General features: G+C 38.7%; 52 protein-coding genes and 1 tRNA gene (1 of these 53 running past the window's edge). 16 read left to right on the top strand and 37 right to left on the bottom strand.

The window, feature by feature from the left end; genetic code table 11:
- Window positions 1-1,895: the 5' portion of a beta strand repeat-containing protein gene (locus tag C502_RS0115040; protein WP_018679624.1), read on the bottom strand. 466 nt of this gene lie to the left of the window's left edge; only the first 1,895 of its 2,361 coding nucleotides appear in the window; its start codon is at window positions 1,893-1,895; its stop codon lies beyond the left edge, outside the window.
- 555 nt (window positions 1,896-2,450) lie between these two features.
- On the opposite strand from C502_RS0115040, the gene C502_RS0115035 reads away from it, so the two are divergent.
- Window positions 2,451-2,527 (top strand) — tRNA-Arg (locus C502_RS0115035).
- A 58-nt stretch (window positions 2,528-2,585) separates the two neighbouring features.
- Here C502_RS0115035 and C502_RS0115030 read toward each other — a convergent pair.
- Window positions 2,586-3,884 (bottom strand): SRPBCC family protein, encoded by a 1,299-nt coding sequence (locus C502_RS0115030; protein WP_018679623.1) that lies wholly within the window; start codon window positions 3,882-3,884, stop codon window positions 2,586-2,588.
- A gap of 499 nt (window positions 3,885-4,383) precedes the next feature.
- Between C502_RS0115030 and C502_RS0115025 the strand changes: the two genes are divergently transcribed.
- From C502_RS0115025 to C502_RS0115015, 3 genes are all read left to right on the top strand, one after another.
- Window positions 4,384-4,881, top strand: coding sequence for a YcxB family protein (locus C502_RS0115025; RefSeq protein ID WP_018679622.1), 498 nt, complete (start codon window positions 4,384-4,386; stop codon window positions 4,879-4,881).
- 33 nt (window positions 4,882-4,914) lie between these two features.
- The gene (locus C502_RS0115020) at window positions 4,915-5,556 is read left to right on the top strand and encodes a fumarylacetoacetate hydrolase family protein (protein WP_018679621.1); all 642 of its coding nucleotides are present in this window, start codon (window positions 4,915-4,917) and stop codon (window positions 5,554-5,556) included.
- A 72-nt stretch (window positions 5,557-5,628) separates the two neighbouring features.
- Window positions 5,629-6,525 (top strand): polysaccharide deacetylase family protein, encoded by an 897-nt coding sequence (locus C502_RS0115015; RefSeq protein ID WP_018679620.1) that lies wholly within the window; start codon window positions 5,629-5,631, stop codon window positions 6,523-6,525.
- A gap of 1 nt (window position 6,526) precedes the next feature.
- On the opposite strand, the gene C502_RS0115010 is transcribed toward C502_RS0115015, so the two are convergent.
- Window positions 6,527-7,327 carry an AraC family transcriptional regulator gene (locus C502_RS0115010; RefSeq protein WP_018679619.1) on the bottom strand — a complete coding sequence of 267 codons (801 nt, stop codon included), beginning with the start codon at window positions 7,325-7,327 and terminating at the stop codon, window positions 6,527-6,529.
- A gap of 107 nt (window positions 7,328-7,434) precedes the next feature.
- On the opposite strand from C502_RS0115010, the gene C502_RS0115005 reads away from it, so the two are divergent.
- Entirely contained in the window at window positions 7,435-8,340 is a 906-nt protein-coding gene (locus C502_RS0115005; protein ID WP_018679618.1) for a DMT family transporter, read from the top strand.
- A 31-nt stretch (window positions 8,341-8,371) separates the two neighbouring features.
- Here the strand turns inward: C502_RS0115005 and C502_RS0115000 are convergent, their stop codons facing one another.
- Entirely contained in the window at window positions 8,372-9,142 is a 771-nt protein-coding gene (locus tag C502_RS0115000; RefSeq protein WP_018679617.1) for a tetratricopeptide repeat protein, read from the bottom strand.
- Between the two features lie 113 nt (window positions 9,143-9,255).
- On the bottom strand, window positions 9,256-10,506 hold the full coding sequence (locus tag C502_RS0114995) for a YihY family inner membrane protein (RefSeq protein ID WP_018679616.1): 1,251 nt from the start codon (window positions 10,504-10,506) through the stop codon (window positions 9,256-9,258).
- Between the two features lie 112 nt (window positions 10,507-10,618).
- Between C502_RS0114995 and wrbA the strand changes: the two genes are divergently transcribed.
- Window positions 10,619-11,218, top strand: a complete 600-nt coding sequence (gene wrbA, locus C502_RS0114990) for an NAD(P)H:quinone oxidoreductase (RefSeq protein ID WP_023274732.1) — start codon at window positions 10,619-10,621, stop codon at window positions 11,216-11,218.
- A gap of 32 nt (window positions 11,219-11,250) precedes the next feature.
- Here wrbA and lgt read toward each other — a convergent pair whose 3' ends face one another.
- Window positions 11,251-12,063: a prolipoprotein diacylglyceryl transferase gene (gene lgt / locus C502_RS0114985; RefSeq protein WP_018679614.1), complete on the bottom strand. Its 813-nt coding sequence runs from the start codon at window positions 12,061-12,063 to the stop codon at window positions 11,251-11,253.
- 106 nt (window positions 12,064-12,169) lie between these two features.
- On the opposite strand from lgt, the gene C502_RS0114980 reads away from it, so the two are divergent.
- On the top strand, window positions 12,170-12,952 hold the full coding sequence (locus C502_RS0114980) for an NRDE family protein (protein ID WP_018679613.1): 783 nt from the start codon (window positions 12,170-12,172) through the stop codon (window positions 12,950-12,952).
- A 43-nt stretch (window positions 12,953-12,995) separates the two neighbouring features.
- Here C502_RS0114980 and C502_RS0114975 read toward each other — a convergent pair whose 3' ends face one another.
- The 13 genes from C502_RS0114975 to C502_RS0114915 form a co-directional block, all read right to left on the bottom strand.
- Window positions 12,996-14,987, bottom strand: coding sequence for a PhoX family protein (locus C502_RS0114975; protein WP_018679612.1), 1,992 nt, complete (start codon window positions 14,985-14,987; stop codon window positions 12,996-12,998).
- A 184-nt stretch (window positions 14,988-15,171) separates the two neighbouring features.
- On the bottom strand, window positions 15,172-15,936 hold the full coding sequence (gene tatC / locus C502_RS0114970; RefSeq protein WP_018679611.1) for a twin-arginine translocase subunit TatC: 765 nt from the start codon (window positions 15,934-15,936) through the stop codon (window positions 15,172-15,174).
- Window positions 15,933-16,373, bottom strand: a complete 441-nt coding sequence (tatB, locus tag C502_RS0114965) for a Sec-independent protein translocase protein TatB (protein WP_018679610.1) — start codon at window positions 16,371-16,373, stop codon at window positions 15,933-15,935. The genes tatC and tatB overlap by 4 nt, the downstream gene beginning before the upstream one ends.
- 12 nt (window positions 16,374-16,385) lie before the next feature.
- The gene (tatA, locus tag C502_RS0114960; protein WP_018679609.1) at window positions 16,386-16,601 is read right to left on the bottom strand and encodes a Sec-independent protein translocase subunit TatA; all 216 of its coding nucleotides are present in this window, start codon (window positions 16,599-16,601) and stop codon (window positions 16,386-16,388) included.
- A gap of 242 nt (window positions 16,602-16,843) precedes the next feature.
- Window positions 16,844-17,467: an RdgB/HAM1 family non-canonical purine NTP pyrophosphatase gene (gene rdgB / locus C502_RS0114955; protein ID WP_023274731.1), complete on the bottom strand. Its 624-nt coding sequence runs from the start codon at window positions 17,465-17,467 to the stop codon at window positions 16,844-16,846.
- A gap of 116 nt (window positions 17,468-17,583) precedes the next feature.
- A complete protein-coding gene (locus C502_RS0114950; protein ID WP_018679607.1) occupies window positions 17,584-18,051 on the bottom strand; it encodes a hypothetical protein in 468 nt (155 codons plus the stop codon).
- Window positions 18,052-18,144: 93 nt separating this feature from the next.
- Window positions 18,145-18,732, bottom strand: a complete 588-nt coding sequence (locus tag C502_RS0114945) for a tetratricopeptide repeat protein (RefSeq protein ID WP_018679606.1) — start codon at window positions 18,730-18,732, stop codon at window positions 18,145-18,147.
- Window positions 18,729-19,322 carry a methionine biosynthesis protein MetW gene (metW, locus tag C502_RS0114940; protein ID WP_018679605.1) on the bottom strand — a complete coding sequence of 198 codons (594 nt, stop codon included), beginning with the start codon at window positions 19,320-19,322 and terminating at the stop codon, window positions 18,729-18,731. The genes C502_RS0114945 and metW overlap by 4 nt, the downstream gene beginning before the upstream one ends.
- Entirely contained in the window at window positions 19,322-20,482 is a 1,161-nt protein-coding gene (gene metX / locus C502_RS0114935; RefSeq protein WP_018679604.1) for a homoserine O-succinyltransferase MetX, read from the bottom strand. The genes metW and metX overlap by 1 nt, the downstream gene beginning before the upstream one ends.
- Window positions 20,483-20,617: 135 nt before the next feature.
- Window positions 20,618-22,315 carry a 2-isopropylmalate synthase gene (gene leuA, locus C502_RS0114930; protein ID WP_018679603.1) on the bottom strand — a complete coding sequence of 566 codons (1,698 nt, stop codon included), beginning with the start codon at window positions 22,313-22,315 and terminating at the stop codon, window positions 20,618-20,620.
- A gap of 401 nt (window positions 22,316-22,716) precedes the next feature.
- Window positions 22,717-23,820 (bottom strand): alpha-hydroxy acid oxidase, encoded by a 1,104-nt coding sequence (locus C502_RS0114925; protein ID WP_018679602.1) that lies wholly within the window; start codon window positions 23,818-23,820, stop codon window positions 22,717-22,719.
- On the bottom strand, window positions 23,820-24,503 hold the full coding sequence (locus tag C502_RS0114920; RefSeq protein WP_018679601.1) for a Fe2+-dependent dioxygenase: 684 nt from the start codon (window positions 24,501-24,503) through the stop codon (window positions 23,820-23,822). Before C502_RS0114920 ends, C502_RS0114925 begins: the two co-directional genes overlap by 1 nt.
- 97 nt (window positions 24,504-24,600) lie before the next feature.
- On the bottom strand, window positions 24,601-26,895 hold the full coding sequence (locus C502_RS0114915) for a catecholate siderophore receptor Fiu (protein WP_018679600.1): 2,295 nt from the start codon (window positions 26,893-26,895) through the stop codon (window positions 24,601-24,603).
- A gap of 472 nt (window positions 26,896-27,367) precedes the next feature.
- Between C502_RS0114915 and tig the strand changes: the two genes are divergently transcribed.
- From tig to C502_RS0114895, 4 genes are all read left to right on the top strand, one after another.
- Window positions 27,368-28,699, top strand: a complete 1,332-nt coding sequence (gene tig / locus C502_RS0114910; protein WP_018679599.1) for a trigger factor — start codon at window positions 27,368-27,370, stop codon at window positions 28,697-28,699.
- A 196-nt stretch (window positions 28,700-28,895) separates the two neighbouring features.
- A complete protein-coding gene (gene clpP / locus C502_RS0114905; RefSeq protein WP_004877521.1) occupies window positions 28,896-29,501 on the top strand; it encodes an ATP-dependent Clp endopeptidase proteolytic subunit ClpP in 606 nt (201 codons plus the stop codon).
- Window positions 29,502-29,529: 28 nt separating this feature from the next.
- Window positions 29,530-30,843, top strand: a complete 1,314-nt coding sequence (gene clpX / locus C502_RS0114900) for an ATP-dependent Clp protease ATP-binding subunit ClpX (protein ID WP_018679598.1) — start codon at window positions 29,530-29,532, stop codon at window positions 30,841-30,843.
- Window positions 30,844-30,994: 151 nt separating this feature from the next.
- Entirely contained in the window at window positions 30,995-31,711 is a 717-nt protein-coding gene (locus tag C502_RS0114895) for a DUF2846 domain-containing protein (protein ID WP_018679597.1), read from the top strand.
- 17 nt (window positions 31,712-31,728) lie between these two features.
- On the opposite strand, the gene C502_RS0114890 is transcribed toward C502_RS0114895, so the two are convergent.
- From C502_RS0114890 to C502_RS0114880, 3 genes are all read right to left on the bottom strand, one after another.
- On the bottom strand, window positions 31,729-32,271 hold the full coding sequence (locus tag C502_RS0114890; protein WP_018679596.1) for a DUF2059 domain-containing protein: 543 nt from the start codon (window positions 32,269-32,271) through the stop codon (window positions 31,729-31,731).
- 96 nt (window positions 32,272-32,367) lie between these two features.
- Window positions 32,368-33,894, bottom strand: a complete 1,527-nt coding sequence (locus C502_RS0114885; RefSeq protein ID WP_018679595.1) for a fumarate hydratase — start codon at window positions 33,892-33,894, stop codon at window positions 32,368-32,370.
- A 148-nt stretch (window positions 33,895-34,042) separates the two neighbouring features.
- Window positions 34,043-34,903: a helix-turn-helix transcriptional regulator gene (locus C502_RS0114880; protein ID WP_018679594.1), complete on the bottom strand. Its 861-nt coding sequence runs from the start codon at window positions 34,901-34,903 to the stop codon at window positions 34,043-34,045.
- A 183-nt stretch (window positions 34,904-35,086) separates the two neighbouring features.
- Here C502_RS0114880 and C502_RS0114875 point away from each other — a divergent pair, with 183 nt between their 5' ends.
- Window positions 35,087-35,995, top strand: a complete 909-nt coding sequence (locus tag C502_RS0114875; RefSeq protein WP_018679593.1) for a DMT family transporter — start codon at window positions 35,087-35,089, stop codon at window positions 35,993-35,995.
- 71 nt (window positions 35,996-36,066) lie between these two features.
- On the opposite strand, the gene pta is transcribed toward C502_RS0114875, so the two are convergent.
- The 3 genes from pta to C502_RS0114860 all read right to left on the bottom strand — a co-directional run bounded on the left by pta (window position 36,067) and on the right by C502_RS0114860 (window position 40,970).
- Complete coding sequence (gene pta, locus C502_RS0114870; RefSeq protein ID WP_018679592.1) at window positions 36,067-38,202, bottom strand: phosphate acetyltransferase; 2,136 nt, start codon at window positions 38,200-38,202, stop codon at window positions 36,067-36,069.
- 33 nt (window positions 38,203-38,235) lie between these two features.
- Window positions 38,236-39,411, bottom strand: a complete 1,176-nt coding sequence (locus C502_RS0114865) for an acetate/propionate family kinase (protein WP_018679591.1) — start codon at window positions 39,409-39,411, stop codon at window positions 38,236-38,238.
- Between the two features lie 293 nt (window positions 39,412-39,704).
- On the bottom strand, window positions 39,705-40,970 hold the full coding sequence (locus tag C502_RS0114860; RefSeq protein WP_018679590.1) for a glutamate-5-semialdehyde dehydrogenase: 1,266 nt from the start codon (window positions 40,968-40,970) through the stop codon (window positions 39,705-39,707).
- Window positions 40,971-41,324: 354 nt separating this feature from the next.
- Here C502_RS0114860 and C502_RS0114855 point away from each other — a divergent pair, with 354 nt between their 5' ends.
- Window positions 41,325-42,638 (top strand): alpha/beta fold hydrolase, encoded by a 1,314-nt coding sequence (locus C502_RS0114855; protein ID WP_023274730.1) that lies wholly within the window; start codon window positions 41,325-41,327, stop codon window positions 42,636-42,638.
- A 56-nt stretch (window positions 42,639-42,694) separates the two neighbouring features.
- Here the strand turns inward: C502_RS0114855 and C502_RS0114850 are convergent, their stop codons facing one another.
- Window positions 42,695-43,537, bottom strand: a complete 843-nt coding sequence (locus tag C502_RS0114850; RefSeq protein WP_018679588.1) for a class I SAM-dependent methyltransferase — start codon at window positions 43,535-43,537, stop codon at window positions 42,695-42,697.
- A 321-nt stretch (window positions 43,538-43,858) separates the two neighbouring features.
- Window positions 43,859-44,878 carry a beta-N-acetylhexosaminidase gene (gene nagZ, locus C502_RS0114845; protein ID WP_018679587.1) on the bottom strand — a complete coding sequence of 340 codons (1,020 nt, stop codon included), beginning with the start codon at window positions 44,876-44,878 and terminating at the stop codon, window positions 43,859-43,861.
- 242 nt (window positions 44,879-45,120) lie between these two features.
- On the opposite strand from nagZ, the gene C502_RS0114840 reads away from it, so the two are divergent.
- Entirely contained in the window at window positions 45,121-47,304 is a 2,184-nt protein-coding gene (locus C502_RS0114840) for a carboxy terminal-processing peptidase (protein ID WP_018679586.1), read from the top strand.
- Window positions 47,305-47,367: 63 nt separating this feature from the next.
- Here C502_RS0114840 and C502_RS0114835 read toward each other — a convergent pair whose 3' ends face one another.
- The 6 genes from C502_RS0114835 to C502_RS19285 all read right to left on the bottom strand — a co-directional run bounded on the left by C502_RS0114835 (window position 47,368) and on the right by C502_RS19285 (window position 51,224).
- On the bottom strand, window positions 47,368-47,811 hold the full coding sequence (locus C502_RS0114835; protein ID WP_018679585.1) for a DUF2147 domain-containing protein: 444 nt from the start codon (window positions 47,809-47,811) through the stop codon (window positions 47,368-47,370).
- A gap of 236 nt (window positions 47,812-48,047) precedes the next feature.
- Entirely contained in the window at window positions 48,048-48,491 is a 444-nt protein-coding gene (locus C502_RS0114830; RefSeq protein WP_035308665.1) for a DUF2147 domain-containing protein, read from the bottom strand.
- A gap of 87 nt (window positions 48,492-48,578) precedes the next feature.
- The gene (locus tag C502_RS0114825) at window positions 48,579-49,247 is read right to left on the bottom strand and encodes an LrgB family protein (protein ID WP_018679583.1); all 669 of its coding nucleotides are present in this window, start codon (window positions 49,245-49,247) and stop codon (window positions 48,579-48,581) included.
- Between the two features lie 12 nt (window positions 49,248-49,259).
- A complete protein-coding gene (locus C502_RS0114820) occupies window positions 49,260-49,622 on the bottom strand; it encodes a hypothetical protein (protein ID WP_018679582.1) in 363 nt (120 codons plus the stop codon).
- A gap of 58 nt (window positions 49,623-49,680) precedes the next feature.
- A complete protein-coding gene (hflX, locus tag C502_RS0114815; RefSeq protein WP_018679581.1) occupies window positions 49,681-51,009 on the bottom strand; it encodes a ribosome rescue GTPase HflX in 1,329 nt (442 codons plus the stop codon).
- Between the two features lie 74 nt (window positions 51,010-51,083).
- The gene (locus C502_RS19285; RefSeq protein ID WP_018679580.1) at window positions 51,084-51,224 is read right to left on the bottom strand and encodes a hypothetical protein; all 141 of its coding nucleotides are present in this window, start codon (window positions 51,222-51,224) and stop codon (window positions 51,084-51,086) included.
- Window positions 51,225-51,414: 190 nt separating this feature from the next.
- Here C502_RS19285 and C502_RS0114805 point away from each other — a divergent pair, with 190 nt between their 5' ends.
- Window positions 51,415-52,245: a lysophospholipid acyltransferase family protein gene (locus C502_RS0114805; protein ID WP_018679579.1), complete on the top strand. Its 831-nt coding sequence runs from the start codon at window positions 51,415-51,417 to the stop codon at window positions 52,243-52,245.
- Here C502_RS0114805 and C502_RS0114800 read toward each other — a convergent pair.
- Entirely contained in the window at window positions 52,238-53,803 is a 1,566-nt protein-coding gene (locus C502_RS0114800; RefSeq protein ID WP_228129347.1) for a phospholipase D family protein, read from the bottom strand. The two genes, C502_RS0114805 and C502_RS0114800, sit on opposite strands and share 8 nt — an antisense overlap.
- Window positions 53,804-53,972: 169 nt before the next feature.
- On the opposite strand from C502_RS0114800, the gene C502_RS0114795 reads away from it, so the two are divergent.
- Window positions 53,973-54,983, top strand: a complete 1,011-nt coding sequence (locus C502_RS0114795) for a metallophosphoesterase (RefSeq protein ID WP_018679577.1) — start codon at window positions 53,973-53,975, stop codon at window positions 54,981-54,983.
- 46 nt (window positions 54,984-55,029) lie between these two features.
- Here the strand turns inward: C502_RS0114795 and C502_RS0114790 are convergent, their stop codons facing one another.
- The 3 genes from C502_RS0114790 to C502_RS0114780 are packed head-to-tail and all read right to left on the bottom strand — an operon-like array spanning window position 55,030 to window position 57,259.
- Window positions 55,030-55,509 carry an OmpA family protein gene (locus tag C502_RS0114790; protein WP_018679576.1) on the bottom strand — a complete coding sequence of 160 codons (480 nt, stop codon included), beginning with the start codon at window positions 55,507-55,509 and terminating at the stop codon, window positions 55,030-55,032.
- A gap of 8 nt (window positions 55,510-55,517) precedes the next feature.
- Window positions 55,518-56,741, bottom strand: a complete 1,224-nt coding sequence (locus C502_RS0114785; RefSeq protein ID WP_018679575.1) for a diguanylate cyclase domain-containing protein — start codon at window positions 56,739-56,741, stop codon at window positions 55,518-55,520.
- A gap of 5 nt (window positions 56,742-56,746) precedes the next feature.
- Window positions 56,747-57,259 (bottom strand): YfiR family protein, encoded by a 513-nt coding sequence (locus C502_RS0114780; RefSeq protein ID WP_018679574.1) that lies wholly within the window; start codon window positions 57,257-57,259, stop codon window positions 56,747-56,749.
- Window positions 57,260-57,671: the final 412 nt, after the last annotated feature.

The following is a 57,671-nucleotide window of genomic DNA, read 5'->3' as shown; positions in this document are numbered from 1 at the left end:
TTTGTAATATGTTGAAGAATATCTGCTGCGCTTGAACTGTTATTGATTAGGGTACCTACAACGCCAGTTGCAGACTCAAGTACACCACTAAGATCGCCACCTGATAAATCTGAAATTGCTTCAAGTGTTCCATTCACCGTATCTCGTGAAGTTTCGAAAGTAAGCGTAGCTAAATCTGCGAAGTCAGCAACCGGATGTTCAACTTGAGGAGCAACGCTGATAATCGTATCTGCAACAGTATTAATTCCTGTATTGATAATTTCTGTTTTGAGGCTTTCTACGCCCTGAAGAATATCGATACCAGTTTGGATTGCACCTGTAATTGGATTGTTGGCGAAGTCACCCCCGGTAATACCACCAATAATATCGGTTACAGCCTCAAGTGGATTTCCACTTACACCACCCGTAACACCGCCAATAATATCAGTCACAGCCTCAAGCGGATTGCCAGCGACACCACCCGTAATACCACCAATAAGATCGGTTACAGCCTCAAGCGGGTTGCCACCGATGCCCCCAGTAACGCCACCAATAATATCAGTCACAGCCTCAAGTGGATTTCCACTTACACCACCCGTAATACCACCAATAAGATCGGTTACAGTTTCAAGTGGATTACCACCGGCACCACCCGTAATACCGCCAATAATATCAGTTATGGCATCAAACGGATTGCTACCGATGCCTCCCGTAATACCGCCAATAATACCAGTCACAGTATCAAGCGGATTGCCGCCTACACCACCCGTAACACCGCCAATAATATCAGTCACAACCTCAAGCGGATTTCCACCCACACCACCCGTAACACCACCAATAATATCGGTTACAACCTCAAGTGGATTACCACCGACGCCCCCAGTAACACCACCAATGATATTGGTTACAGCATCAAGCGGATTTCCACTTACACCGCCCGTAATACCATCAATAATACCAGTTACAGCCTCAAGCGGATTGCCACCGACACCGCCCGTAACACCGCCAATAATACCAGTCACAGTATCAAGCGGATTGCCACCGACACCACCCGTAACACCGCCAATAATATCTGTGACAGTAGCAACAGGGCTGCCGCTGCTAATATCGGTTAAATCGCCCACAATGTGCTGAATCGTATTTGAAGCAGTAGAACCATTATTGATGAGTGTGCCGATAACGTCAGTTGCTGAGCCAATTGCGCCATTAATATCTGCACCAGCGAGATTTGAAACCGCCTCGAGACTTCCATTCACTGTATCGCGTGAGGTTTCAAAGGTAAGCGTACCAAGATTTGCTAAATCTCCGATCGGATGCTCTGATTGGTGAACCGTCCCTATAACTGCATCGGCTACAGTATGGATACCTGAATTAATAATACTGGTTTTTAGACTTTCTACACCTTGAAGAGTGTCTATAGTTGTTTGAACCGTACTCGTGACAGGATTGTTGCTGAGATCACCTCCTGTAACCCCTCCGATGATTCCCGTTACAATATTGACAGGGTTACTTCCAGTGGTTCCTAAGATATTTGTCACTACATTGAGTGGGGAAGTTCCTATTCCAGTTGTAATACCACCAACAAGATTAGTCACGGTATCAACTGGATTCGTGGTTGTTCCTCCTGTGACACCACTAACAATATTCGTCACTGTAGATAATGGACTGCTATTCCCCGTTACACTGCCTAAAGTACTGGTAATCGTACTTATTGGAGAACTTGCAACGCTATTGCTAACCGTATTAATGGTTTGATTTACCGTATTTGTAATTGAACTCGTCGAAACGATGTTTGTGATTGATGAAAGAGAAAGGGGAGCTAAGGTTGAACCTGTGATGGATGAAGTTGTTGTATTACTATCTAATAAATTCGAGGTAATACTTTTAATTGGTGATAAAAGACTTTTGAAAAGCATAGTGGTACCTATATTTTTAAAGTTGTATTATTTTAAGTAATTATTAAAGTGATTTGATTTTATGTGATGTATTTCACATTAATCGATAATAGTGTTATTTGAGTTTGCTTTTCTGTCAATTCTAACAATTGACGGTGTAATTGTTTAATACAGATTAATGAATGATTTTAGTGATTGAATATTAAAACAATTCAATTTTAACAAAGAATAAAATATCAAAAATAATAATAGAGAATTAGAAGAATAGAGCTGACATTTTTTGTCCTGATTTAATTTGTGATATCAGTGAATTAAAAATTATTTTTCTCGATTTACAGTTTAAAAAATGACTTAAAACTTAAAGAAGTTTATAAGTTTTGTTATTGGTTTGAAAATAAATATTAAGCAATTTTATTTTTATTTTAAAGGTATAAATATCAATGATTTGTGGTTTTATTCTAATTGTAAAAAGTTACTTTTAAATTAAAATGATCAATCTATCACCATTTGATTTTTTTTTATTAAAAAATACTTATCAATTGGGGAAAAATGCGTATAATGCCCTCCATCAAATATGCGCTCATAGCTCAGCTGGATAGAGCACTTGGCTACGAACTAAGGGGTCGGGAGTTCGAATCTCTCTGAGCGCACCAATTTGAATTTATCAAAAGATAAAATAAAAAAACCGCTTAAATGCGGTTTTTTTGTGCCTTATATTTTTGTTTTAATTTTTTGTACAAATACCGTATTGCCACCAACAGCAGGCAGTACATCATGATAGGGCAGACTGCGCATCGCTCTTAACAAAAAGGGTGCTTTTTCATCAATTTTCATTGAGCTAGTGATTTTAAATAAACTCCCTTGATTCAATTCTGTAGCAACCATTTTTCCTTTAATAAATCGTAAATCACCCCCATTGGCATAAAAGTTATTTTCAACAGTATTTGGATAATTAAAATAAAGCTTGAATGCAAAAGGAATATTAATCACACCTAAGCCAACATTTACTTGAATATTTGCATCTTGACCTTGATTTTGGATTGGAGAAGTGCTGATTTTTTTGACTTGTCTAGGAAATAATTCTTGATAGGCCAAAGGACTCAACCATTTGTGTAATTGTTGAGGTGATTGTTTATAAAATTGATAGGTTGTGGTGAAGCGCATGGTTTCCCGCCCATGCGTATACAGCATACTGGTTGGGACATGTAGATAGCTGACAGGCTGTTGAGCATTTTGACTGAGTTGTGCAATTTTGGCGAGTTGAGCTTCATTTAATTGTGGACTTGGAATTTGCCCTGAATTTAGTGCAACAACATTTTGTTTAATAAAGCGTGTTCGCAACGATTCTAGGATAAAGGCATTGGTTGAACTTGGAATACCTAATTTTGCTTCAGGAATTGCATTTAGAATCTTCTTAAAAATAAATCCCTTAGGTTGATTTAAATCGCCCCATTGGGTGAGCGTAATTAAGGTTCGATGATCATCTAAGGCGAACCATTCAAATTTTCCCACGCCATATGGAATGGGGGAATCAATCGCTAAACTGGCAATACTATTCGATTTAATCTGATGTTGTAGAGTGACATCTTCATTAAAGTTGAGAACTGGGATAGGCGTTGGGATTGAGACCTGATATTTCATTTTTATAATATTGCCTGATTGTTCCAGTGTCTTTGCAGATTTGAGTGTTGGAAACAAACCGACATATTGATTAAAGTCGGTTAATGTCTTGGCAACTTGTTGTACATTGGCAGGTACGATGAGTGCAGCAGATGTAAAGCTTACACTCGGTTGTGAGTTGCTTTTGAGGGTAGGCACATTGGTTTTGGTATTGGGATGTGGGTAAATAAAAATATTATTTTGTGTATAACTTGCTAATAGTTGTGGATTATTTTGAAAAGGTTGTAAAGCACTCGGAATATTGTCATTCCATGTGATGATCTGTGCAAAACAACTTTGCGTTATGCTGAAAAAAATGGCTGTACATATAAATCCATTCAAATAAAACATCACATTCCTTTGATTTTTCTTAGTGATATAGTCAATGGCATCCATCAGTAAAAGATAGAGCCTTGCTATTAATAAAAGTTTTTGTGTTTAAAAAACAGTCGTATTGTGTAAAACTTTCTTGGGCATCGAAATCTTAGACAAAGAATTATCTCTGCAAGTAAATACTTATAGCGGTTAATGTTGATCAGTTAAGCGTAATTTCATTATTACTGATTGATAAATCTTTCCTAGTTTTTAAATGAGCTGATGTACAAGCATTCAGAAAGATAAAAACTTAAACAATAAAAAATGATTGTATTAAAGGGTTTTACTAAGATGGTTTTTAAGTGAGAAAACCGTGGATGGATTCAGAGTTAGAAATTCCATCTTTTTGTTCAAAAGGAACTTAGAGTAGTGCTACGCCATATTTGAATTTTGTATCAAATCGCTATAAATCTGATTTACGCTCAAGTCATTTATGTTCTAATAGATCAGTTTTTTCAAGTCTTAGAAATCTAAAATGTCTGAACAACGTCCAACTGTATCTGTGCGCTATTATCTTAATTTAGAAGAATCACAAGATGGTTTTGCTCTTGTCACCTTTGGTAAAAAGACCTTTAGTCGTTTTCTAACACCCGTCATTAGTGTTGCGATTATGCTATGGGGAATCTATTTAGGTTTCACCGGTGTGGGACGCTATTACGTTGCACTTGGTGCTTTTTTTCTGATTATGCAGGGGTTAATGCGTTATTGGCTCTTACCGATGCTGTTTAAGCGTCAGTTCGTTCGCTATCAATTTGGAAAAAGTGAGCAAGGTCTTGATCTATATCAGGATCATTTTGAACTCTATGCAACAGGTAAAAAACAAACAGCGCAGTATGCTGAGGTACAATCTTTTGCAATAGGTAAACTGACTTATATGTTAGAGCTGAAAAACCATACGGTCATTATTGTTCCAAAGCGTGCATTCACTGATCCAGCAGATCAAACCAAATTTGAGAATAGTTTTAAAAAATAACTTCATTCGCGATTTAAGGAATAAGGAGCTTTCATGAGCACGCGTCCATCAAAAATTGTTTGTGTTGGCAGAAATTATGCTGAACATGCCAAAGAGTTAGGGAATGTAATTCCTGATCGTGCGATCTTATTTATCAAGCCACCAAGTAGCCTCGGCGCTTTAGCACAAGGCATCCGTTGGAATCAGGCGTTGGGGGAGTGTCATTATGAGTGTGAAATCTGTTTGCAAATAGCACACCCTTTGTCTAAAGAAATGGATAAAGCCAAAGCTTTAGAAGCAGTGGGGGCGGTGACACTTGGTTTAGATTTAACGCTGCGTGATTTGCAGAGTGACTTAAAAGCTAAAGGTGAGCCATGGGAACGTGCCAAAGCATTTGATGGTGCATGTCTATTGGGTGATTGGATTGAAGCAGATGAAATTGGTGATTTACAAGAATTAGAATTGATTTTAAACATCAACGGTATAGACCGCCAGCATGGTTTTAGCAAGGATATGATTTGGGATTTTGGGGCTTTACTAGTCGAAATCAGTCAATCTTTTAGTTTAGAAGCTGGTGATGTGATTATGACAGGTACACCAGCAGGTGTTGGTGCATTAAAACCAAATGATCAATTGACCATGAAATTAATTACCCAATCTGGTGAATATGATTGGGATACCTTTGTAAAAGCATAATCATTCATAAAATGGCGCTGATATAGCGTTATCAGCGCCATTTTTATTTTTTAAGAATATGAGAAAAATAGAATGAAAAAATGGCTATATTTGGCGCTATTTTTAATGACGAGTATGAGCCATGCCAAACAATTGGCTTTAAGTTTTGATGATGGCGTTAATCCTGATTTAAATGTTCAAGCAGTTGCCATTAATCAGAAAATTTTAGAGCAGCTTAAACAACATCAGCTCAAAAGTATGATTTACCCAAGTGTGATTAAAATTGGTGACTATGCTGGATTACAGTTAGTCGCAGCGTGGGGTAAACAAGGGCATCGAATTGGCAATCACAGTGAATTGCATCTTAATTTGAATAAAGAAAATATCAGCAGCCAGCAATATATTGAAGGGATTCAACGAGCAGAACAAGTATTTCAACCTCTGTATGGTTGGGTGGCAAGATATCGCTATCCTTTCTTAAAAGAGGGAAACACAGCGGAAAAACGTGATACCGTTGCCCAATATTTAAACCAGCAAGGTTATCAATCAGGAGCAGTCAGTATTGATGCGAGTGACTGGTTTTATAATTTGAAATATTTGTCTTATCAAAAACAAGCACAAACAGATTACATGGAGAAATTAAAGCAGGCGTATATTACTCATTTGCTCGACCGAGCTGCTTATTATGATCAGTTGGCTGTTCAGACGATTGGTTATGCACCAAAGCATGTGCTGTTACTCCATGTCAATGCGATCAATGCCGCTTTTCTCAATGATGTAATAGATGCATTTCAAAAGCAGGGTTGGCAATTTATTAATAGTGAGCTTGCTTATACCGATCCGTTGTATCACCAACATGCAACCATTCTGCCCGCTGGTGAAAGTATTATCTGGTCATTGGCAAAACAAAAAGGTAATGCACATTTACGCTATCCAGCCGAAGACGCGCCGTATGAAGAAAACAATTTAAAGCGTTTTGATTTACCGTAGTTTAGCTTCCTTGATAAAGCTTCCGAAATTGGTCAGGAGTGAAGTGCATCCAGCGTTTAAACATATAAATAAAAGCTGAAGAACTGGCATAGCCTAAATCTAAAGCAATATTTTCAATGGTTTTACCTTGGTTCAGCATTGACATAGCTTTCATGACTTTCAAACGTTGTCGCCATTCATGTAGTGACATGCCAAGTTCTTTTTGGCTATACCGTGCCAATGTGCGTTCGGTCATATTGATCATCTTTGCGAGTTCATCTAGCGTACTGTTATCAGCAGGGTATTCATGTAAATGATTCAATATCTTGGCTAAAGCTGGGTGTTGAGTCGTTGGCAAATAACTTCCAACCAATTCCGCATGGCTGAGTGAATCTAAGAGGACTTGGAGCAATCTTAAATATTCAGGATCATTTTCTGTGAGTGGATTTTTCCGAATATGTTCGAGTAGTGCGGGAATCAACGGAGCTGTTAATAAAATACCTGCTTGCTGTGGCATAAGTTCGCACAATGTTTCATGTACATACAGTGTGCAGTGCGTGACTTCATGTCGATTAATCCCACTATGTTGCATGTGTGGAGGCAACCAAATGCCATAGGGAGGTGGGGTTAAATAGTGAATTTGATCAATATTAACTTCAAGCACACCATCAAACGCATAGATAAATTCTCCCCAAGCATGTGCGTGTTCAGGATAAAACGTCTCGGCAGGTGCGTCCCGAATCCGTAGCCATAATGGGGCTGGAATATTATTGTAGGCAGGAATTTCCTGAAAATCTTGGATCCTTTGAGCTGCTTTTTTCATAAGATAAGAATTGCCTGAAAACACGCATCTATTGTCAGATTTTCACTATATCATGAAAATCTGACAGCTATATATTGACTCTCTTGTTCTTGGGTTGGGAGTCGATTATGGCTGAGCGTAAAGCATTGGATTTGAAAGCTTCTGGTTTAATGATGTTTGTTTGCATCGTTCTTGGGCTACAACAAGTCATGTTAAAAATAGCTGCTCCTGATATTTCACCCTTGATGCAAATGGCTTTACGTTCAGGCTTAGCGGCTGTTTTGGTATCGCCGTTATTATTTATGCAGCCATTTCCTACGCTATTTGCAAAACAACATCTCAAAGCTGGTATTGCAGTTGCCACCTTATTTGCTTTGGAATTCTTTTTTGTGGCTGAAGCATTACGTTTTACCTCAGCCTCTCATACGATTGTACTGTTATATACAGCGCCAATTTTTACCGCTTTAGGTTTGCAATGGAAGTTTCCAGAGGAGTGTTTAAGTCGACTGCAATGGGGAGGAATAGGCCTCGCATTTGTTGGAATTTTAGTGACTTTTATACATCCCCAACAAAGTATGAATTCCGATTTTCAACAGATATTATTCGGTGATTTCTATGCCTTACTCGCAGGCATTTCATGGGCAGCAACGACGATTCTGATTCGCTTTACGGTACTTTCACATACGCCTGCGATTCAAACTTTATTTTATCAATTGTCAGGTGGCTTTATTGTGCTGTTGGCAATGGCAATTTGGACGAATCAAACAGCCATACATTTTACACTTTTGGCCATAACGGGCTTGGCGTTTCAAACTTTATTGGTCGCCTTTACATGTTTGTTGCTGTGGTTTTGGTTATTGAGAAATTATTTAGCATCACAGTTAGGGGTATTTTCATTCTTAACTCCCTTGTTTGGTGTGGTCTTTGGTGTGTGGCTATTAGGTGAAAAAATTGAACTAAACTTTGTGATTGGTTCGGCTTTGGTTTTGTTGGGCATTATTGTTGTGAGTTTCCAAGGTCGGATAACTAAATAATTATAAGACCTCTTTGAGAGGCCTTATAATTTTAATAACCTAGATTTGTGCCACGTGGACTTGAATAAGCACTATCAACTTGGTTTTCTAAGTGAATGGAATGAGTAGATTTGCGTGTTTGCTTATGACTGATATATGCCGCAGAATTATCCCAGGTACGTGCTGTTTTAATTTCATTTGAGTCAATATGATAAAAATAAGCATTGTTGTATTTGGGATTTTTATATAGAGGAGGGTAGTTTTTTATAGGCGAATAGAGGACATTTTTTTGTCCATGATGTTCTTGGATGATCCCCTTTAAATCACGATAGTTTACGATCTGTATTGCTAGGAGATTTCCTTGGCTAGCAGCTTTTCTATACCATTTCATCGCACTATAAGGGTCTTCAATAAGTCCTTTGCCTAAATCATACATCCACCCAACCGTATATTGAGCTTGAACATCACCTTTTCTAGCCTGTAATAATAACCATTGAGAAAATAAGGAATTATCATTGTCCATCAAATCACTAAGAAATTGATTTGCCTCTTGATTACCATGAAGTGCTTGGTTGTGAAACCATTCAAAAGCGTGGAAATCACCTTGTTCAGCTGCTTTTTTAAACCAGATCATGCTTTGTTTTTTATCAATATGAGTTCCGATTCCTTGAAAATACATCTGTGCAAGATGTATTTGAGCCTCAGCTTTTCCTTGTTTGGCAAGTTTTGCAGTATTTTTAAACTCTCTTTCTGTAGGTGAGCTACAAGCAGATAGACTTAAACAAAAAATTAGTATTGTAAGTAATAGTTGGGCTTGCTTCATTTTTATAAATATAATGAAAAATCATGTAGCTAAATTATAATCAAAGATCAGTTTTCAGTTGAGTCATTTAGATAAGTGGTGATGCCTTTGATGTGACATCACCATCGTAAATTCTATTTCTGCTCAAAAATAGTCGATAGAGGAATGGAAAGTTTGGCGGCTAAATAGTCGTTACTTTCAATCAGAGATGGACCTAAGCGTTCCATCCACTCATCATCTTGATGGATATTGGCGACATCAGGACGTAATGGTAGGGGATAAGGAAGTGCTGTGAAAAAGCTCCAAAAATCAACTTGAGCAAGATTTCTGACCAATACATATTCATCATTATCGGTTCGTCTTACTAAATTTTGCTGTTCTAGCTGTACGATGTACGCAGGTAAGCGACCTAATTCACCACGTCCAATAATATTGAGAAGTTCTTGCTCACTGACACTTTCTCCAATTTGCTGTTTTTTATAAAACAACTCCAATATGTCCAATAACATTAAGATAGGATGACGCTTTTGCTCCTTATCTGAATGAAAAGCAGTCAATGCATAACTCACTTCCACGCCCAATAAGATAATGTTCCAAGACAAATAAATCCAAAGTAGAAAAATCGGAACAGCAGCAAAAGCACCATATACAATTTCATAACTGGTGAAATTGCTCATGACCCAACCAAAAAAACGTTTTAAAACTTCAAATACCGTTGCACTAAAACATGCTGCAATCACCGCGGAAAGAATAGGGACGCTACGATTGGGGATAGTCCAATATAAAATGAAAAAACCAATAATCGTAAGTAGAAATGAAATAAGCCATAACAATAGAGAGCCATCTAACTGATAGCCTGCAAAATTATTACTGAGAATATTCATTGAAGCGACAGTGGAAGAGAGGACAAAAGCACTACCTAGAATAATTGGACCCAGAGAAATTATTGTCCAATAACGCATAAAACCAACAAGACCTGTTCGAGTTTCTTTGACACGCCAAATACGGTTAAACACATTTTCAATAGATGTCAGCATAAGTACAGTGGTCACAAACAGAAACAGCACACCAATAATGGTGAGATTACTGGATTTATCTGTAAATGCGTTTAAGGCTTTGTCAAAGGCGATGGTACTTTTAGGTAGAAAGTTACTATAAATCAGTTGCTGTAATTGTTGTCGAGCAGGCTCTAAGGCTTTAATCGAGGAGATAATGACTAAGAAAACGGTCAGCATCGGAACAACGGCAAAGAGCGTAGTGTAGGTCAAACCACCTGCTTGTTCTCGACAGCGATCAGCTTCGAAACGTCGTAACACAAACACAATAAATTGAAACCATGTTTTTTCTAAAAAAGGCAGTTTTTTTAGATAACGATTTAAGATCATGGGTTCTATCCTAGTTATTTTTAATAAAATCCTGTGTAAGCACAGGATTGACTACAGCTCAAAAGATGAAAAATGTCGTATAGTGTTCTTTTTAACAAAATTCATTAAAGTGATGCAACCTTACGTTCTTGTTCTTTATTACAGTAAATATGGTTCAACTCGAGAAATGGCACATTTAATTGCCGATGGAATTGAATCTTCTGGCATGACAGCTCGTATTCGAACTGTTCCTAATCTCTCAACTGTCGTGACGCAAGCAGAGCCAAGCATTCCAGCAGATGGAGATATTTATTGTACTTTAGATGATTTGACGTATTGCTCTGGTTTGGCACTCGGTTCACCTACTCGCTTTGGTAATATGGCGAGTGAGATGAAATACTTTTGGGATCAAACGACGAGTTTATGGTTGAATGGCGCTTTGCACAATAAACCTGCATGTGTCTTTACGTCATCGGGTTCGATGCATGGTGGGCAGGAAAGTACTTTACTCAGCATGTTACCGCCATTGTTCCATCATGGTATGTTAATTATGGGATTGCCCAATTCAATTCCAGCCTTGTCGAACACTAAAACAGGTGGTACGCCGTATGGGGCAAGCCATGTCAGTGGTCCTCGCCATGATCAAAACCTAAGTGCAGATGAGAAAATCTTATGTGCAGCGCAAGGTAAACGCTTGGGTGATGTCGTGAAAGCTTTGCTCGGGAATGTTTAGATCTAAAAATGGGAGCATCTGCTCCCATTATTTTATTTTTTAATTTGCCAATCGTAGATTTTTTTCTGATAGGCATACCACATCATCCACAGTCCAATCAGTAACATTGGAACTGTGAGAATCTGACCTTTGGTCATCCAACCAAGTAGAATGAAACCTTGATCTGCATCGGGTTGGCGGAAGAATTCCATAAAGAAACGGGCTACCCCATAACCCATCAGGAATAATGCTGAAACTGCCATACGAGGATGCGGTTTAGCGCTAAACCACCAAAGTATGATAAATAGAATCAGACCTTCACAAAGTGCTTGGTAAATTTGTGACGGATGGCGAACTAAGCCCAATGGATCAGTTGGAAAAATCATACCAAATGCATAGGTGGGATCTTCAACTTGACGACCATACAACTCGCCACCAATAAAGTTACCGATACGACCAAACATCAAACCTGTAGGTACACATGGCGCAATAAAGTCCAAGGTTTGAAACCATGTCTTTTGATATTTCTTACACCAAAATAACATGGCGATCATGACACCCAAGAAACCACCATGGAAGCTCATACCGCCAGTCCAGACTTGGAATAACCAAAGAGGATGTTCTAGAAACTTGCCAAACTCATAAAACAAGACATAGCCGATACGACCACCAAGTACCACGCCTAAAGCACCATAAAACACCAGATCGGAGACCATGTCGGCAGTCCAACCATCACGTTGTTTAGCGCGATAAGAGGCTAAGCCCCAAGCACATAAAAATGCCAAGAGATACATGAGTCCGTACCAATGCACTTTGACTGGTCCCAAGCTCAGCGCAACTGGATCAATATTTGGATAGGTCAGCATTGCTGTTCCTCAATTTAGAATTTGAAATTAAGTTTTGAGCAGATTGTAGCGGAATGATGTGAAAAATGTTGTACATTCAATGTGTAAAGATGTGAGAACCGAATTAATGTGTATTGTCGCTTTTGCATGGCATGTTCTTGATGATATGCCGTTGTGTTTAATTTCAAATCGTGATGAGTTCTATTATCGCCCCAGTGCTGTCTTACATCAGTGGGAAGCAAGTTCGATTATTGCTGGGCAAGATTTACAGTCAGGTGGGACATGGATGGGAGTGACTGAGTCTGGGCGTTGGGCCATCGTGACTAATTTTCGAAATGGACGAGATAAAAATCAATATTCAACTTCACGTGGGCATTTAATCCAGTCTTTTTTAGAAAGTGATTTAGCCCCCATCCGTTTTGCACAACAGTTAGAACAGCAGCAACAAGATTATGCAGGGTTTAATTTATTTGTCGGTGATCGAGAGCAAGCCGTTTATATCAGTAATCGTGGTGAAGCGCCACAAGTCTTAGCGAATGGTGTTTATGTTGTTTCCAATGGTTTAATGTCTGAAGATTGGGAAAAAACCAAACATTTGCGGAAACGTTTTACTCAAGAATTTTTACCAATGTTACAACAAGCGAGGATTACTGAATCTGATTTGCAATATTCCGTCTGGGATATTCTGGAAGATGAACGCAAAATCATTCCAGATTTGTTGCCAGATACAGGAATAACTGTGGAAATGGAAGAATTATTATCTTCAACGTTTATCCAAAGTCCTATTTATGGAACTCGATGTTCGAATTTTTTAACTATGACGGATAGCGAATGGAAATGGGTTGAGAAAACACAGCAAGGTGAGCAGCAGGGTGGTGTCGTAGAAGTGAAAACTGATCTCTTGAAATAAAAAAATACCGACAATGATGTCGGTATTTTTATTTCAACCTAGCTTATTTTTTATTTTCAGCTTTTTTCTCAATTGATGGTAAAACATCGGCTGTGATATAGCCTACACATGCACTGTAACCCGCATTATAGTTTTCTAAAACCTTTGCTTTTAATTCAGCAGAGAGTTTTGAGCTATCTCCAGGATGTTGGAAATTACTCATGATATAGGTCCAACCATTTACCGAATCTACAGCATGTAGACCTGTTGATTCTGCACCTGCAGGTGTAGACAAAATTCGATCTAAAGCTTTAGTATCGACATTATATGCCCATAAGAAGTTGTTGGTATGATTACCGCTATCTTCACCAATGAATAATGTACGGAAAGTTTCAGAATATTTAAGGTTGTCAGGGCTGGCAATATTATTTGGATCTGCCGTATTACCTAAGCTATCTGCACTGATATCTGTACCCATAAGTACCATGTGACTTTGATATGGTGTCCATTCACTATTGATCACATTATTGAGATGATCAATTTGACTGCCTTTTAGGTCGTGAGCAAGTACACCGCCTGCTTTAAGTGTGCTCTTAAATTTAACATTATGTGCTGCAACCCAACTAGATTTGCCTTCAATCATTGAATCTTGAATATTCGCAAGTGCTGAGTAAGCAACTTTATCTTTAATATTAACTGTAGTACCTTCCATTTTCGTAAAACCCATACTACCGCCTTTTAGAGCTGCGTAGCGATGCGTTTCAAGGAATGCTGCTGCAAGTTCAATTTCTTCTTTAGTGAAACCATTATTGGCATCTTTAAGTTTGATCCATAATGGTTTTCCATCAAGAATAATCTTTGTATAGCCAGTTAAATCAGTTGGAGCAATAGCTAAGCTTTCCATAATGTTTTCGGCTTTTATCCCTCGAACATTAATTAGGTCTTCAATAGCCTTGCTATTAGTGTGACCGAGTTTGATCCATTTAATCGTAGCTGTGGATGTTTCATTTAACTCGGTTGTATATTTTGCAACATATAATGTACCAGCAGATAAGTCTTTTTCTTTATCTGCAATGAACATAAAGAAACCACCATTTGTATAATCATCGCCCATAATTACAGTGCGATTATCTGGCATAACTTCAATCAATTCATGTGAGATACGACCTAAACAGTAGTGCTTAATTGCTTTAGCACGACCTTTGCCATCAAGAATAATCTCTGGCAAATGACCGTAGTTATAGGCATTTGCAGTATTTTCATTACCATACAAGTTTTTACTATATGCTCTTAACGTTGCAAGGTCAGAACCAATTTGGTCAAATGCATCTGGTTCATATTCTTCACTTGAAAGATGTGTATTCCAAGGAGAAAGGCTAGCGCCACATGTAATCCATAAGCCGTGAACTTTAGACATATCAACGTTAAAGTATTTTTTCAATGCAAGATGGCCAGTTTTTGGGTCTTGATCCAATGTTAATACTGCAATTGGTGATGGCAATTTACCGTACATATTTTGCTTAGCAAGGTTCTTCGTTGTATATTCAAATTGAACAACATGGAAGACCGGATTCGTGACTCCAGATACAGAAGCACCATCTATATGAATTAAAGATGAACCATCTGGAGAGTCAGAGAAGAATTGGCGTTCTTGACCGACTACAGAAGTATCTTTAATCGGTTGATTATTAATATCATAATAACTACCCGCAATGATTTTTCCACCATCGATATTATCAACTTGCATACCAGTACGGAAAAACTCCTGATAACCCAATTTGTACTCTGTGGTTGTATTATCATCCCATGTAATGGTCAAACCAGATTTAACAGAAGTTGTCGCCATTTCTGTTACTGTTGAAGGTGCCGCCATAGGCGTAAATTTCGCATTTTTAAATTTAGCTACTTTTACTGGTGGAGTTACAACACTGTTGTTGTCATCATTGCACCCTGCTAATGCAGCTGCAGTACCCATTGCCCCTAGTGGTAAAAACGGAACACCCGCGAACCATTTCAAAATATCACGACGACTTGGCTGATTTGTATTGGCTGTCATAATAAATCCATATCTTTAATAAATGGTAAATAAATCCTGATTGATTCTATGGAGTGTAGATGACATTTTTTTGACACTTTTAAGGCAGTTTGAAGACAGTTTTAATTCTGTAAAATTATGAAAAATATAATGATAAATTAAAAACTCCTGATATTTAGTCAGGAGTTTGTCATATTTGCATTTATCAGGATGATGCTTTTCTTTTTTCTAGTATTTTTCCAAAAATTAAACCTAACTCAAATAGTATCCACATTGGCACAGCAAGCATAATCATGGATAAGGCATCAGGTGGCGTGACAAACATTGCAACGAAAAAACATCCAACTACAATAAAACGGCGTTTTTCGATTAGGGTTTGGGTGCTGACGACACCAATCAAAATAAGCACTAAAGTAATAATTGGAATTTCAAAGGTAAAACCAAAGACTAAAAATAGCTTTAAACAGAAACTTAAATAACTATTAATGTCTGTCATTGGTGCAACGGTTTCAGGTGAAACGCTAATAAAGAAATGCAAGATTGCAGGTAAGGTAATGAAATAGGCAAAAGCAACACCTAGGTAAAACAACACAATACTACCAAACAGTAATGGAATAGCTAAATGTCGTTCTTTTTCATAAAGCGCAGGTTTTATAAATGACCAGATCTGATAAATGATGTAGGGCATTGCCAACATAAATGCGACAAACAAATTTAACTTGAACGGTGCCATGAAGGTTGCGGTAACATCCGTTGCAATCATTGTTGAGGATGCAGGAAGCTGTTGTCGTAAGGGTTCAGAAAGCCATTGATAGGTTTGATTTCTAAAAGGTAGCAAACAGAAGAAAAGAAAAATGGTCACACCAACAATTTTAAATAAATATTGGCGCAATACGATCAAATGCTGCATCACAGGCATTTGTTGGAGATTTTCTTCAGGATTAACTGAGGTAGCAGGCAATTGGCTCATACGGCAATCTTTAATTCTGTATTAAATTTTTCTATTGATAGATTCAGTTCAATATCTTTGGAAAATAAATGTTGATGTTGATGTTGATGTTGAATACTAAAAGGAACAATTGAACTTGAAACATAGGGAATATAATGGATGCTATCCAATGATTCGGTCGATATCTGTTCTGAAGGCTGAGTTTTTAACTCATCCAATTGCTTTTGCAATCTGCGTTCAAGTTCAGTTATTTTCTCAATTTCTTTTTGCATTTCTTCACGAAATTCAGAAAGTTTTAGCTCACGATCAATTTCATTCTGAATATTGTTGATAAACTTTTTAATTTTTCCGTACCATTTCGCCACAAAACGAGCAGCTTCTGGCAATTTATCAGGACCGAGTACCAACAATGCAATCACTGCAAAGCAAAAGATTTCGGTCATTCCCAAATTCAGCATAATGGTACTCGCTTAGCTTTTTACTGAGCTTTCAGTATTCTTAACCTGAGCATCAATCGTACGAGGTTCATTTAGAGATGTCGTAGTTTCTTCTTCTTTCATAGATTTTTTAAAATCTTTCACTGCACCACCCACATCTTTACCTAAGTTTTTAAGTTTTGATGTACCAAACAATAAAATAACGACAATTGCAAAAATCACCACATGCCAAATTGATAAACCAGCCATAATTGTATTCCTATAAAACTTTAGTTATATCTCAACAGTTTGGCATGACAAAGATGTGACACTTATATTGCAATTTTGCGACAAGGAGTTGTGGGGATTCATATTGGTGAATGGATTTTTTTACTTTTTGGTTTGTAACCAATGCTTAATATTGTGAGGTGTTATTTGCTAACAAGAGAGTATTCTTTATTCAATCTTAATTTAAATCACTTGCCCTAGGCTTTAACTAGGGCAAGCTATTTTTAGACCAAACTTGCTTTAAATAGCTGCATGGCTTGACCACGGTGACTGATTTTATTTTTATCTACTTTGCTTAACTCTGCACTCGAAAGATTGAGTTCTGGCAACCAAAACAGTGGGTCATAACCAAAACCATTTTCGCCACGAGCCGATTCTAATATTTCACCTTTCCAAATACCTTGGAAAATCTGTGGCAGTGGATCTTCGGCATGAGTGACCAGTGCCAATACACAGACAAACATGCCTTCAATGGCTTCGCCATCTTTACGGAAGGGTATAAGATCAGCCAACAGTTTTTGGTTATTAGCAGCATCATTACCATGCTCACCTGCATAGCGTGCAGAGTAAATACCAGGTGCACCACCTAGAATCGGAACACAAAGCCCTGAGTCATCTGCAAGCGCAGGTTTACCTGAAAGCTTAGAGGCATGACGTGCTTTGATAATGGCATTTTCAACAAAGCTGAGACCATCTTCGATGGCATCTTCAATATCAAGTTTACCTTGTGGAATGATTTCGATAGGAAGATTGAGTTGCTGAAATAGATGTTCAAATTCGGTAACTTTACCTTTGTTATTACTTGCAAGCACAAGGCTGCTTTGGTTGAGCCATGATTGAGTAGACATATCAGTTTTAGATGAGTTTAGATTGAGTGGAATTTTAGGGTGTTTTTATTGAATAGGGTAGTGCTGAATTATCACATTCTGAAAGCTAAGAGGAATTGCTCTTTTTCCCCATATCTTTAAATCTGTGTAGATAAGAAATCTTTTAAATCGTTTATGAACTCTTTAAATACATCATCTGGTTCAGAAGGTGTATATCCTTCAAAACTTAAGTAGAATTGGTCATCATAGTAATTTAATAACTCAAAAAGATCTTCATTCTCTACAGCCTTAGATAAAGCCAAGAGCTTCTGAAGAAAAGGAAATAGAAGCTCTTGGCTTTTGACTAACTCTAGATGTTTTTCAACATAATCTTTTAAGAAGTTATTGACTGATTCTTTTATTAAACCTGTATTAAATAGATTTCGGGATAATTGATTAAAATAGGTTGTAACTTGTTCTGGTGTTGATAGAAAGCATATTTCTAAAGCTAAATCATTCGATGGATCTTTTTCTAATGCCTCAATTGCCCATCTTTGGATTTCTTCTGGAGTTATTGTTTCCAATTCTAGTTTTACTTTGAATATAGCTTTTTCTATATCGTACATTTAATAAACTTAATTCAGAATGAATGTTATCACTATAATAAAAAACCGACTATCACAAGTCGGTTTTTTATCACCCAATAGATCTAAATCAGATTATTGCGCTTGAATCCATTTATCGGCACGGTCACGTGCGGTACGGATTTGATCTTGAGTTAAGTTTGCAGCCAACGCTGTTTTCTTACCTTCAGAAAGGCTAATCACTTTGGTATCAAGCATGCCATCACGCGTTGAAAGCTCATACCACTGGTAAGCGCCAACAAAGTTTTTCTTCTGCTCTTCCATCATTGCAAGATTGAAACTTGCGCGATTATCACCATTACTTGCCGCTTTCTCAAAATATTTACGCGCTAAAGTTTCGTCTTTTTTGATGCCAATACCATCTGCATACATACGACCAACATTTAACTGCGCCGCAGATAAGCCTTGATCTGCTGCTGCCTTAAATAAAGAAAAAGCTTGTTTTTCATCTTTCGCAACGTCTTTACCAAATTGGTAACGCGTTGCTAAATAAAACTGTGCCCCAGCTTGACCAGATTTTGCTGCGCTTTGTAATTCACTGATACTCATGACTGAATATCGCGCTGCCTGTGTTGCCACAGATTGTGGTTGAGCAACATAGTCAGCGTGCGCTTGTATACTGATCAGACCAAATAAAAATGTGCTGATTAATGTCTTTTTCATAGAGCGCTCACTCGATAAATTGCGACTTCACCAAATAGGTTCGGCATATGCTTGCTGAGCACACTACCTTGTTGGTCACCATTAACGGCAAGTCGATTAATAATTTTAATCCGATTCTCAGCACATAAGGCTTCAAAGTCTCGGAAAGTACATAAATGAATATTCGGGGTGTTATACCACATATAGGGTAACGCTTCCGAAACAGGCATTTTTCCTTTTATTGCAAGAAAAGAACGAGTCTTCCAATACGCAAAGTTTGGAAAGGTAATAATTGCCTGTTTACCAACACGTACCATATCCCGTAATAATACATCGGGTGCATCTACAGCTTGCAAAGCTTGTGCCATGACCACAGAATCAAAAGATTGGTCGGCAAAACGGCTTAAACCTAAGTTTAAGTCCTGTTGAATAATATTTAACCCCCGACTGATGGCAATTGCAATCTTTTCTTGATCAATTTCTAAGCCATAAGCACGAATATTGTGCTGTTTGCTCATATGAGCAAGCAATTCGCCATCACCACAGCCTAAGTCTAATACGCTAGAGTTCGGGCTGATCCATTTCTCAGCGAGTCGTTGATCTATACGCATTAGTGCTGCTCCTGCGGTGTAGCTTGCAACTGTTGTTCTCCACCTAAAAATGCACGTAGTGTTTTTACATACAGTGGAATAGGGAATAAGAACGAGTCATGACCTTGTTCAGCATCAATGTCTAAATAGCTGACAGGTTTATGATTATCAATCAAAGCATCCACAATTTCTTGTGAACGACTTGGGCTAAAACGCCAGTCAGTGGTAAAGGAAACCACTAAAAATTTGCATTTCGGCTGACTCATGGCTTTGGTTAATGAATGCTCATATTCACGAGAGGGATCAAAGTAATCCAATGCCTTGGTCATAATCAAGTAGGTATTTGCATCAAAATTACGGCTAAATTGTTCGCCTTGGTAACGCAAATAACTTTCGACTTGGAATTCAACATCAAAACCATACATAAATTTGCCCGACTTTAGATCACGACCAAATTTTTGTTTCATGGCTTCTTCAGACAGATACGTGATATGACCGACCATACGTGCCAAAATTAAACCACGTTTCGGGTAACTATCATTTTCTAAATAACGCCCATGATGAAAATCAGGGTCAGACAGAATGGATTGGCGAGCAACCTCATTGAAGGCAATATTTTGTGCAGAAAGTTTTGGCGCACTGGCAATAATCACACATTTCTTTAAACGATCAGCATAGTCCAAAGACCATTGTAAAGCTTGCATGCCCCCCAATGAACCGCCAATAATGGCAAACCAAACCTCAATTCCTAACACATCTGACAGCATCGCTTGGGTTTTGACCCAGTCACGAACTGTGACCAATGGAAAATCTGGGCCATACGGTCGGTTTTCATTTTCCGGGTTGGGTGAGGTTGGCCCTGTTGAACCATTACAGCCACCAATATTATTTAAAGAAACAATAAAGAAGTGATTGGTGTCAATGGCTTTTCCTGGACCAATACAACTGTCCCACCAGCCTGCTTTTTTATCATCTTCATGATGATAACCCGCAGCATGATGATGTCCTGACAGTGCATGACAAATCAGGATCGCATTGGATTTATCTGCATTGAGTGTTCCATAGGTTTCAACCATTAGATCGAAGCGTGGCAAAATACGCCCGCATTCAAGATGTAATGGTTGCTCAAATTGAAATTTTTGTGGTGTGACTAAACCCACTGAATCCGATGGAAAAGACACTGTAATGATTCGCCTTATATTTAAAGTCCCTCTTAATAAAAGAGGGATTTAGGAGGATTTGAAAATAAATAAAAGGATACCAATTCAGGTATCCTTTCCAAAGTCATTTTTTCTGATATTACAACTCAGCTTTACTTAGACTACGGCAGCCCCAACTTGCTCAGTTGTCAGTACACCTTGCTCAATCAAGCGGTTGGTACATGCAATAATCGCTTCGATTGATGACGTTACAATGTTGTCATGAATCCCTGCACCAAATGCGCTCTTACCTGTACCTTTGACTTGAAGCTCAATCAACGCAAGTGCTTTGGCATTCGCTCCAGAACTGATACTGCGCTCTTCATAGTTTAAGACATCAATTGGTAATTGTAATGCATCTAACATTGCCGAGATTGGGCCATTGCCTTCGCCACGTAAACGTTGGATTTGACCATCAATCTCAATGTCTAATTCAATGATTTGTTTGCCATCAATATCAGACAATTGATAATGTTTGGTTTGGTAATGACTATTTTTCACATCCACATAGGTATTTTGGAATAAAGTCCAAATTTCATGGGCGTTGATTTCTGTGCCATTTTCATCGGCATATTGCTGCACGATTTGGCTGAATTCAATTTGAACACGGCGTGGTAATGCCACGTTGTAATTTGATTCTAATAAGTATGCGATACCACCTTTACCTGATTGGCTATTCACACGGATCACCGCATCATAGTCACGACCTAAATCTTTAGGGTCGATTGGTAAGTAAGGCATATCCCAGATTTCTTCATTTTTCTGGAACTCAAAACCTTTCTTAATTGCATCTTGGTGTGAACCAGAAAATGCAGTAAAGACCAAGTCACCTGCATATGGATGACGAGGGTGTACAGGTAAACCTGTGCATTCTTCAACGGTTGCAATCACTTCATTGATATTTGAGAAGTCTAAGTTAGGTGCGACACCTTGGGTATACATATTCAAGGCAATTGCCGCAACGTCGACGTTACCTGTACGTTCACCATTACCAAACACACAACCCTCAACACGGTCTGCACCTGCCATGATTGCCAATTCAGAGGCTGCGATACCACAACCACGGTCATTGTGACAGTGAACTGAGATAATCACGCCATCGCGACGCGCCAAATTACGGTGCATCCATTCGATTTGATCGGCATAAACATTTGGTGTTGAAACTTCGACTGTTGCAGGCAAGTTCAAGATGACTTTATTGGTCGGTGAAGCTTCCCAAATTTCAGTGACGGCATCACAGACATCTTTGGCAACGTCTAATTCTGTTGCAGAAAAACATTCTGGGCTGTATTGAAAAATCCAGTCGGTTGCAGGATATTGCGCTGCATACTCTTTCACTTTATTGGCTGCATTAATGGCAAGTTGTTTTGCGCCGTTTGCATCTACATTCAATACTTTTTGACGGAAGGTGGGTGAGTTAGAGTTATAGATATGTACAATCGCACGTTTAGCATCAATCAACGCTTCAAAAGTACGTGCAATCAAATGATCACGTGCTTGGACTAAAACCTCGATATACACATCTTCAGGAATCAAATCTTCTTCAATCAATTTACGAGTGAAATCGAAGTCAATTTGTGAAGCAGATGGGAAACCAATTTCAATGTGTTTGAAGCCGATTCCGACCAACATTTTGAACATTTTTAATTTTTGATCCATATTCATCGGTTCAAAAATTGCTTGGTTACCGTCACGAAGGTCGGTACTCATCCAAATCGGCGCTTGGTTAATTTCATTATTTGGCCATTGGCGATCTGGTAAATCCACACGTTGATACATACGGCGGTATTTTTTGCTTGGGTCAGCCAACATCATGAGATAACTCCTTGTTATAGCTTGGATTGCAAATTCAGATTAAATGCAATGTGCTATAAATATATATGGTGTCTATAAGAATCAATTTAAAGCGAATCGGGGATTGAATACCTAAAAATTAGGTTAAAAAATTTATACGCGCGCAAGGCGCAGCATCAGCAGTGCATGACGATGGTTTGAATAAGACGGAGAGCTAAAGCCGTGATTTATTTTCATTATCTACCATTCAAATGCGTTATTTGGTTATGCAGTGATATGAGTCACCTAATAGACATCAGTCTAGGTGAAAATACAAGCGACTGCAAAGGTCTGTAACTTATTTTAATTCGAATGGATGGAAAATATTTCCCTATTTTTTGCGTAATAGTGAAAAATGAAGAAAATATTTTCCGTAAATACCCTTAGATTCGATAAATGTAGTCTTGGTTGATGTCTTTTATGGTTGCTGTTCCCATGAGTGCCATCGTAATTTCGAATTCTTCTTTCAACATCCGTATGACATGCGCCACACCAAGTGCGCCTGCTGTTGCTAAACCATAAATATAGGGACGACCAATCAATATGGCATTTGCACCCAAGGCAATTGCTTTGAACACATCCGTTCCACGTCGAATACCGCCATCGAATAGTACAGGATAATCAGCAGGAACAATTGCTCTGATTTTTTCTAATGCAATTAAAGGGGGGATGGTGGTATCAACAATACGTCCACCATGATTTGAAACGATGATTCCTGCAACACCATAATCAAGCGCTTTCTGAGCATCAGCAGGGTGTAAAATTCCTTTTAAAATAACGGGTAACTGGGTATTTGCAATGACCCATGCAATATCAGACCACTTTGGCGCGATTTGCATTAAACCTTGAAACAACTGACTTTCGGATGGAGATACATCAGGAAAACTCAGGTGTGTAGGCGTATGTGGGTGCTGCATATTTTTAGGTAATTGGAAGAATAATTTGCGTTCTCGATCTCGAATACCAACATGCGGAGCATCGACGGTGATGACCAGTGCGCGATAACCTGATTGTTCAGCTTGTTTGATTAAAGCCAATGATTTTTCTCGAGAACCCTGCCAATAAAGCTGAAACCATTTATATGGATTATGGTGCGTGAGTTCATCCATTGCGGTATTACTAAAAGTACTGAGGATGATATTACTCTGCATCACTTCGGCAGCAAGGGCAGAAGCAGCCTCTGCTTGTGGGTGAAAAAGTGCTTGATGACCAATCGGTGCTAAAAAAATAGGATGAGGATATTCCAAACCAAATAAATGAAAACGGGTATTCCCCTGTGTTAAATCATTTAAATGTCTCGGAATTAGTTGAATATTTTGAAATTGCTGGCAATTATTTTGCACACTAAGTTCATGCATTGCACCACCATTTAAATATCCCCACACATCTTCAGGAACATGTCGCTGAGCTTGTTGTTGATAGTCGTGAATGGTTTGAATATATGCAGGAATTGCATCTAATGGCGGTAATGGTCTGTGCTGAGACATTATAAATTGCCCCATTGTCTTAATAAATTATGATAATGACTGGTCAAGCTTACAACTTCTTCGGTGTCTCCCAATTGTTGTCTAAGTTTGATAATGGTCATATCGAGATTAAAGAGCATGGTTCGTTGCCAGTCATCTTTCACCATACTTTGAATCCAAGTAAAAGCCGCAATTCGGCTGCCTTGAGTCACTGGCTCAACGCGATGTAAACTGGTTGCTGGATAGACAATTGCATCTCCAGCATCAAGCTTAACTTCATGGCTGCCATAGGTATCTTCGATGACTAATTCACCACCTTCATATTCATCAGGTTCAGATAAGAAAACGGTAATAGAGACATCGGTACGAATCATTTGCCCAGTTTTTGTTGAATATTGAATTGCATTATCAACATGATTGCCATAGTTACCTTGACTTTGGTAACAGTTAAACATGGGCGATAAAATATGCTGGGGGAGAGCCGCTGAGCGAAGCAGTAAGTTTTGTTGTAAGGCATTTAAAACACAATGGCTGATTGAAGGATATACATCACTATGCACATCAATTTGTAAATTGTTTTTAATTTGTTGAGCTTGTTGTCCCGCACTTTGGATACCATTAACCCAGACTGATGCTTGTTGTATTTGTTGGCGTAGTTCAGCAACTTGTTGTTTATTTAGTACTTCGGGGATATGCAACATCATATTTAAAATCTTCCAAAAAAATACAGCCTGTCGAAAGTATAACTTTTCTGACAGACTGTGTTCATGTGTTAAATCATTAATGATTTAACAGATCGATTTAGAACTTATAGTTAAAGCTGAGAGACGCTGAACGTGGTTGGCCAAGCGTTAAACGGGCACCACTATTATTGAGTGAGCTAATGTATTCTTTATCTGCAAGATTGTAGACGTTTAAGGTCATGGATGCATTTTTGTTAAAGGTATAGGCTGCCATTGCATCAAATACCACATAAGATGGTACAACAGGCATATTAGCTAGTGCTGTGCTATCTGTAATCACACGTTTTTGTTCATCAACATAACGTGCGCCAATCCCTGCTTTAAAACCTGCAACGCTATACGTTGTCCATAATGTTGCAGTCCAATCTGGTGACCAACGAACAGAGTCTGTTGTAGTTTTCACACCAGTTGTCGAAAAACTTTGCTGGTTTTTTTGCTCAGTTTTCATGTGAGCGACGCCGGCAGAAACATTCCATGCACGTGTAATCTGACCAACAGCACCTAATTCAATCCCTTTGACTTTAGTTTTACCTTCTTGCACCGATACTAAAGTAATTGGATCTTGGGTAAACTGATTTTCATTTTCAGTTTGATAGGCAGCAGCAGTTAGTATAAGTTTATCATCGTTTAAATTCCATTTTGTACCAACCTCATAGTGATGCGTTTCTTGTGGTTCGGCTACAGAACTATTTGCACCTGTTGTTGATAATGTAAAGTTTGCAGTACCCGGTGGGGTGAGTGATTTTGCATAAGAGGCGTAAATACTACTTTTAGGCGTAGGCTTGAATACACTACCAAGTTTCCAACTAACCAAAGTATCATGTGCTTTTAAGTTGGTCGGAACTTCAGTTATTTTGAGTGTTGTATTATCAGTATTTACTGCGAGCGCATCGTATTCAGTATGGTAATAATCAACACGCGCACCACCATTTAATTGGAAGCGTTCACCAAATTTGAGCGTATCAAATAAGTAGAGTGCAGCAGTGTCAGTTTTTCCATTTGCATATGCGCCAGTAGAGACTAACTCAGGTAATATACTATTACGATCAGGGGTGTATAAGTTGGCAGCAGGAATGGTGGGTGCTTTTTTCCCAGGAGTTTGCGTGCTAAGGGTCTTATTAGATTGCTCTTCCTGTAATAATTCCAAACCTGCAACAAGATTATGTTCAATGATGCCTGTTTTTACATTGATATTAAATGTGCTTTGATTGGCGAGTATTTTATTTGTTTGATCTAAGCCTTGACGAGTACGGTTAACTGACCATGAATTTTGATCTTTAGGCTTACTTAAATCACTAATAACTAATGCATTAATGCCTGTTAAGACACGTTCCATTTCAGTTTTACCAAAACGTGAGATATTGGTAAATTTGATATTTTCAGAGAGATCACTTTCAATTTTTGCAGAGACCATATTGGCTGTAATATCTTCATGGTCGTTGACATTGCCATAAAAGTTTTTACGGTTCACAGGATTTGCTGCATTGACCGCGGTATTAATAGCATCTCGATTTGCTTGCGTTAAAGTGGTATCGGTATTGTTATAATAGAAACCATCCATACCAATGCTAGGAATACCACCATCAGGGATGTTATTTTGTTTGATATGTTGTGAATATAGATAGAAACGTGTGTCAGAATCTAAACCGAAAGCGATAGAAGGTGCGATTGCCCAACCATTTTGTTCAATATAGTCACGACCTTCAACGCCACCTTGTTGCCCCATAACATTCAAACGTACAGCCGTACTTTCATTGATTGCTTGGTTAATATCGGCAGCCAAACGACCATGTTCTGCGGTGTTGTATGTTGCTGAAACTTCGCTGCTGTTTTCCGCATGTGGTAACTTGGTTGATAAATTGATGTAACCACCCGCACCACCACGACCTGCTTCTGCACCAGATGGACCTTTGACCACTTCAATTTGTTCAAGGTTATAAACATCACGGCTAATTGCACCAATGTCACGAATACCATCGACATAAATCGAGTTTTTGGTATCAAAACCACGCATTTGGAAAGAATCTCCCGCGCTGGTATTACCATTTTCACCTAACTGTAGGGTAATGCCTGGTGTGTTACGCAAGGCATCTGTCAGTGAAGTTGCACCTTGTTCTTTTAAAATTTCTTTTTTGATGACACTGATGGTTTGAGGTGTATCAACCAAAGGTTGTGTGTACTTTGGTGAACTCACTTTATCCGCTTTATAAGTATTTTCTGCATTCACTTCAATGGTTGGAAGTTTAGCAACATTTTCTTCTTTAGTCGCAGCATGACTAGCAAAAGGTAAACTTGCAGCAAGTGCAACTAACTGTGTCGTACCGATATGTTTACGACTTTTAATCTTTGCCATTGAGAGAACCCCTGAATTGAAGTGATGAATGACAGAATTTTCGATCTTGTAAATACTTTTACAAAAAAGCAGTAAAAGTGGATAGATTGTTAAGCTATGTAACAATTTGTGAGAAGTCTAATGATAATTATTATCGTTATCAATGGCTTTATCTGTTATGGGATGACCCGTATACGCTTAACCAATTGATATTTATTATTTAAAAATATAATTGATATTAACGATTCTTATTGTGATGTGAATTAATAATAATGATTGATTTAAATAAATTATTGTTTTAAATGAATAAATTTTTGATATTGAATTTTTAAAATTATCTTTTTAGTCATAAGTGATGAAAGCTTAAATATAATTTTTTTGATTTATACGAAAAATAGGGAATTTTTATCATCTAATTTTGTATATCTCGAAAGTTGTCATATAATGTGGCACTTTAAAAAATTGTTACTACTAACTATATATCGAGGAAGCCATGCAAGTAACGACTGAAGCGGTTTCGGGCGTTGCCCGTCGTTTAAATGTTTCTGTACCGACGAGCCGCGTTAACGAGCAATTTGAAGCTCGCTTACAACGCACTGCCAAAACTGTGAAGATCAACGGCTTCCGTCCAGGTAAAGTGCCTTTAAATGTTGTACGCCGTGAATATGGTGCAAGCATTTATCAAGAAGTGGTAAATGACATCATTCGCGACAGCGTATTTGAAGCAATTCAACAAGAAAAAATCAATGCAGTCGGTATGCCGAACATTGAAAAAGTTGAAAACAAAGATGATGCTTTAGTTTTTGAAGCAACTGTTGAAGTTTATCCAGAAGTAGAAGTGAAAGCTTTTGCTGATTTGGAAGTTGAACGTAAATCATCAGAAATCAACGATAAAGACGTTGATGCAATGATCGAAAACTTACAAAAGCAACGTCAAACTTGGGCTGTAACGAAAGGTATGGCGAAGAAAGACATGCAGGTAACTTTCGACTTCGAAGGTACTGTTGATGGTGAGAAGTTTGAAGGCGGTGCTGCTGAAGACTTTAAACTCGTACTTGGTTCAGGTCGTATGATTCCAGGTTTTGAAGATGGTATTGTTGGCATGAAAGCTGGCGAAGAGAAAGTGATTGATGTAACTTTCCCTGAAGATTACCAAGCTGAAAACTTAGCGGGTAAAGCGGCTCAATTCAAGATCACGGTAAAGCAAGTTGAAAAAGCGAAGCTTCCAGAAATTGATGCTGAATTCTTAAAAATCTTTGGTTTGACTGAAGAAGAAGGCGTAGACAAGTTAAAAGCTGACGTTCGTAAGAATATGGAACGTGAAGTTCGTAATGGTCTTCGCAACCAAATTAAACAAGCTGCATTTGATGCACTTGTTGCTGCAAATGAGATTGAAGTTCCAACTTCAATGGTTGCTCAAGAAATTGACCGTCAACGTCAACAAATGATTCAACAATTTACGCAACAGTTTGGTGCTCAAGGTGCAGGCGCATTTGATAGCAGCATGCTTCCAGATGAGTTATTCAAAGAGCAAGCTGAGAAATCAGTAAAACTTGGTGTATTAGTGAGTAAAGTATTAGCTGATGCTAAACTTGAAGTTGATCCAGCACGCGTTGAAGTTTATATTAATGACATGGCTTCTTCTTATGAAGATCCAACAGAAGTGATTGAATACTTTAAAAATGACCAGCAACAACGTGCTCAGATTGAAGCTGTTGTATTAGAAGACCAAGTCGTTGATCATATTTTAGCTGCTGCTAAGGTGAATGATGTTGCTGTAAGCTATGAAGACTTATTGAAAGAACAACAAGCTCGCCGTGGCTAATTTTTTAAAAGTTCAGAAGAAAGGCGCTTAATGCGCCTTTTTTATTCGTGTTATGAAAGTGTTAATTTGTCAAAAAATTGCCAAATTTTAGTCCAAATAATCGAATATTTCGAGTTGAACCTTTTGCAATTTCATTGATTATCCCTCATATTGTTGGCATAGATCGAGTCACAATAATTTAGGAATAAGTAAACGTATGTATGTTCCAACAATTGAAAATGCTTTAGTTCCTGTTGTCGTTGAACAATCATCTCGTGGTGAGCGTTCATTTGATATTTATTCACGTCTATTACGTGAGCGTGTTATTTTCTTAACAGGTGAAGTTGAAGATAACATGGCGAACTTAATCGTTGCGCAGATGTTATTTTTGGAAGCTGAAAACCCAGAAAAAGATATTCATCTTTATATTAACTCACCAGGTGGTTCGGTGACTGCGGGTATGGCAATTTATGACACCATGCAGTTTATTAAGCCAGATGTGGTGACTTATTGTATGGGGCAAGCAGCATCTATGGGTGCATTCTTACTCAATGCGGGTGCAAAAGGTAAGCGTTATTGTCTTGAAAATGCACGTGTGATGATTCACCAACCATTAGGTGGTTTCCGTGGTCAAGCATCTGATATTGAAATTCATGCACGTGAAATTCTCTTTATCAAAGAGCGCTTAAACCGCTTAATGGCTGAACACAGTGGTCAGGATTATGAAACTGTTGCGCGTGACACAGATCGTGACAATTTTATGACTGCACAAGCAGCCAAAGAATATGGTTTAGTTGACCAAGTATTGAGTAAACGTCCCTAATTTTTAAGATTTAAGTTGTGGAGTAAATATGTCCGAACATCCTCAAGGACAAAAGCATTGTTCATTTTGTGGTAAGACGCAATCTGAAGTTGGTAAATTGATTGCAGGTGAGGACGCATATATTTGTAATGAGTGTGTGGATGTCTGCTTAGACTTGGTACAAACCAGTCAACAAGTTGAAGCAGGTGATTGGGCAAGCAAAGCATTGCCTAAACCACATGAAATACGTGCTGCGTTGGATCAATATGTAATTGGGCAAGATTTAGCAAAGAAAACTTTATCTGTTGCAGTCTATAACCATTACAAGCGATTGAAAGTCGGTCAGTCTTCTCATCATGCACATCAAGATATCGAGATTGCAAAAAGTAATATTCTGCTGATTGGACCAACAGGTTCAGGTAAAACTTTGCTTGCACAAACCCTTGCACGTTTACTGGATGTGCCTTTTGCGATGGCAGATGCAACCACATTGACCGAAGCAGGTTACGTTGGTGAAGATGTTGAAAACATCGTGCAGAAGTTATTACAGAAAGCGGATTACGATGTAGAAAAAGCACAAAAGGGCATCATCTATATTGATGAGATTGATAAGATTACACGTAAATCTGAAAATCCATCGATTACACGTGATGTCTCGGGTGAAGGCGTACAACAAGCATTATTAAAAATGATTGAAGGTACGGTTGCTTCTATTCCACCACAAGGTGGTCGTAAGCATCCTCAGCAAGAATTCATTCAAATTGATACCTCAAATATCTTATTTATTTGTGGTGGTGCATTTTCTGGTTTAGAGAAAATCGTACAACAGCGTCAAGAGAAGGGCGGTATTGGTTTTACCGCTGATGTGAAGAATAAAGATGACAGTAAAAAAGTCTCTGAATTGTTCCGTCAGGTTGAAGCAACAGACTTAGTGAAGTTTGGTTTAATTCCTGAGTTTATTGGTCGTTTACCTGTGATTGCAACTTTAGAAGAACTTGATGAAGAAGCATTGATGCAGATTCTGACAGAACCAAAGAATGCTTTAACACGCCAGTATCAATATCTCTTCACGATGGAAAACGTAGACTTGGTGTTTGATGAGTCAGCTTTACGTGCTGTTGCGAAGAAAGCGCTTGAACGTAATACGGGCGCGCGTGGTTTACGCTCTATTTTGGAAAATGTATTGCTTGAAACCATGTATGACTTACCGAGTCGTACAGATGTTGGGACTGTAATTTTGGATGAGGCTGTAATTAATGGTACAGCAAAACCAACGTTTAAAGCCGATCGTGTACCTCAAGTGACAACACCTGAATTGGTTGAAAAGAAAGATTTGAAAGTGATTGACTCAAAGTCAGCTTGATTCACATTCATCTAAAAAAGCATGAAAGCCTCGGCTTTTCATGCTTTTTTTATTTGCAATTGTGCGGTGAGGTGTTAATCTTAAAAATTGAAAATTCCGCATAGTTTTGCGCCGTTAAAAATAAATCCAAGAAAACGCCTTGAGGGATATCATGCGTTATTTAATATTGTCATTATGTTGTGCAGGGGTAGTGGCTGGTTGTCAAAGTCATAAGACAGTTGAAGAAAATACGACAACACTCACAGCAACTTTACCTCCAGTAGATACAACAAAGGAGCCAGGTCTACTTGATCAGTATCATGTGGGAGGTTTTACTGTTGGTGGATGGGTCAATCAAAAATTAGGTCAATTTTACGCACCGATCAAACCACAAAATGAACAAGCCGCGGTGGTTTATTTGTATCGTCCAGATACACGTTGGAATCGTCAAGAAATTGCGGCAGCAAACTTATTTATTAATGGGCATCGCATCCCAAGCCTATTGCATAATCACTATTATTGGGTGGAACTACCAGCAGGCACCTATCGTTTGAGTGTGAGCCGCCCATTGGCTGGTATGCATTTCCAAAAACCAAAGTATTTAGATTTCACGGTTGATGCATCACAAACTTATTTTATTAAATATGATGAAGAGAATAAGATTTCTCGCAGTGAGCACACAGGTCCATTTATGATTACACCTGATAAAGTTGCACATCAGGAAATCGCCTTTACACGTCTAAAATCATCAAGTTATAACTTTGTGGCACAGGATGCTTCAGGTAAAGTTCGTTCAAAACCACAAGAGTTGAAACCGCTGAAATATGATGAAAAGTCTGAAGTACTGTTGGTTAAACCATTTAAGCTTTGGAATCCTTTGACTTGGTAATGGATAAAGAGCAGGGCTTACTCATCTTGAATTAAAGGTTTGATGATGCTTAAAAGCTGCTCTTTAAGCTGTAAACTTTGCTCAGGGTCAGCCAACGTTTTTTGACTTAAATTATTCATGTATTGAAAAACATTGGTATTAATCTTTAAGTTCTTTTGATTAATTGATTTCCCTTCAGGTGTTCTTAAAAACTTTAAATAGGCTTGTACTTCTTCTTCACTGAGTGTTTCTGTATAAATTTGTTCAATAGCTTGTAATGTCTCAGGGCGAGCAAACATTTTTGAACTTGTCTGTTTTAAAAGCTGTCCCAGTTCTATAACGGCTAAATGTTCTTCTGTTGTTGTCAGTCGCTGTTTGCCTAAAATGCGTAATAGAATATTTTCTGCCTCAGCATCTAATGTTGGCTGCATTTCATCTAAAGACGTATGTAAAACATTTTCTAATTCACTGAGTTTAATCAGCTCCTTTACTGATTTGATTTGAGCAGGGCTTGCCTCAGTATTTTGTACGGTTATGACGAGGCAAAAGCTTATGAATAATTTTGATATTGTTTTATGCATGTTTTTTATCCTTATCGTTCTGTGAATAATTTAGCAGAAGCTTAAGGCAAAAAAATAGCCGAATACGATGATTCGGCTATGATTATTGTATAAGTATTATTGAGCAGCAGCATCAACAACTGGGATTTTACCAATCTTAGCTTGCCAGATTTTTGGCGCAGTGATATGGATAGAAGTACCGTTGACATCAACTGCAACAGAAACAGGCATATCTTCAACCACGAATTTGTAGATTGCTTCCATACTTAAGTCCGCAAATGCAACCACTTCAGCTTCACGTACAGCTTTAGATACGAGGTAAGCGGCACCACCAACGGCCATCAAATACGTTGCTTTGTTGTCCTTAATTGCTTCAATTGCAGCAGGACCACGATCTGCTTTACCAATCATGCCAAACAAGCCAGTTGCTTCTAGGACTTGACGGGTAAATTTGTCCATGCGGGTTGCAGTTGTCGGGCCAGCAGGACCAACCACTTCATCACCCACTGGATCAACAGGACCCACGTAGTAAATAAATTTACCTTTAAGATCAACAGGTAGTTCTTCACCATTGTTTAACATGTCAACCATACGCTTATGCGCAGCATCACGACCTGTGTAAATTGTACCGTTGAGAAGTAAGGTATCGCCTGGCTTCCACTCATTCATTTCTTCTTGGGTAATGGTATCAAGGTTCACACGCTTCGATTGAGATGAATCCCAAGTGACAGCAGGATAGTCTTCAAGTTTTGGTGCTTGAATGTGCGCAACACCAGTACCATCCAACTGGAAGTGTGCATGACGAGTCGCTGCACAGTTCGGAATCATACCGACTGGTTTACCTGCCGCATGACATGGGTAATCCTTGATTTTAATATCAAGTACTGTGGTTAAACCACCAAGACCTTGTGCGCCGATACCTAATGCATTCACTTTTTCGAAGATCTCGATACGGAGTTCTTCCATTTTGCTTTGCGGGCCGCGACGAAGTAATTCGTCCATGTTGATTTCTTCCATAAGTGCTTCTTTTGCAAGCATCATGGCTTTTTCTGCAGTACCACCAATACCGATACCGAGCATACCTGGTGGACACCAACCTGCACCCATAGTTGGAACAGTTTTAAGTACCCAATCCACGATTGAATCAGATGGATTTAACATCGCAAGTTTAGATTTATTTTCTGAACCGCCACCCTTCGCTGCAACGGTAATATCGACTTTATTACCAGGAACGAGTTTGTAGTGAATCACGGCAGGTGTATTGTCTTTGGTATTCTTACGACCAAAAGCAGGATCAGCTAATACAGAAGCACGAAGCACGTTTGAGTTTTCGAGGTAACCTTGGCGTACACCTTCGTTGACTGCATCATCTAAGCTCATGGTTAAATCAAATTTAACATCTAAGCCAACTTCAAGGAAAACGTTAACGATCCCTGTATCCTGACAGATTGGTCGGTGACCTTCAGCACACATACGTGAGTTGATAAGGATTTGGGCAATAGCGTCTTTAGCAGCTTTGTTTTCTTCACGATCATAAGCACGGCTCATCGCTTGGATGAAGTCTTGTGGGTGATAGTAAGAAATAAACTGCAGGGCATCCTTGATTGATGTAATCAAGTCATCTTGTTTGATGATCGTTGTCATATCAAATTTCTCTTGAGCGGGCGATTAGCTGGCGGGCTAAATTATATGACAAAAAGGAATGAATGTGGGAGTTTTAGCTTAGATTTGGCGAAAGGTCTAAACTGATCCTTCGATCTAAATTGCATCAACAAAAGATGCGCTGTGGATTTTAGTTTTTTCTCAGTTGAGATGGGCTATAGCCAAACTGTTTCTTAAAGCGGTGGCTAAAATGGCTGCTTGAGCTAAAGCCATATAGGGATGAGATTTCAGTGAGATTCAGTGATGTTATTTTGAGTGCTTGCTGTGCTAATTCGAGTCGACGTTGCATCACATATTGGTGTGGTGGTATCTGCACCGATTGTTTAAACATATGGGCAAAATGATATTCACTGAGTTGGCATTGTTGCGCTAAATCAGACAAAGTCAAACTTAGGTGTAGATGCTGATCAATCCATTCTAATAGCTGTTTCAGTACATAAGGGGACAAACCACCTTTGACTTCAGGCGTTTGCCATTGCACATGACTATAATTTTTAATCAGATGATTGAGCAGCAAGGTGGTTGCTGTACTCATTTGCAAATGATTTTCACGATTTTGCCAAGCGTCATTGAGTAGGAAGTGCCGATAAATCATTGAAATTTGTGGGTCAGCCACAAAAATTTGCGGATTTAGAACAATCTGGCTCGGTTCTCGATCCCAGACTTGTTCAGCTACGCGTTGTAGATGCTGCTCGGTATAGTACAAATGTACAAAAGTAAGTGAGTCACGCAGATCCCAAGTCGACTCGAAATCTTGTGGCATCAGACACATACGGTCAGGTCCACCACCATTATGCCAACCTTGTGCGGTCTTCTGATAGCTTTGATAACCACCCTGAATATACATACTCAAGGTGTGGTGGTTGCTACAGACATTGACACGATCTTGATTATTTTGCCACATGGCGAGCTGCATACCCGATCCCAATTCAACTGAGTCGAGCAATTGGGCTTTATGCTGTTGTAATTGATCTAGAATCTGATAGTTCATCTTCTATACGCAGTGCCAAATATAGAGGAATGAGTGTAGGACGTTCATGTGATCTTGTCACTTAGCAAAAAGCATGCATAAAAATCGCAAGTTGATGACAAGCACCGCAAGATCATGCAAGCAATCATTGGGTTTGAGCGAGCAAAATAGCATCTTGTAAAGATTGAGTTTGGTTTTTATCATATGAATGCGCTGTTATATGCTTTGGTTGTGGTGATTTGGGGAACCACATGGATTGCGATTACACTGCAACAAAAAAGTGGGGTTTCGGTCAGTGTTGCGGTCTTTTGGCGATTTTTTATTTCTGCAATGGTGTTATTTGCTTTCGTTAGTTTGAATCGAAAGTTGCAAAAACTAGCAGTTCAAGATCACCTGTTTTGTATGTTACAGGCTTGTTGTATTTTTGGTTTTAACTTTGTCTGTTTTTACTATGCCGTGCAATATATTAGCAGTGGTTTGGAAGCTGTAATTTTTTCGATGGCAGTGATTTTTAATACCCTCAATGCCAAATTATTCTTTGCTCAGCAGGTGTCGACACGCTTTTATCCTGCGGCTTTGTTTGGTGTGTTGGGGATTGTTGCCTTGTTTTGGCATGACGTGGTGAGGACGACTTTAAATAACCATACCTTGATTGGTATTGGACTATGTATTTTGGGAACTTATGGTTTTTCTTTGGGGAATATGATTAGTACCCGCCATCAAAAACACGGGTTAGATATTTTCACCACCAATGCTTATGCCATGTTGTATGGTGCTTTACTCATGGCGCTGATTTCATGGTTTAAACAGGATGACTTTTTCCCAAGTATGCAATTCAGTGCAGTTGGTGCGTTATTGTATTTGGCGATCTTTGGTTCTGTGATTGGGTTTACGGCTTATTTTTATTTGGTTGGTCGAATTGGAGCGGGGAAAGCCGCATATAGTACCTTGTTATTTCCTTTGGTGGCTTTGGTGATTTCAACGCTATGGGAAGGGTATCAATGGCATTTCAATGCTGTAATTGGAGTGATTTTGATCTTATGTGGTAATGCGATTTTCTTTGTTAAAAGCCCATTGAGGATCAAGACGAGTGTGTTAAAAAAGCTGAGATGAACAGGCAATTTGCACAAAAGCCATCTATTTCCAATCAATAGATGGCTTTGTGTTATCACAACAAGATGAACTTAGTCCTGTTGTTTTGCTTGAATCGCAGTTAAGGCAATGGTAAAGACAATATCATCGACCAAAGCACCACGAGATAAGTCATTCACAGGTTTGTTTAAACCTTGCAGCATTGGGCCAACACTCACCACATTCGCTGCACGTTGTACTGCTTTATAGGTCGTGTTACCTGTATTGAGATCAGGGAAAATGAAGACATTGGCACGACCCGCAACTTTAGAGTCAGGTGCTTTTTGACGACCAACGCTTTCAACGGATGCCGCATCGTATTGTAGTGGGCCATCAATCAATAAATCAGGTCGGCGTTGTTGAGCAATTTTGGTTGCTTCAGCAACCTTCTCAACTTCAGCCCCTGCGCCTGATGTACCCGTTGAATAACTAATCATGGCAATACGTGGGTCAAGGCCAAAGGCTTTAGCAGAGTCGGCAGATTGAATCGCAATTTCAGCAAGTTGTTCAGCGTTTGGATCAGGATTAATTGCGCAGTCACCGTAGACATAAACTTCATCAGGTAACAACATAAAGAAGATCGAAGATACCAACGAATAATTTGGAGCAGTTTTAATCAACTGAAATGCGGGACGAACAGTATTGGCTGTCGTGTGGACTGCACCTGAGACTAAACCATCGACTTGATCTAGTGCCAACATCATCGTACCAAGGACAACCGTATCTTGCAGTTGGGTTTTCGCTTGTAATGCATCCAGTTTGCCTTTGCGTAGCTCAACCATTGGTTCAATATATTGATCACGAATATGATCAGGATCAATAATTTGTAGATCGCTTGGCAGTTGAATACCACGAGCTTTAGCAACTTCAGCCACCGCTTCTGGTTTCGCTAGTAAGATACACTCGGCAATACCACGCGATTGACAAATTGCAGCGGCTTGTACGGTACGTGGTTCATCACCTTCAGGAAGTACAATTCGTTTTTTCGCAGCAATCGACTTTTGTACCAACTCATAGCGGAATGCAGAAGGCGATAAGCGTGGATTGAGGTTGTTTTGGGTGTGTTGATCGAGCCAGTTATTATCAATATGGCTTGAAACAAAACGAGTCACTTGCTCAGCACGTTCAATATCGTCTACTGGAATTTCATTACCAAAATGATATAACCGTTGTGCTGTTTCTAGCGTATCGAGAGCAGTATGTAAGATTGGTAAACCTTGTTTAATTGCACCTTGGCAGAATTCGAGAATATTGGCTGCTGGCGCAGCTTGTTCTGTTAAAACCAAACCTGCTAATGGAATACCGTTACTGCTTGCAAGACTGGCTGCAAGTAAGGCGTCTGTGCGCTGAGATGCACTAATGATGAGTTCCCCAGCAACAAACTTATGTAACTCAGCTTCAATATCAGATGCGATCAAACTGGTATGTAAAATGCGGCGTTGCTTTGCTTCACCTTCATTGAGCCAAGTTCCATTGACAACTGTCGCAATATCTAAACTACGCGGCACACTCAAAATATTACTGAAGGGTACTAAACCAATAATCGGTAATTCATCTGTGCCAATGAAACGATTGTAACGTTGTAGTTGTATGGAAAATTCAGCAATTTGCTTATCTAAACGAAGGCTAGGGTCAAGTGTGACAGGAATCGCCGCAGTACCGTCAGGGAGACCCTTGGTACGCATGAACAAGACACCTGTCGTTCGTGTAGATGCAGCGCCACCGAATTGGCGTAAATGCGCATCAACTTTTTCTGCTGTTTTACGCGGATCTGCAAGATCAGCAGTGCTGACTAACACCACTTGTGCATCAAGTGCCTGTGCCAGTGCCGCATTAATTTCGCCAGCAAAATGATCTTGCCCATTGGGTACAAGACCTTCAACAATAATCACATCATGATGAGCTGAAATTTTACGATGTAGCGCAACGGCTTCTTCGAGAAGCTCATCTGTTTCGCCTGATCCGAGGAGTTGCGTCAGTTTCTCGTAAGTAATTGGTTCAACAGATTGATGTTGAAACAAATGACGATAAAGCGTGGCAGTACGATCAACCGCTGCATCTGCAAGTTGAGAAAATGGTTTTAAGAAACCTGCATTAATCCCTTTGCAATCCAGTGCATAGATCATTCCTAAGCACGCAGATGTGAGACCAACCCCTTCACCTGTTGGGATGAGTAAAATAGTATTCATAAGAACCTTAAAATTTGTCTAAATTTTGATTGTTTAAGCTGCGTGTTCAATCACTTGGCGAGTTTCTTTCGCAATACGTCCTTCTTCATCAGTCGGAACAACCCAGAGTTGTGGGCCTGTACCATTGTCGATACGACCTTCTGTACCACGTGCTAAAGCATTATTTTTTTCTGCACTAAACTGCAAACCGAAGTGAGGTAAATAAGCCAAGGTTTTTTCACGAACATAAGCTGAGTTTTCACCGATACCGCCAGTGAAAACTAAACCATCTAAACGTGGTAAACCACAACTTAAAGCAGACAAAGATTTTGCTAAACGATAGCAGAATACTTCAATCGCAAGTGTTGCACCTTCATGACCATTTCCTGATGCTTCGACTAAGGTACGCATGTCATTTGAAAGACCAGATAAACCTAGTAGACCACTTTCTTTATTTAGCATGTTGTCAATTTTTTGGATGCTCCAACCTAGATTGCTCGCAAGGAATAAATGCAAACTTGGGTCAACATCACCACTACGTGTACCCATCACGACACCTTCAAGTGGGGTCATACCCATAGAGGTATCAAGACTTTGACCATTCCAAACAGCACAGGTTGAGCTACCATTACCTAAGTGGGCGCTGAGCCAACCCCCTTGATTTTTCGCACCCGCGAGTTCACTTGCACGTTCTGTGACATAGGCGTGACTTGTGCCGTGAAAGCCATAACGACGCACATGGTGTTCGGTATATAAATTTTGTGGCAAAGCATAGCGGTAAGCATGTTCAGGCATGGTTTGATGGAATGCCGTATCAAATACAGCAACCTGAGGCAATTCAGGGAACAAACGCATTGTGGCTTCAATCCCAATCAAATGTGCAGGATTGTGTAAGGGTGCAAGCGGTGTTGCGGCTTCAATACATTGTACAATCTCAGGCGTCAAAAGTTCTGCTTTGGTCAAGTTGCCGCCGTGAACAACACGGTGTCCAATCGCTTGAGGATGATAGTTGGCTAAACGAGCAAGAAGTGTCTCAAGCGCTGTGGCATGATCTGCATGTGGAATCGAAAGCTCAAGAGGTTCACCCCCAATCGTGACACCTTTAATACGTGCTTCAGCAGAGCCTAAGTTTTCTGCTAAACCATAAATACGATCTTCACGACGTTCTGAAATAAGCGCATATTTGATCGACGATGAACCACAATTAATTACAAGTACAGATTTAGCCACGTTTGAACACCTAACAAATTTTAAATTTTATGACGAACACTTTGATCTTGCTGCAACGCATAAGCAGGGTAATCAAGCACAATGTTTTAACATGGGTTGTCATATTGGCGAAGATAGACTTTAGCCTATACAACTGATTTATAATTGAATCTAATGAGTATAGTGTGTAAATAGAAATGTCTTTGAATGGATCTGTTTGTTTTGATCAGGTTTTTTGTATATAAATATGAAAAAACACGATAAAGATCAATTAAATGAGCTTTATCGTGTGCAATATTTAAATGGAAATTTTGTTACTGGCGAATTTGACCATCACCAAATACAATCCATTTTTGTGAGGTTAAACCTTCTAAACCAACTGGACCACGTGCATGAATTTTATCGGTTGAAATACCAATTTCTGCACCTAGACCATATTCAAAGCCATCAGCAAAGCGAGTTGAAGCATTAATCATCACCGAACTTGAATCAACACGTGCTAAAAATTCACGCGCTAGACTAAAGTTTTCAGTAATAATCGCATCGGTATGATGAGACCCATATTTATTGATATGTGCAATTGCTTCATCCATCCCTGTGACAACTTTCACAGCTAAGATTGGACCTAAATATTCGGTATACCAATCTTCTTCCGTCGCCGTTTTAACAGATTCACCTAAAATACGTTGTGTTTCTGGGCAACCACGGAGTTCAACTTGCTTATCTGCGTATAATTCAGCAATGCTCGGTAAGAACTCATCCGCAATTGCCTCATCTACTAATAAGGTTTCCATTGCGTTACACACACCATAACGATGTGTTTTTGAATTGAGCGCAATCGGTAAAGCTTTTTGTAGATCAGCCTGTGCTTCTACAAACACATGGCAATTGCCATCTAGGTGCTTAATCACAGGAATACGTGCTTCATTGGTTACACGTTCAATCAGGCTTTTTCCACCACGCGGCACAATCACATCGACAAATTCAGTCATAGTAATCAAATGACCGACTGCTGCACGATCAGGTGTATCAATGACTTGTACCGCATGTTCTGGTAAGCCTGCAATTTGCAAACCATGTTGAATCGCAATCGCAATGGCTTTATTCGATTCGATGGCCTCTGAACCGCCACGTAAAATAATGGCATTTCCAGATTTTAATGCCAATGATGCTGCTTCAAGTGTGACATTTGGTCTTGATTCATAAATCATACCGATGACACCTAAAGGCACACGCATTTTACCCAGTTGGATACCCGATGGGCGGTAAGCCAAATCAGTAATTTCCCCAATCGGGTCTACAAGTGCAATCACATCTTTTAAGCCTTGTAACATGCCTTTAAAACGGGCGGGTGTCAGTTCAAGACGATCAAGCAATGCGGGATCTAATTGACGCTGGTGACCATTTTGCATGTCAACTTGATTGGCTGCTAAAATTTGTACTTGATTATTTTCCAAAGCAGTATAAATTGCAGACAAGGCATGATTTTTTAAGTGCGTAGAAGCACTCATTAAGATACGAGACGCTTGGCGTGCTTGCGTACCTACCTGTTGCATATAGTTTTGAATAGAGTCTTGCATAGCATTTTGACGATTGCATGTATTTATAAAGATAGTAACAGTCAAATGCTGAACAATGAATAGGCGGAACTGATAATTCAAAAAATTATGAATCGTTAATTGGCGCAAATCTTTTTATTTTAGTGCGATGAAGATATTGAATATGAAGCTTAGATTACATATTTTGCAAAAGATTAATGTTCTAAACAAGATAAGTGGTTAAGGAAATGATTGCGTATAAAACGTGCATATGTATAGAATGAAAAAGTATAGGATAAATGTAATACAAATTTTATAAATTTGTTAACTTGCAAGTTGAAATCGCTAAAAATGAGACTCTTGCAGCAAAAAAATAAACAAGGATGGAGGAAGGATATGAATTCCATAATCCAAATGGACTCGGATTTAAACCATACCTACACAGGTTTTGGTTTTTTCGACATTTACAATAAAAACAGTTTTAAACAACCCGCTCGCACCACATGGATTGATGGTTGGAAAATTGAATATATGGCAATTGCAGATCCTAAAACGATCTATAAGACGCCAATTGTAATTGTCGGAGGCGCATTTCAGAACTTTAACTCTTACAAGTATTGCGTTGAGCAACTCTTCGAGAGTGGGCCTGTCATTTTGATTGATTTACCTTCGATGGGGGCCAATCAACAGATTCGTAATGTTGATACAGACGAATCAGCAGGGGTTCTTGAGCTACCAGCTTTATCAAAAATGTTAGGTCAATGGCTTGATATTGTTGGTATTGATAAAGTTTCAGTCATGGGAATGTCTTTAGGCTCTGTGGTTGCATCTTCATTTGCGCATCAACGTCCTGAGCTGATTGATCGCATGGTGCTGATGGGCGTCATGCAGAAGACACGCAAAAGTTGGCGTATGCTACTCGAAGAATCTCTGCATTTGATGCGTGAAGATCGTATGGATGAGTTTGGTCAAGCGGTTATTTTGTATCTCGTGAATCATGCCAAGCTTGATAAAACTCGGATGTCTCCAACCGCAAAGCGTTTGTTCTTTAGACAAATGGCGGAATTTACTGCAACAGAACGTGAACGTTATGAGATTAACTGTAATCGCCTGTTACGTTTAAGTGATGTGCCTGTCCCTCAGTGTAAAACACTTGTTGCAGCAGGGCAGTATGATAGCTTTACGTTGCCGCATGAAAATGCAGATTTTGCGTTGCAATGCCATGATATGGAGTTTGCTTTGATTGCCAATGCAGACCACGTACCCCAATTACAACGCCGTAAAGAAACCATGAATCTGTTTACGACTTTCTTGAAAGGAGAGTCCATCAATAATCTTGATGGTATTATCTCAATGACTCGAGAGCAGATGAAGCAGATCGAACGCCGTGGTGAAGAGCGTATTCCTGTTTTACAACCAATAACAAAGCTTAGTCATCGCCATTTGTATACGGAAGTGACGGTTAATGTTGTTGATATTACCTTCTTTGGTGTGTATTTAAAGCTACATGACCTTGAACAGCTTAATTTTGTTAGCCAACATCCACGTGATTTAGCCTTACATTTAGCTGATGAAGAAGGTGAATTTAAGATTGAATGTCTGAATTTTGATGCAACTGAACAAGGGCTTCGTATTCTGTTTAAACATGGTAGTTTTGAGATCGCAGATCGTCTATCACGGTTTATTGGACGTCAAAAGCAAGCTGAATGATTTGGATTAAATTTTAAAAGAGAAGTGGAATCACCACTTCTCTTTTTTTATGGGTTTTATTTATTGGTTGCTCGGATCATCCAAACAAGATCACCTAGATGTTGATGATCGTTTTCCAAGCGGGTTTGATCGAAGAACTGTTTAGGTTGAAGTACATCGACTTGCTTGAAACCTGCTTCATAGAAAAAGCTTTCGACTTCTGCTGGCGTTTTAAAATGAAAACTAAATGCACTGCGTGACATCAATTTCAATAAGCGACTGCTATTCCAGATAATGGTTGCTAATTTATTTTGCGTTGGTTCAGGATAAAGGTCAGTCAAATAGTGCAGTTCTTTGAAATCGCTGCCATAAGTTGCGATTGCTTGAATGAGTTGCTGAAGTAGGGGTTTTTCGAAGTAGTTGATTAAGCCTTCGCTAATAATCACTAAAGGTCGTTTAGGATCGAATACTTTAAATACATTGGCAAAAGCCTCTGTGAATAAATCGACAGATAGGACATCATCGACATGTGGTTCAATTTGTTGTAATGCTGCTTGCTTCGTCGCAGCCATATCAGGTAAATCGAGTTCACGATAACAAATATTTGGATGATGTTGTCTAAACCACCAACCACGTGGTGATAAACCACATGCAATTTCAAGTACTTGTAGGTCTGGATGCTGTTGGATCAATTCTTCCAAATGAGCATCAAGCATGGTGTGACGTTGTTTTAATGTTGTCCGCATGCTACCCCCGACATATTTTTCAGCCCAACTCTCAATGGGATGAACTAATGCTGCCAGTGTTTTTCCTTTAGCTGTTGCGAATGCAGGATGGGAGATGCCCATTTGATACCAAATATAGCCTGTATAATGTGCCGTAAATGAAATATGGCGATGTTTCGAAAGTTGTTGTGTCATCTGTCCTAGACTCTGTTTTTATCTTATTTGGAGAAGAGAAATAAATCTTTTTAAATTGAAGATTCTTTTAACCAAATAAGACTTAAGTTTGTTATTGACTATCGTGGGTTGGCATGAATGCCTCCGTTGGTCAGCCTTGCGCTGTTTTCAAAGCGTTGCTTTGAAATGGCTCAGGATTTACTCTCTGACTAACAACGGATTTTTGTTACTTTTGATCCTTCAAAAGTAAGGTGTTGCTTATACAAAAAATATCTGATGTCTCATCATTTCTGAGGCAATGCTGGTTTATTGAATCAGAATTAATCTAAGTTGCAGAACAAATTAAAACGAATTCTTAAAGTCTTCAATGACTTTTTTCACGTTCTGCCAATTTTCATCCAAACAAAGTGTCGTGTCCACTTGCATATTTGGAATTTTACCGCGCATACGTTCTAGGCGTTGTTGATTTGGTAAAGCAAGCTTCTCGATACCATCTAAGGCTGTACATGCTGCGGCACGGTCATTACACACTAAGCCCATATCACACCCAGCATTTAAAGCTGCCTGAATACGCGCATCAGCACCGCCAGCAACACATGCGGCTTGCATACTGAGATCATCAGAGAATAGGACGCCGTCAAATTTAAGTTGCTGACGTAAAATATTTTGTAACCAGAACGTAGAGAAGCCTGCTGGGTTCGGATCGACTTGATCATAAATCACATGCGCTGGCATCAGTGCATCAAGCTGAGGCATTAACTTGATAAAACTTTGCATGTCTTTGTCGTAAATTTCTTGATATGAACGGTTATCAATCGCCGCTGCAACATGTGAATCGGCTTTCACCGAACCATGTCCAGGAAAGTGTTTTCCAGTCGTTGCCATACCTGCTTTTTTCATTCCACGCATAAACGCATCAGCCAATGGCACGATATCTTGTATATTTTTAGCAAAGCCACGATCACCGATCACATCACTAATGTCATTGAGGTCTAAAACGGGGGCGAAGCTAAAATCAATACCAACGGCGAGGACTTCGATAGCCATTAACCAACCACATTGTTCAGCAAGTTCTGTCGCTTGTTGTGGATGATGTAGATAATGTTCACCAAGTCGACCCATTGCAGGTAATAAGGTAAAACCTTGTCTTAAACGTTGCACACGACCGCCTTCTTGATCCACAGCAATCAGGATCTCTGGGCGAATTTGACGCATATGATCTGTTAGAGCGCGAACTTGTTGAGGCGACTCAATATTTCGTGCAAATAAAATCATGCCACCGACTTGCGGAGCTTGTAATAGTTCAATATCTTCTTGAGTGAGTTCTGTGCCAGCAATATCCAGCATCAATGCGCCGATCATATGGATTCCGTTTGAATTTTGATGTAAAAAACGATAGCTAAATTGTGCAATGATTTGCTACATTTTGTCAGTACAGAATATGATAAAACTACATGATATTGATGATAAATACTTGTTAGTTATTTATTTAAGATGACCGATGAGTTCTACAAGCTGGTAATAGCGTATCGGATAAGAATATGTTCGTACTAATTAGTAGCAGCGTGTAATAATTGCCATATCCAAGGAAGCACCAAAATTTTATGAAACTTCAAATGATAGCGTGTGCAGTTGCAATTGCGACTGGTGGTTTATTTTTCTCTCATACGATCAATGAGGCATTTGCGGCAACGGAAGCTCCAATCGTTTCAACTATGATCAGCCCATCACAAGAACAGGCATTGGTTGCACGTCAATTAGCCACTTTGGTTGATCGCCAACATTATTTGAATATGCGTTTAGATGCAACAACTTCGAAGCGTATTTTAGAGATGTATTTGGATAGCCTTGATCCAGATCATTCATTGTTTCTAAATGCGGAAGTTGAAGAGTATAAGACTAAATATGCTTCAACCTTTGGTAGTTCATTAAAAGCAGGGAACTTGACAGGTCCTTTTGCAATTCATGCTCAATACCGTGAACGGTTGAAACAGTTCTATGAGTTTATGTTGATTGAATTACAGAAACCACAGAATTTACAGCAGAAAGACGCTTATTTAGAGATTGATCGAGAAAAAGCAGCTTATTTTAGAACGACAGCAGAACAGCAAGCACATTGGCGTAGCATGCTAGTTTCGCAATTGATTAATTTAACAATTAGTAAAGAAGAAGAACAAGCCAAGCAAAAAGCGTTAAAAGCGAATCCAGCACTTGCAAATGGGCAGGATTTAACTGGACCAGAGGATTTGACACCAGTTCAAACACTTACAAAACGTTATACCCGTCAGTTAGAGCGCATGGGACGAGTGAAAAGTGACGATGTGTTAGATAAAACACTGAATGCAATGTTGGCAACCTACGACCCACATAGTAATTATTATCCACCAATTGATGCGATGGAGCTAAATCGCCAAACCACCTTACAACTTGAAGGTATCGGGGTTTCGATTCGCCCTGAGCGTGGTAATGAAGATTATACTAAGATTGAAACGATTGTTGAGGGTGGACCAGCCAGTAAATCTGGGCAAGTAAAATCAGGTGATCGCATTATTGGGGTGGCTCAAGATGGCGATAAGATGGTGGATGTAATTGGCTGGCCAAGCTCAGAAATTGTTGGTCTTATCCGAGGTAAACGTGGAACTAAAGTTACTGTACGTTTATTAGCTACAGGTGCTTCGATGAGTCAGGCACGTAATGTCAGTTTAGTGCGTGATATCATTCAAGAAGAAGATGCAGGTGTTCGCTCTCGTACAGTTGAGATTACGCGGGATGGCAAAAAACATGTGTTTGGTGTGATTGAAATTCCATCCTTCTATTTTGATTATCGTTCTCGTCGTGCAGGAACTGAATACCGTTCAGTTTCTGAAGATACGGCTAAAGCTTTAGAGTCGCTTAAAGCTAAAAATGTTGATGGTATTCTGATTGATTTGCGTAATGATCCAGGGGGTAGCTTGGAAGAAGTTGCTCGTATGCTTGGTCAAGTAATTAAGTCAGGACCAGTAGTTCAAATTCGCGATGGTAATGGCAATGTCAATGTGTTCGAGGATACTGATGGTGGACAGCAAATTTATGCTGGTCCAATGGCAGTTATCGTTAATTTAGCATCTGCATCTGCGAGTGAAATTTACTCTGCTGCAATTCAAGATTATGAGCGTGGTATTATTATTGGCAGTACCACCACAGGTAAGGGAACGGCGCAAGTTCAGCTAGATTCTTTAGCACATGGACAGGCAACATTAACGCAGCGTAAGTTCTATCGAGTTACTGGTGGTAGCACGCAAAATAGAGGGGTTATTCCTGATATCAAGCTTGTTGATATTTACAATGAGGAGTTTGGTGAACGTAAAGCAAAAAATGCCTTGAAATGGGATACGATTCCAACTGCACCATTCAAACGAGAAGGTTTTATACAACCATATGTAACCAAGTTAGCGCAATTTTCGGCTAAACGTGTTGAAAAAGATTCACAATTTAAGTATCTAGAAGCACGTAAAGCGATTACGAAAAAAACTTCTGATCAGAAAACAGTGGTATTGGATATTGATCAACGTCGTGCAGAGTTGGTTGACTTAGAAAAACAAACATTAGCTGCTGAGAACCAACGTCGTTTAGTGACAGGTCAAGCACCTTACGCAAATTGGGAAAGTTATCAAGCATCTATTGATGCGCTGATTGAGTCTCGTGCTAAAATGAAAGCACATTTACGTCCAGCGTTACCTGAAGATGAAACCTTTATAACGGAAGCCGCAAACGTACTTTTGGACTATTCTCAGTTACAAAGCCGTTAAAATGAGTTTTACGGAAATAAAAAAGCCCTGTAACTAACAGGGCTTTTTTATGCTGAATCCAGTTTAATTCACACGAATCCAAATCTGACTGCGACCGAGTACTGATACACCAACATATCCACGTAAATGTAAACGCTGTCCATTACCACTTAATTTAGCTGCGAGACTATACATACGTCCACTATTGGGATCTAGAATTTTCCCACCATTATAAGCTAGATCTTTCTTATGCTTTAGTTTGGTAATAACGTTTAAACCTAAAATAGGCTTATTGGTATATGGAGCGGGACAACCCGTACAGAATTCTTTTGGTGTATAACCTGTTCGTGGGGTAATTTTAATAACTTTACCAATATAAGTTCCATCAGCTTCTTTGGTAATTTCAACTTGCCCTTTTGGTGCTCCTGTTAGATCATCAACACTTTGCCAGATACCCGTAATATCTTGAGCAAAAGTTAGATGGCTAAGGCTAAATAAAAAGAAAAAAGTAATCAGTTTTGTATACATGTTTAAGCCACTCAGCCACTATTATTGTCTCTCTATTATTTCGGATTTCTAATAATATATTCAATCATTATTTTACAATTGTACATTTTTTTAATAATTGAAAATTCAATAAATTTTTATGCAATTTAATAAGAAAACACCTTTAATTCTAAATGAAAATAAAGGTGTTTTTATGACTTAAACCGTGATCAAAAAGATCAAATAAAAGATGGTATAGGCATTACATTTAAAATAAATTACTCTGCACGAATCCAAATTTGATTACGACCTAATGCAGATACACCCAAATAGCCACGCAAATGTAAGCGTTTACCATTTGAGCTTAATTTGGCTTTCATACTATAAATTTTGCCCGAATTTGGATCTAAAATACGGCCATTTGTATAGCTTGAACCATCTGAATGTTTCAAACCAGTGACTACATCTAAGCCTAATATGGGTTTATTGGTATAAGGTGCTGGACAATCTACGCATGTTTCTTTTGGAGTATATCCTGCACGAGGAGTGATCTTAACGATTTTACCAGCATAGCTACCATTCGCTTCTTGGCGAATCTCAATGAGTGCTTTAGGTGCGCCTGTTTTGTCATCTATGCTTTGCCAAAGACCCGTAATATCTTCTGCAAAAGTACAACTGCTAATCACAGATAAAAGTAATGCACCTATTAATTGTTTTCCCATCATTAAAAATCCTTTTAACGTTTGAACTTCCATTATGTAGGATTTATGACAACTAGTTCAATATTTATGTGTTATTTGAGGAAAAAATTAAGATAGAGATAGAATAAAGGTTGGTAACCAAATCGCAGTAAACACGCCATTCACAGCCATACCGAATGCAGCATACCGACCAGTGATGGGACCTCGTTGCCATGCTTGTGCCGTACCAATTGCATGAGCTGCTAAACCTAAAGCCAAGCCAGAAGCACGTTCATCATGGATGTGTTTTAAAATTAAAGGCGAGAAAGCTGCCCCGATCACGCCTGATAAAATTACAATCAGTGAAACCATCATGAGAGGAGCATGTAATAGTGTTGCAATATTTAAGGCAATAGGCGTAGTGACTGCTCGGGTTGCAAAAGCCATAATCGTTGGCTCAGACATATGGAGTAAATAAGCAAGCCCCATCGGCAGTGCAACAGCACTAATACTCGCAAAACATAAGATGCCAATCATCGATTTAATTGGTAAGTCATCATAACGCATTGCAGCCAGTGGAATTGCCAAAGCCACAGTGACATAACCGAGTAAATGATTAAAAACACCATTCACGTTATTCATGTATTTTTCATAAGGAATATTTAGAATTGCCAACAGTCCAATTACTATAAACATTGCAAAAACAATTAAAGGAATCTGAGGAATTTTTTTATTCAGTGGTTTTGCAATCAAGTAACTGATTAAGGTAATCGTAAATCCGTAAATAATCATAAACATATTTATAGACCCCTATAGCCAACGCTTTGCCATTTTGGCGTAAACCCATAATGGTAATAAAGTGCTCAACGTTAATACAAATAAAAAGACAGGAATTTCTTTACCTAAGTGAACTAACATGATCAAAGAACCAGCACAAATGGGCAGAAATGCAAAGGCACTCTCTTTCATGATCTTGTTATTGGTATCAATAAGCCGATTGGAAATTTTCCTAAACCTTCTCCAGATTAATAAAGTGGTGAGCAAGCTGATCAGCCCGACAAGATTACCTAATTCTGGATGATGAAAGACAGTGGTAATAGCAACAGCACCTTCACGAAATACAATAATTAATAAAATCGTGCAAAACCAAGCCATCCAGTCAATTTCTTTCATCTTCTCTCTAACTCTCATCTATATCAACGATCACGCATCACAATAATCATGATCAATGTCATTTTTCAAATTCTTCCAAAGGTCTGTGAAATAAAGCTGCTTTTGCTCCAAGAATTTCGTCTAATGGCAAATGTGCTTGTTTAATCAATTGTTGTAACTTCTGGGGAGCAATACAAACTGATAAATGCAAATCACCATGTTCATCGTATTGTTCAGATTGAATGACATTGAGGGTATAAAGTTGTGTGCGTAGTTTACCGTAAGCAGGTTTAAGCACTAAGTCGAAATGTTGTAACTGTCCCATAAGACATTGTTGAACGGCTTGACTTAATAGATCTAATCCCTGCTCAGAATGTGCGGAAACATAGACACGATCGGGTAAATCAGCTGCTTTATAAATAATTTTTGCGGCATCACCACTAATGTCTATCTTATTGTAAACATGTAAGATTGGTGCATCTGCTCCAATTTCTTTGAGAACAGACTCTACTGCTTCGATCTGTTCAAGCATGTTAGGACTACTGCTATCAATCACATGCAAAAGTAAGGTCGCTTCTAGTGTTTCTTCCAAAGTCGCTTTAAAAGACTCCACCAAATCATGCTGTAAATTTCTCACAAATCCAACCGTATCGGCAAGTACGACGGTACCAATACCATCCCATTCTAAACGCCGTAAAGTCGGATCGAGTGTTGCAAATAGTTGATCTGCCGCATACACATCACTTTTGGCTAAAATATTAAACAGTGTTGATTTGCCTGCATTGGTATAACCAACCAAAGAAATCGTAGGGATCGCTGCCTTTTGGCGAGCGGCACGACCTTGTAAACGCGTTTGTTGGACTTTAATTAACTTATCTTTAAGTTGCGTAATACGCACTCGAATGAGACGACGGTCTGTTTCGAGTTGTGATTCACCTGGCCCACGTAGACCAATACCACCTTTTTGTTGTTCTAAATTACCTGTAAAACCACGAATTAAACGGGTGGATAAATGCTTGAGCTGTGCGAGTTCGACCTGTAATTTACCTTCATGTGTCCGTGCGCGGAGTGCGAAAATGTCTAAAATAAGACCTGTACGATCAATCACACGGCACTTCAATATTCTTTCTAAATTACGTTCTTGAGCAGGGGAAAGGGAATGATCAAAAATAACCAATTCCGCTTCTTGTTCATTGACTAACTCTGCAATTTCCTCAACTTTACCTGACCCAATAAAAAATTTGGGGTCAGGTCTATTACGTTGTACTGTGATATGTTCAAGGATTTCAGCCCCAGCAGACTGAGCAAGCAATCGAAATTCTTCAGTATCAAGATCATCAAGTTGTTGAACTGAAACGCTGACGAGAATAGCTCGCTCGCCAACTTGTTGTCGCTCAAAATTTTCCACGCGCTTATCAGATCCTGAGTATTGAACGCTTATTCTAGAATAAACCTCTAGCAAAGGGCAAAGACTTCGTCCATTTATATGATATGACGATGTAAAAGCCCAATTAAGCCGACCAGTGCGCCGATATATAGAATTGACCAACCTAGGAACATTCTTAAAGCATAGCCATAAGGAATTTTGATTTGAGGCTGAGATGTCGTGTGTTGTTGATTCATCACATCACCTTTTTATCTATTAATTCGATTTATTTATGTTAATTGATCTAAAATATCTTTTAAAATTGAAAATAATTATACTCACATTCGTTTTTTCTCATGGTGGTAACGTTTATAAACGGATATGCTCATGCTATAAGTGAATTAGTTCAATGCAATGTGCATATATGCGTACGGTTTTAATGATTTTATGACTCAAGAAGCAACAGTAGCAAATAACACACCATTAAATGTAATCTCTAAATTGAGTTTGTATAGTAAAAAACTAGCCTCAGGTCTGGAAACAATTGGTGAAGGTTTTTATCTCATCTATCGCCATCGCCTATACAAAGATCCTAATAATCCAATTAATACACGTTACGTCCAGTATTTTTGTCGACGTTTATGTGAAGTCTTTAATATTGAAGTACAGATCCATGGCACCATTCCACGGGAACCTGCGCTTTGGGTCAGTAACCATATTTCATGGCTAGATGTTGCCGTTCTTGGCTCTGGTGCTCGGATTTTCTTTTTGGCAAAAGCAGAAGTTGAGAAATGGCCAATTTTGGGAAATATCGCAAAAGGTGGCGGAACTTTATTTATTAAACGAGGTTCTGGTGATTCACTTCGCATTAAAGAGCAAATTACTGAGTTCTTAAGACAAGATATTCCCGTTCTGTTTTTTCCTGAGGCAACTACGACTGATGGTCGTCAGGTCAAAAAAGTACATGGACGTTTATTAGGTGCAGCAATTGAAGCAAATCGTCCAGTTCAAATTTGCATAATTTGTTATGTTAATCAACAGGGTGAGTTAGATATGGTCGCTCCCTTTATTGGTGACATGTCGTTTGCTAAACATGTACAACATGTCTTGGAAATGCCAAAAGTTATTGCACACTTACTGACTTTACCTGCGGTTCCTGTAGCAGGACATACAGTTGATACGTTGACTAAAGAAGTTGATCGTCAAATGAGAGCAGGTTTACTTGAGTTGCAAACGAAAGTTCTGGCTGTAGTACCAGAATGTAATCAGACTACATAAAGCCTTCGATCGGCAGCCATGAAATAATTTTCATTCCTGCTTTTTGCCACCATTTCATACGAGGTTCTTCAGTGTAAATCACAGGGCCTTGAGGGGTTTGGCGTTGCCATGTAATTTTCTTATTGGCATCTAACACAAGTTTATAGGCATATTTGCTTAGATTTTGATCCATAGTGGCATGAACTGCCTGAGCCAATGGTGGGCTATTTAGAAGCACACCAATTTCTGTATTCAAATATGCAGAGCGTGGATCAAAGTTAAATGAACCAATGAAAACTTGTTTTTCATCCAATGCCATTAGCTTAGCATGTAAACTTGAACGGCTTAATCCTTTGATATTTACCTTAGCTTTTTTAGCTAATTCTTCAGTATGTTTATCGAGATCATTTTTGTCGAGGGCGGGCAAAAACTCATACAGTTGTACACCATGTTCAAGTAAATCTTGACGGTATTTTCCATAAAAAGCATGAACCACTGCCACATCATTGGCCTGAAATGAATTGGTTAGAACTCTCACTTCAACCCCATCTTGGGCGAGTGCATTGAGGATTTTAGCTCCCTTTTTTTCAGGTACGAAATAGGCAGAGATTAAATCAATATTATTTTCAGGCTGTTCTAAATGGTTAATCAGTTGGAAGTTGAGGTGTTCTTGTTTCTTTGCTTTGGATTTAATTTTGTCAGGAGAGTCTTTAACGACTTCGGCTTTCACCCAATTTAACGGAATGTCTCGACTGATAATGGAATCAATTGCTTGTGAGTTACTGGTCAAATCTAGATAGTTTTGCACAGTCGCTCTTTTATAATGCTCATCAAGTTGCTGTTTTAAACTCGCATAGCTTAAACGATGTGATTTTTGATTGACGATTTCACGTACATCATAGGCATAATTATGTTGCCAATATTCGTCAAAAGACTGTGAAATATCAGTGACTGCTGTACCCACAAGCATTACATCAACATCAGAAAACTGGTAGTTATCACTGACATTATAATATTGATTAGTCATGTTTCTGCCACCAATTAGAGCAACTTGATGGTCTGCAATAAAGCTCTTATTGTGCATTCGACGATTGATACGTTTTAAGTCTAAAACCATATCTAAGGCGCGGTATTTTCGAAAACGATATGGGTTAAATAATTTAACCTCAATATTAGGGTGCTGCGCTAAAGCCAAGAAAATTCCTTCAGTACTCTTCGCATTATTATCATCAATAAGTAAACGAACTTTAACGCCGCGATCTGCCGCACGAATGAGCGCATGTAAGGCAAGAGCGCCGACTTTGTCATTGTCCCAAATGTAATATTGTAAATCTAAGGTTTTTTCTGCTTTGTCAATTAAACGCAGTCGAGCTGCCAATGCTTCTAAAGGCTCAAATAAAACGTGATAGCCTGTAAGTTTTGGATTTTGTTGCTGTAAAGGTTGAATAATTTGAGCCAAAGTTGTTTGGTTGAGTTCAATGGGCTGAATCTCAGTTTGTTGTACTGCTTCAAATTTATGTTTAGGTAAGGTGCTACATCCTGTGATTGTGATCGCGATACTGCAATAAATCGCAAACATACTTTTATTGTAAGTAGTTGTACTTATTTTTGTATGTTTACCATTTAGATGAGAAAATTGCGTCATAATCTTTACTGATTAAAAGTTGGACTTGAGTATAGCATTTCATCAAACATTATAAATATGAGATGCGATGTATGCCCCGAATGTCAGATTAATGAGAGTGGTAATGTCGAATTCAGACACAATTATTTTAACTTTTTATCTTATTTTTATTGGTTTAGCGCTATGGGCATTTGCTCAGGCATGGATACACCAAGCAAGAACAGAAACCATTCATCCTTTTAAAGCTTTTGTACATTTAGCTGCTTTTTATCTCTCTTATTTACTGATCCCGCTTTGGTTTTTTAGTTTATATGCAGGTTGGTCTGCATACTACAGCTTTCATGAGACCATTTTTGTTTTCAGCTTAACCAGTTTATTGATTTACGCCCGATTTATTGAGCCACATTTGGTTCATATTAAGCATCATCAATACCGTTTAAATCCAGATCATGAATTTATAAAACCTGTCAAAGTTGCACTTATTGCTGATATGCATGTGGGATTATTTTCAGGTCATGAGCGGCAGCTAAAAACGATAGTTAAAAAGTTAAATGATGCACAGCCTGATATTGTGGTTGTTGCTGGCGACTGGACGTACGAACCTGAAAATCGTTTGATTCAGGAACTCTCTGTTTTAAAGGGAATCCAAGCGCCCGTTTATTCTGTGCCAGGGAATCATGATGAGCAATATCCAGGCCCTCCAATACAATCATTACTCAAAGCGGCATTAGAACAAAATAATGTCATGGATATAGAAGGGAAAATCATTGATTTTGATGAATTTCGTTTGATTGGCATTGGTGATCTGTGGGCTGGGAAGGCAAATATGCGTTTTATGCCAGATTTACCACAAGATAAACCATGGCTGATTTTGTCACATAATCCTGATACCGTTGATATGGTACCTGAATTACCCATGCGTCCATTGATGCTTGCGGGTCATACCCATGGTGGGCAAATTGAATTGCCATGGATTACAACTTACATTATGAAGAAAGTCTCTATTTTAGGACATAAAAAAGGCTTCTACACGCATGAGTATGCAGATGTATTCGTAACCGTTGGAACGGGCATGGTTGGAGTGCCATTTCGGTTTCGAGTACCGCCGACTATTGATATTATTGAACTGATATAAATGAAAAAAGCCAACTTTTGAGTTGGCTTTTTTAGATTGATACAAATTAAGGAATGATGATAATCGTAACTCGTCGATTACTCGCACGGTTCTCATCAGATGTATTTGGAACAAACGGTTGGCTTGAGCCACGCCCAATCACAGTTAAATTATTGGGTTTAAATGCTTGATTGATGAAAATAGCAGAAACACTTTGAGCACGTTCTTCAGATAACTTGTGGTTATATTCAGGGCTACCAATGTCATCTGTATGGCCGACAATCTTGAGTTTATGCAAGTCATATTTATTCAATTGACTTGCAAGTCGGACAATCTCTTTCTGGTGTTCAGGTTTAATATCTGCTTTATTAAAATCGAAAAGTAGACGTTCAGGTAAACCAAGACTCCAGCCTTCATCGGTTAAAACGAAACCTTCTTTTTTTAGCATTTTAACCTGACGATGTTTCAATGGACCAAAACTTAGACACCCAACTAGTGCTAGACAAAGTAATGCTACAAATGAAATTTTAATCGTGTGGGTGTGCATAGGGTGTCCTAAAGTTCTGGTTTATAAACAAACCAGTGTGGGTTTAAATGTTTAGCTTTATACATGGCTTGATCAGCTTGCATCACCAAATCATCAGGATTGTCGGCAAACTGCGAAAATGCAATTCCTAAGCTAAAGCTAAAATGAATAATTTGACCGTTAAAATCTAAAGGCTCTTTACAGCTTGCAAGTAAGCCTTCAGCAATTGCTTGTAAATGGTCAGCATGGTGAATCGCATGTAAAATAATCGCAAACTCATCCCCACCTAAACGAGCAATAAAATCTTCTTGCCGAACAGTTTGTATTAAACGTGAAGCCATTTCTCTTAAAACAGCATCACCAGCCAAATGCCCGTATTGGTCATTAATCGTCTTAAACTTATTATTATCGATAAATATTAGTGCAGAATTGTGACGATATTGTTTATTTTTAAAAATATTGATGAGTTCATCATAAAAATAGTGCCGATTAGGTAACATCGTTAACTGATCATGATGCGCTTGAAAAGAAAGTTGACGGTTCTCTTTTTGCAAATGTGTATGCCAAATTTGAATTTCTTCTAAGAGTTCATTAAATACCGTATTTAAATTTTGGAATTCTTTAATGTGGTTGTTCGGGAAACGTAGATTATAAGCTTTTTGATCACTTACCAATTGAGCAATATGTGTTAACGGTTTGATTGCTTGCATAATTTGACGATAAGTAAGATTTACCGACCATAAGAGAGCAATTACAATAAAAAACATAGAAATTGCTAAGCCCATAATAATTGTTTTTAAAAAATGTAAAATATTTTCTGAGCTGCCATATAAAATCAATTCACCTACCTGCTTTTTATGATGAATGATTGTGAGCTTAATGGGGTCGTGTAGAAACCATTTGTCTAATATGTTTTGTAGGAAGGAGGTATGAGCTATTTTTTTTGCGCTTTCTGCTAATAATTGATGCTCTGGATCATAAACATGAATACTGCGGATAGCATGTTCAGTTGTATAGTCATCTAAAATTTGATCAATTGCGCTTTTATCTTTGAATACAACAGCTGGTTGAATACGTTCGAGTACAGTTTGGCTCAGTAATTGTAAATTCTGCTGAGCATAAGTTTCCATTGTAAACATCGAAATAGTTGCAAACGTAAATGAGCAAATGACAAAGGTAATCGCAAAAATCGTAAATTGTGATTTACGGAATAACGCATGCAATGAAGTGGATTGATATAAATTCGAAATCATTATAATTACTCCGTGTTCTTCGCCAAGATTAGCACTCGGGGGTCGATATGAACTTTGGAATAACTCAAAGCATCTAGATTCACCTTAAAGGTAGAAAAGGTTTTTTTGTTATATAAGCAAAAAATACTACCCATCTCGCATACTGGATTGTTTGTACTTAGAGATAATAAAGAACGAGAAGGATAGGCCTGAATTAAATTTTGCTGCTGCTGGGGTGTGCTTACTGAAAAGTACACTACATGGCAATCTGTTTTAGTAAAATCCTTAGCACTAATAGATTGCACCTGATAATCATATGTCAATTGCTTAATACTTAATTGAAATTGCGTTGCGGCTTCAGGATTATCTACTACGCAAATAATAGGACTAGACGTATTCGACCATTTGCTATAACTCAATATAGTTAAAGCTAACTCATAGAAGTTATGGTTTGAAATGGCGTAACAAAGCTGGCTTATCGCAAATGAAGCGGCAAGTAATATAAATTGTACTTTTTTGCGAGCAAACCGTATTTTCAATCAAAAATGCCAAAAAGTGTGAAGTAAGATACATATTCTACTGGAGTTGATTGTTTAAAAAAAGTTCTTACGAGCGAAGAAAATGGATTAAAAGTAATGAATCAGTCTAAAAAACATTCGTTTGAAAAGAAATAATAAGAAAGGGGGTTGTATTGGGTTAGGAATGCTGTAGAATGCACATCCATCGGCGGTGATGCAGATAAAAACTTGTTGAGAAACAAGGATTTGGCTTAAAGGTTGGATTCTTGGAAAGATTGGTAGGTTTTGAAAATATCTAAATTACCTGTTGACTTTAGTTGAAATTAGAGTAACATAGCCGACCTAGCTTGATGATGACGAATCATCGAGAAGATCATTAAGAGAATAGAAGAACAACTTGTGTGGATTTTTACTGATTGATCGATCGAAAATA

The organism is Acinetobacter tjernbergiae DSM 14971 = CIP 107465 (assembly GCF_000374425.1).
Classification (GTDB): domain Bacteria; phylum Pseudomonadota; class Gammaproteobacteria; order Pseudomonadales; family Moraxellaceae; genus Acinetobacter; species Acinetobacter tjernbergiae.
This window is presented reverse-complemented; position numbering and strand designations above follow the sequence as displayed.

Bases quoted from the DNA above. Each gene is read 5' to 3' on its own strand.
- C502_RS0115005 (WP_018679618.1), top strand. From the start codon at position 7,435: ATGGCTGAGCGTAAAGCATTGGATTTGAAAGCTTCTGGTTTAATGATG.
- C502_RS0115030 (WP_018679623.1), bottom strand. From the start codon at position 3,884: ATGTTTTATTTGAATGGATTTATATGTACAGCCATTTTTTTCAGCATA.
- C502_RS0114915 (WP_018679600.1), bottom strand. From the start codon at position 26,895: ATGGCAAAGATTAAAAGTCGTAAACATATCGGTACGACACAGTTAGTT.
- C502_RS0114835 (WP_018679585.1), bottom strand. From the start codon at position 47,811: ATGTATACAAAACTGATTACTTTTTTCTTTTTATTTAGCCTTAGCCAT.
- C502_RS0114790 (WP_018679576.1), bottom strand. From the start codon at position 55,509: ATGCACACCCACACGATTAAAATTTCATTTGTAGCATTACTTTGTCTA.
- C502_RS0114850 (WP_018679588.1), bottom strand. From the start codon at position 43,537: ATGACACAACAACTTTCGAAACATCGCCATATTTCATTTACGGCACAT.
- C502_RS0114820 (WP_018679582.1), bottom strand. From the start codon at position 49,622: ATGAAAGAAATTGACTGGATGGCTTGGTTTTGCACGATTTTATTAATT.
- C502_RS0114855 (WP_023274730.1), top strand. From the start codon at position 41,325: ATGAATTCCATAATCCAAATGGACTCGGATTTAAACCATACCTACACA.
- C502_RS0114925 (WP_018679602.1), bottom strand. From the start codon at position 23,820: ATGTCTCAGCACAGACCATTACCGCCATTAGATGCAATTCCTGCATAT.
- rdgB (WP_023274731.1), bottom strand. From the start codon at position 17,467: ATGTCTACTCAATCATGGCTCAACCAAAGCAGCCTTGTGCTTGCAAGT.
- C502_RS0115015 (WP_018679620.1), top strand. From the start codon at position 5,629: ATGAAAAAATGGCTATATTTGGCGCTATTTTTAATGACGAGTATGAGC.
- leuA (WP_018679603.1), bottom strand. From the start codon at position 22,315: ATGATGTTGGCTGACCCAAGCAAAAAATACCGCCGTATGTATCAACGT.
- lgt (WP_018679614.1), bottom strand. From the start codon at position 12,063: ATGCTGACCTATCCAAATATTGATCCAGTTGCGCTGAGCTTGGGACCA.
- tatA (WP_018679609.1), bottom strand. From the start codon at position 16,601: ATGGCTGGTTTATCAATTTGGCATGTGGTGATTTTTGCAATTGTCGTT.
- C502_RS0114980 (WP_018679613.1), top strand. From the start codon at position 12,170: ATGTGTATTGTCGCTTTTGCATGGCATGTTCTTGATGATATGCCGTTG.
- C502_RS0115010 (WP_018679619.1), bottom strand. From the start codon at position 7,327: ATGAAAAAAGCAGCTCAAAGGATCCAAGATTTTCAGGAAATTCCTGCC.
- clpX (WP_018679598.1), top strand. From the start codon at position 29,530: ATGTCCGAACATCCTCAAGGACAAAAGCATTGTTCATTTTGTGGTAAG.
- C502_RS19285 (WP_018679580.1), bottom strand. From the start codon at position 51,224: ATGAATCAACAACACACGACATCTCAGCCTCAAATCAAAATTCCTTAT.
- C502_RS0114920 (WP_018679601.1), bottom strand. From the start codon at position 24,503: ATGATGTTGCATATCCCCGAAGTACTAAATAAACAACAAGTTGCTGAA.
- clpP (WP_004877521.1), top strand. From the start codon at position 28,896: ATGTATGTTCCAACAATTGAAAATGCTTTAGTTCCTGTTGTCGTTGAA.
- C502_RS0114800 (WP_228129347.1), bottom strand. From the start codon at position 53,803: ATGTTTGCGATTTATTGCAGTATCGCGATCACAATCACAGGATGTAGC.
- tatB (WP_018679610.1), bottom strand. From the start codon at position 16,373: ATGCTGAATTTGGGAATGACCGAAATCTTTTGCTTTGCAGTGATTGCA.
- C502_RS0114795 (WP_018679577.1), top strand. From the start codon at position 53,973: ATGTCGAATTCAGACACAATTATTTTAACTTTTTATCTTATTTTTATT.
- C502_RS0114890 (WP_018679596.1), bottom strand. From the start codon at position 32,271: ATGCATAAAACAATATCAAAATTATTCATAAGCTTTTGCCTCGTCATA.
- C502_RS0114860 (WP_018679590.1), bottom strand. From the start codon at position 40,970: ATGCAAGACTCTATTCAAAACTATATGCAACAGGTAGGTACGCAAGCA.
- C502_RS0115025 (WP_018679622.1), top strand. From the start codon at position 4,384: ATGTCTGAACAACGTCCAACTGTATCTGTGCGCTATTATCTTAATTTA.
- wrbA (WP_023274732.1), top strand. From the start codon at position 10,619: ATGCAACCTTACGTTCTTGTTCTTTATTACAGTAAATATGGTTCAACT.
- C502_RS0114840 (WP_018679586.1), top strand. From the start codon at position 45,121: ATGAAACTTCAAATGATAGCGTGTGCAGTTGCAATTGCGACTGGTGGT.
- C502_RS0114995 (WP_018679616.1), bottom strand. From the start codon at position 10,506: ATGATCTTAAATCGTTATCTAAAAAAACTGCCTTTTTTAGAAAAAACA.
- tatC (WP_018679611.1), bottom strand. From the start codon at position 15,936: ATGAGCCAATTGCCTGCTACCTCAGTTAATCCTGAAGAAAATCTCCAA.
- C502_RS0114895 (WP_018679597.1), top strand. From the start codon at position 30,995: ATGCGTTATTTAATATTGTCATTATGTTGTGCAGGGGTAGTGGCTGGT.
- C502_RS0114830 (WP_035308665.1), bottom strand. From the start codon at position 48,491: ATGGGAAAACAATTAATAGGTGCATTACTTTTATCTGTGATTAGCAGT.
- C502_RS0114880 (WP_018679594.1), bottom strand. From the start codon at position 34,903: ATGAACTATCAGATTCTAGATCAATTACAACAGCATAAAGCCCAATTG.
- C502_RS0114875 (WP_018679593.1), top strand. From the start codon at position 35,087: ATGAATGCGCTGTTATATGCTTTGGTTGTGGTGATTTGGGGAACCACA.
- C502_RS0114785 (WP_018679575.1), bottom strand. From the start codon at position 56,741: ATGATTTCGAATTTATATCAATCCACTTCATTGCATGCGTTATTCCGT.
- metW (WP_018679605.1), bottom strand. From the start codon at position 19,322: ATGCGTATAGATCAACGACTCGCTGAGAAATGGATCAGCCCGAACTCT.
- C502_RS0114805 (WP_018679579.1), top strand. From the start codon at position 51,415: ATGACTCAAGAAGCAACAGTAGCAAATAACACACCATTAAATGTAATC.
- tig (WP_018679599.1), top strand. From the start codon at position 27,368: ATGCAAGTAACGACTGAAGCGGTTTCGGGCGTTGCCCGTCGTTTAAAT.
- C502_RS0114975 (WP_018679612.1), bottom strand. From the start codon at position 14,987: ATGACAGCCAATACAAATCAGCCAAGTCGTCGTGATATTTTGAAATGG.
- nagZ (WP_018679587.1), bottom strand. From the start codon at position 44,878: ATGATCGGCGCATTGATGCTGGATATTGCTGGCACAGAACTCACTCAA.
- C502_RS0114950 (WP_018679607.1), bottom strand. From the start codon at position 18,051: ATGTACGATATAGAAAAAGCTATATTCAAAGTAAAACTAGAATTGGAA.
- C502_RS0115020 (WP_018679621.1), top strand. From the start codon at position 4,915: ATGAGCACGCGTCCATCAAAAATTGTTTGTGTTGGCAGAAATTATGCT.
- pta (WP_018679592.1), bottom strand. From the start codon at position 38,202: ATGAATACTATTTTACTCATCCCAACAGGTGAAGGGGTTGGTCTCACA.
- C502_RS0114825 (WP_018679583.1), bottom strand. From the start codon at position 49,247: ATGTTTATGATTATTTACGGATTTACGATTACCTTAATCAGTTACTTG.
- C502_RS0114885 (WP_018679595.1), bottom strand. From the start codon at position 33,894: ATGACAACGATCATCAAACAAGATGACTTGATTACATCAATCAAGGAT.
- C502_RS0115000 (WP_018679617.1), bottom strand. From the start codon at position 9,142: ATGAAGCAAGCCCAACTATTACTTACAATACTAATTTTTTGTTTAAGT.
- C502_RS0114945 (WP_018679606.1), bottom strand. From the start codon at position 18,732: ATGAAAAAGACATTAATCAGCACATTTTTATTTGGTCTGATCAGTATA.